A 50,841-nucleotide genomic window follows, 5' to 3' on the forward strand; every position below is an offset into this window, starting at 1 on the left:
AGGTCGCGGTTCGCTTCGATCTCGGCATGACGTTGCTTCAGCCGCTCGGTGACCGCGTCGAAGCCCCAGCGGCCCAGCACCAGATGGCGGGGCGGCTTTTCCTGCCGGGTGATCGCGATCATTGCCTCAGCCGCGCGAACCGGGTCGCCCGCTTGAGAGCCGCTGATGTCCCGCGTGCTCGCCAGCCTTTTACCCGCCGTCTCGGCATAGTCCGCGATCCGATTGGGCGTCTGTTGGAGCGAACGTCCCGCCCAGTCGGTCCGAAAGGGGCCGGGCTCGACACAGGTCACATGAATGCCCAGCGGCTGGACTTCGACCGTGAGCGCATCGGACCAGCCCTCCACCGCATGTTTCGACGCCGCGTAATAGCCTGAGCCCGGATAACCGATCAGCCCCGCCACCGACGTGATGTTGATGACATGCCCCCGGCGCGCAGCCCGCATGATGGGCAGGACGGCACGGGTCAGGGCGAACAGGCCGAAGACGTTGACATCGAACTGCCTGCGGATCGCGTCGTCATCGCCTTCCTCGATCGTGCTCTGATAGCCATAGCCCGCATTGTTCACCAGCACATCGATGCCGCCGAAGCGCTCCTGTGCCGCCTTCACCGCCGCCGTGATCTGTTCGTCGTTCGTCACATCGAGTTCCAGCGCCAGCGCCGTCTCCTCATACCCCTCCACGATGTCCGCCACGTCGCCGATCCGCCGCGCCGTGACGACCGCCCGCGCTCCCTGCGTCAGGACCAGCTTCGCCAGTTCGCGACCGAAGCCGGTCGAGCAGCCCGTGATGAACCAGATCGGTGTGGACGAGGACATGGATCAGCCTTTCGATGTTCGGACCGCCAAGCCATGCGCGGCGCTAATGTTCCGGCTCGCTTCGACTTTTCGCCATCAGCCACGCCGCCCTGCGACGAGCGGACCGACAGGAGCGTCGAACACAAAAGGGATCGGGTGTCGCTTTCCCGATGCGCCGCTACAAGACGCGGAAAAAGGGAAGTTGCGTTGGTTTTGAAATCGCTGTTCGGCGGCACCGCTCTGCTCGCCTGTGTGATCCTGTCGTCCGCATGCGTACCCACCGTCAGCCAACCCGTGCCACCCGCCGCCGTACCAATCACGGTCGAGACCACCGCCCCCGCCGCGCCGCGTCCCGAGCCGGTTCGCGCCCGTCCCGCCCGCGTCCAGCCCTCCGCCGACCTGCTCAATGCCGTTCAGGCGCTGGGCAGCAGCTTCAAGGGCGAGGTGGGCATCAGCGTCCGCGATATCGACGAAGGCTGGGTCGTGGCGTGGGAAGGCGACCGGCCCCGCCCACAACAAAGCGTAAGCAAGCTGTGGGTCGCGATCGCCGTCATGGAGGCGGTCGATCGCGGTCGCCTGTCGCTCTCCGACCCGATCACCGTCAATCGGTCGGACCTGACCGTCTTCCACCAGCCGATCCGCGCGCTGGTGGGCAAGACGGGTTATCGAACGACCATCGGCGAGTTGCTCCGAGGGGCGATGACGCGCAGCGACAATACGTGCAACGACGTGCTCCTGTGGCGGGTCGGCGGACCCGACGCGATCAATCGCATGCTGTCCCAAAAGGGCGTGACGGGCGTCAAGTTCGGCCCCGGCGAGCGGGAATTGCAAGCGCGGACCGCCGGCTTGCAATGGCGGCCCGAATGGGCCGGCGGCTGGGGTTTCCTTCAGGCCCGGGCCGCGATGAGCTACGAAGCACGGGAAAAGGCCCTGCGTCGCTATCTGGCCGCACCGATGGACGGCGCGTCGGCGAACGGCGTCACGCTCGGCCTTTCGCTCCTGGCACAGGGCAAGTTGCTAACCTCTCGATCGACGGCTTCGCTGCTCACGCTCATGCGATCGAGCAAGACCGGGCCGCTCCGCCTCAAGTCCGGGCTTCGTCCCGGCTGGACGCTCGCGCACAAGACGGGGACCGGCCAGGATTTGGGCAGCCTATCGACCGGATATAACGATGTCGGCCTGTTGGTCGCGCCCGATGGCCACCGCTACGCCGTCGCCGTCATGATCGCCAGCACGCAGCAACCCATCCCCGCTCGCATGCGCCTGATGGGAGATGTGACGCGCGCGGTCGTCGGCTCGGCGAGGTAGCACGCCACTTCAGCAATGTTTTGTCACTTTTGCGGCCGTGCGGCGTTATCGCTTCACCCATCGTCCGAGGCCCCATCGTAAATGCCCCTTCCCACCGAACGTCTCGCCATTCTCGAAGCCAAACGCACCCTCAAAATGGCCCGATCCGCCCATGCCTATGTTCGCGGCAATACGGCTAAATTCTATGAATGGCTGGCGGAATCGCCTTCGGTCCGACGGGTTCCTCGGGGACCGGACATCTGGATTTGCGGCGACTGCCATCTCGGAAATCTCGGGCCCGTCGCGAACGGCGAGGGCGCAGTGGAAATCCAGATCCGCGATCTGGACCAGGCCGTTATCGGCAATCCTGCGCATGACCTGATCCGGTTGGGCCTGTCGCTGGCGACGGCGGCGCGTGGCTCCGACCTTCCTGGCGTCGTCACCATGCGGATGATGGAGGAAATGGTCGACGGCTATGCCGCCGCGATGCGCGATCCAGGCAGCGACGATCCGGGCGCCAGGTCCGAGATCGTCCGCAGCGTCGAGCGTGAGGCGCTGGGGCGACGCTGGCGCCACCTTGCCAAGGAACGGCTGGACGCCGTCGAGCCGCGTATTCCGCTCGGCAAGAAATTCTGGGATCTGACGCCGGAGGAACGCGAGGCCCTGACCACGCTGTTCGCCGACGAAGACGTCGCCCGGATGGTCCTTTCGCTGAAGGGCAAGCCAGGCGGTCGTGAGGTTCGCCTGGTCGATGCGGCCTATTGGATGAAGGGTTGCAGTTCGCTGGGCCTGCTGCGCTATGCCGCGATCGTGGGGCTCAAGACGGGCAAGGGCAACTGGTCCTATGCCCTCATTGATCTGAAGGAAGCGACCACCCCCATCGCCCCCGCCGCGCCGGGTACTGATATGCCAAAGGACGATGCGGAGCGGGTCGTGACGGCGGCAAAGGCGATGTCCCCCTATCTGGGTGCGCGGATGATGCCGGTGCATATGCTGGGCCGTTCGCTCTTCATCCGCGAATTGACCCCGCATGACCTGAAGCTGGAGGTCGACCAGTTCAGTGAGGGCGAGGCGGTGAAGGCGGCGCGTCATCTCGCTTTCGTCGTGGGCAAGGCCCATGTGCGGCAGATGGACGACCGGACCCGTTGCGACTGGCTGGAGACGTTGGAGGCGGACCGGCGGGGCGCGCTCGATACCCCGTCATGGCTGTGGGAAAGCGTCGTGTCGCTCGCGGGCAGCCATGAGGCGGGCTATCTCGACCATTGCCGCCGCTACGCCCTCGCCGCCTGACCGCCGCAGGTCAGCGCGTGTGGTGGGACAAGAAGGCCCACATCGCCTCATTATCGACGGTGGACCAGCTATGCCCGCCGCCGCGCTTCACGCGCACCGCGACGGTCGCATCGCCCCGGCACCGCGTATAGCCCTGTTCATAGTCGCTCGCGTCGATGATCCTGGCATAGGGGCGCGAACAACCGTTAAGCGCGGCCCAGCGTGCGAGCGCCGTAGTCTGCGAATATCGCCAATAGGGCGCGCCACCGCCGCTGATGGGATTGGTCGTGTCGGCGTCGCCCGAAAAGGCGAGGACGGGCATCGGAACTCGGGGGCGGCAGGTCGAGGGATCGACGCGGTCGGGATCGCCTTTGAGCGGTCGGCCCGCCCGTAAGCCGACGACCGGCGCGATCGCGGCAAATCGGTGCGGCACGCGGCAACCCAGCAGCGAGGTCATCCGTCCGCCACCGGACAGGCCCGTCGCATAGACCCGCGCGCCATCGACGCAACCGGTCGCGATCATGCGATCGACCAGTCCGGTCAGATAGCCGATGTCGTCACGAGCCGTCTTCGGCGGCAATGCTCCCGTGACGGTCGGGACACCCGGAATGTTCCAGACGAAGCCACGGCCCGCCGGGATACCCCCGTTCGGCGCCACGACGATGAAGCCATGGCGGTCCGCGGTCTCGGCGAGCCTGCTGTCCCGAAGCATCTCCGCACCGTTGCTGGTGCTGCCGTGGAGAAGCACCACCAACGGCATCGCAGCGGCCGACGGCTTTGCAGGCAGATGGATGAGGGCGCGTTCGGGCAAGGCGTCCAGAGCACCTATGCGACATTCCGCCAGGGCGGCGGTGGAAAGAATACAGGCGATCAGTGCCATCAGCAGGCGCAGGAACTTCAGCATATCGTGGTTCTACAGTCCCTTCACCCGCTCGCCCAGTCACAACGCCGATCGTCCATGACGTCGGGACAGCCCATCACCGCCATGTCCTTACCCCCAGGACCGCCAGCCCGCCCGACAGGGTGATCAGGGCCAGCACCAGCAGGACGGTATCGAAATCCTGCGGCGTCGCGAACACCCAGGCCAGCATCGCTCCCAAAAGGCTCGGCAGGGTATTGGTCAGATTGAACAGCCCCAGATCCCGTCCGCGCCGACGCGGATCGGGCAGCAACTGAAAGCTGAGCCCCGAATGCAGCGCGACGAACACCGACGATCCGGCGGTGTAGAGGATGAAGGCGGCCGCCCCCGCCTCTCGGCTTTGCGCGGCGGTCATGGCGACCAACCCGACCGCCGCCACCAAAGCGGCCAGCAAGAGGACATATTTGCGCCGTTCGAGCCTGTCCGCCGCCCGACCGAACAGCAATGCGATCGGCAGCGGTATGATGAAGCCCAATGTGTAGACCTGCCCGATCCAGCGAGGCAGATCGGCGCGCCCGGCGGGCGGCACGATCGTCTGGAAATAATAGAGGAGATAGCCTTGGGGCACGACCCCCGCGATCTGGATCAGCAGCCGGGACAGGCCCGCGATCCACAAGTCCCGACGAGGGGGGCGTGATCGCGCCGCGTCGGGGACCATCGGTACGTTGAGCGTCCGCGCGCGGGCCAGGAGCAGCGGCAAGACGCAGACCGCGATCATTCCGCCGACGACGGCAAGTCGCCCCTCCTCTCCCAGCGTCGCTTCGCCGACCAACCAGGCGGACAGCGCCGCCGCCGCCGGGTTGCCCAGCGCGATCAACCCTCCGGCCATGCCCCGCTTCGCATCCGGGATTTCCTCGGCCATGATCGCCATCAACGGAGCAAGCACGGCGTTGACCGCGACCTGAAAGCACAGGATCGCCGCGACCACCGAGGCAGGGGTCGTCGCCAGACCGATCAAAGCATAGCTTCCCGCGATCCCGACCAGCCCGACCGCCATCCATGGCCGCCGACCCCGGCCTGCCTGCGCCGACCGATCGCTGAGCCAGCCGAACAGAATATTGGCGAGGCTCGCCACCACCGCGCCAGACACGGCGATCAGCGACAGAAGCGCGATCCGCCCGTCCGGACTGATCGCCTGCACCTTCAGGGGTACCAGCAAGGTCAGCAGCGGCAGATAGGCGATCACGCCCCCGACATTGGCAAGCCCGAAAAGCCATAAAGGAGGGGATGATCGCGGCGGGATCGGTTCGGGGCCGGATGGGGACATGCCCCTCCCTGCCCGTGATCGACCCTTCCGGCAACGATTTAGGGTTTTATCGTCCGCCCCTGGACCGTGCCGGTTGAAACCATCGTCGACAGTCCGACCTTCCGACGAGTTCGCTCAGGCCTGAGGCGGCACGACCGGCGTCGCGACCGGCTCGACCGTCAGGGGGCGGACCCAGAACAGCAAGACGCTGCCAATCAGTGCGAGCAGCCCCAGCATCAGGCAGAAGCCGACCACACCGGGCCAGCCCATGTGCGTCCAGGCGATCCCCCCAGCCGAGCCCAATATGCTCGACCCCATATAATAGAAGAACAGATACCAGGCCGCCGCCTGCCCCCGCATCGCGCCGCCGCGCCTGCCGACCCAGGCGCTGGCGATCGAATGCGCCCCGAAGAAGCCGATCGTCACCACCGCGATCCCCGCAATGACGAGCCAGAGGGGCGCGGCCAGGGTCAGCGCGACCCCGGCGATCAGCAGCGCGGTGGGAAGCCAGAATATCCTCCGTCGCCCGACCCGACCCGCCAGGCCACCGAACAGGCTCGAACTCACCGATCCCAGGACATAGAGGAGGAAGACCGCCCCCACCGTGGCCTGTCCCAGATGATAGGGCGGTCCGAGCAGATGGAATCCGGCATAGTTGTACACGGTCACGAACATGCCCATCAGCAGGAAGCTTTCCGCATAGAGCAAACGCAGCGCCGGATCGCGAAACAGGGTCGCCGCACCGCGCGGCAGCGAAAGCCAGTCGGCCTCGCCGGCAACGAACCGTCGGGATAGGGGGGCCAGACGGCGAAAGGCCTCCGCCATGGCCAGCCCCGCAAGGCCCACCGCCGCGATCGCCCAGCGCCAATCGGCCACCGCCGCGACGAGGCTGGCGACCAACCGGCCCCCCATTCCGCCCAGCGCGCTTCCCGCGATGTAAAGGCCCATGGCCGAGCCGATCGAACCGGCGTCCACCTCTTCGGCGACATAGGCCATGGCGACCGCCGGGACGCCCGCCAACGCCAGTCCGGCCAGCAGTCGCAGCGCGAGCAGCGCGTACCAACTCGGCGCGACCGCGCTGGCGAGGGTCAGGATCGCCGCCGCCATCATGGCGATCGTCATCAGCGAGCGGCGTCCCCATCGATCGGAAACCGCCCCCGCCACCAGAATGCCGATCGCGAGCGGCCCGGTCGCCATCGACACGGCGAGCGAGGCGGCCTCGGCGCTCAGGCGATAATGCCGGGCAAGTTCCGGCAATAAGGGCTGCACCGCGTAGAGGGTGGAAAAGGTCGCGAACCCGGCGAAAAGCATCGCCAGGGTCAAGCGTCGATATTCGGGAGAGCCCTTGCTGAGGGCGGCGGGAAACGATGCGTCGGTCATGATAGTGCCTTAACGCATTCCGCTCATGGAAGATGGCGGACACCCTGTTTTCTTCGGTCGCAGGGCCATGCGGGTGACGCGATACCAAGTGTCGGCCCGCGAATGACACCGAGCGGCATCCCCTGTCTTCATAGGCCATCATCGATCACGGTTGCATCGGCATCCCACACTCGTTAATGCGAGTCGATATCATTAAAGGGGGAATAGGTGAAATTTGCAACGATGGCGGCTGGATGGGTCGCGACGCTGGCGTGTGCGCCCGCCATGGCACAGCCACCCGTCTCCCCGTCCGACCGGATCGAAGAGGATGCTGGTCAAGACAGGGAAGTCGTCGTCACCGGGCGGGCGCAGCGTCTTTACCGGGTCGATACCACCACGGTCGGAAAGGCCGCCGAAGACCCGCTGAACATCCCGCAGGCGTTGCAGGTCATCAATTCCGACCTGTTCACGGATCAGGGCGCGCGGGATGCGACCGACATTTACCGCAATATCTCGGGCGTCAGCGCGTTCAGCTATGCCGGGATCACCTTTCGCGGCTTTCGGCAGGACCAGTCCTTCTACGACGGTCAGCGCGGCAATCCCTTTATCGGCTTCTCGGTCCCGCAACTGTTCAACATCAGCCGGGTCGAGGTGCTGAAAGGCCCGGCGGGTCTGTTCTTCGGCCCCGGCTCTCCCGGTGGCATCATCAACTATGTCTCCAAGACACCGAGCGAGGTGAGCACATTGCGCACGGTTGCGACGCTCGGCAGTTATGACCGGGCGGGCATTTCGTCGGAGGCGACGGGCAAGGTCGATGCGGATGGGATCGTCACCTATCGCATCGGGGGCTTCTATGAAGCGATGAAGCCCTTTCGCTACAATACGAAGAACAGCGCAATGATCGGCGATGGCGGCTTGTCGTTCCGGACCAATCAGGGCGGCAAGCTGACCGTCCAGGCGACCGTCTATGACAATTTCCTTCGGGCCAATCGCCTTCGCGGCGTGCCGGTCGACAATGACGGCAATTTTCTGGGCGACATCCGCTGGAACGCCAATGAGCCGACCGACTTCCTTCATCTGAAGTCGCAGGCCTTTCAGGCGCGCTACGCCACCACGATCGGCGATGCGGTGACGTTCGACGCGGGCGCCCGCTATTTCGACGCGACCGAGACGCAGCAATATCACGAGCCACGCGGCTTCGTGGCGGGGAGTACCGATCTGGTCGCGCGCGAGTTCCGCGACCAGATCCGCAGCGTCGACGGCCTGTCGTTCATGGCGAACGCCACCGCCAAAATTCAGATTGCGGGCATGGTCCACAAGTTCCAGGCCGGTGCCGACTGGTATGACGAGACCAGCATCCTCGACTCGCGGATCCTGCGGAACGGGGTCACGCCGCTGTCGCTGAGCAAGCCGGTCTACACCGTCACCGGGCGCGACGTTGCCCGCGTCGCCGCCCTGCCCTTCGCCGTCACCGATACGCGGACCAAGCGGCAGGGCGGCTATCTTCAGGATCAGATCAGCATCACCGACGCGCTGCTGATCGTCGGCGGCGTTCGCTATGACCGGTTCGACGATGCCGTGACGACGGCCAACGGCGGACGAACGACGGCAAGCTCGGCCTATCGCGATGGCCGCTTCACCTATCGCGGCGGGGCGATCTTCAAGCCGCAGGAGCGATTGTCGCTCTACGCAAGCTGGTCCGGCAGCTTCGAGCCGCAAAGCGCCGCCAGCCAGAATGTCGATGCGGGCGGGCCCTTCGCGCCGGTGACGGGCGGGCAGATCGAAGCGGGGGTCAAGTCGGTGCTGCTGGGCGGGCGGCTTCAGGCCAATGCCGCGATCTACCGGATCATCCGGCGCAACCTGCTCCAGGTCGATCCGTCCCAGCCGCCCGTCAACGGCGTGGATCAACTCCGTCCGATCGGCGAAGTGACGAGCAAGGGGTTCGAGTTCGACCTGTCGACCGACCTGACACCCAATTGGGTGCTGCTGGCCAACTATGCCTATAACGACACGAAGATCACCGGCACGGTGGCGGGACAATCGCTGACCAACGCGGTCGGCGATCGCTTCGCCAATGCCCCGCGCCATCAGCTCGGTTTCTGGACACGCTATCAGATCGCGCCGATCGGCACGGCGATCGGCTTCGGCGGCGAATATCTGTCCAGCCGGATCAGCCTGTCGGGCCAGACGGTGCAACCCTATACGATCTTCGATGCCTCGATCACCAAGAGCCTGGGCATCGCGGAATTGATGCTGCGCGTCGATAACCTGTTCGACAAGCGCTATACCGCCTCGGGCTTTTCCGCACAGACGGGCAGCTTTCCCGGCGAGCCGCGCACGCTGCTGGCGGAATTGCGCCTGCGGCTCTGATCGACTCGTCCTGCAACTTCCAACGCGCTCCGGCGCTTACACCGGCGATAAGGAGATCGGTGTTGGACGACGAATTCGCGGAGGCCATTGCGGGTAATCTGGCCGCCCATGGCTTCATCATGGAGAATCTGTACGCGCTGCTGCTCGTCGGCGACAAGGACCCGGTGGGCGCCTGTCGCGCGACGGCGCAGAGCATGTTGCGCGACTTCGGCCGATTGCAGGCGACCGGGGTTCAGGCGATGACCGACGACGAGGTCGGCCGCATCAGGCAACATGCGCTGGATCGCCTGAAGCGTTTCTGGGACGGCGTGGAATTCCGTCTGGAGAACGCCGAACAAGGCGGGGGATGACCGCGACCGGTCATCCCCCGTCATCGACGTTGGTTCAGCGCACGCCGCAACTCACCGGTCCCGGAGGCGCACTGGCGATCCGGATCGACGAGATATCGAGCGTCAGCTTGCCGGAGGTCGCGAGTACCCAGGGCCTGGTTACGGCGGCCATGTCCACCCCGCCATCGGCGAAACAGCGCAGCGGGACCGCCAACTGCCGCCATTCGCCGAGCGTTCCCTTGAGCGCACCGGTGATCGGCACCGACGCCGCCTTGCCGCCCTCCATGCCCAGACTGACCTCACCCGTGGGTGCCGCCGTCACGCGGTAATCGAGCAACAGGCTCAACTGCCCATTGGACTCGCGCGTCACGTCGATCGGCTTGGCCTCCTCGATCGCGGCGCGGGCGGGGCCGCTGCCCGCAAAGATGAAGCGCAGGCTGTCCTCCTGTGCGGCACGGTCGATACGGCTCTGCTGCACCGCGCCGCTCAGGTCCAGCCGCGCGCCCGCGACGACGCGGCCCCGCACGAACAGGGCATTCTGGTCCCCCGCCGCAACCGCCGGACGCGCCTCGCTCAGCATCGGCACCGTGCCGCCCTGCGCATAGGTCAGGCCATAGCCGATCGGGAACAGCGGATCGTAGCCGGGGTCACGCTTGTTCAGGACATATTGGTCGAGCCGCTTGGGCCAGGAGAAGCTGAGCTTGCCGTGGAAATCGTGGCGCGGCTTGCCGTCACGCCCGGCGATCAGGACATCGGCCACGCCGCCGCCCTCGGTTCCCGGCAGGAAGGCCGCGACGAAGGCGTCCGCCGCATTCAGCTCGGGGTTCACCCAGAGAGGGCGGCCCGACAGGAACACCGCGACGACCGGGATACCGGCGGCCTTGAGTTTCTTGAGCAGCGCGAGATCGCTCTTGTCTTCCGGGCTATATTCCAATGTCGGACGGTCGCCGGTGAATTCCGCATAGGGGGTTTCGCCGAACACCATGATGGCGACGTCGGGCTGGGTCGCATAGCGGCCATCGACCGCCAGCGTCGCCTTGCCGCCGCTCGCGCGCACCGCCTCGTCGATCCCCGACCAGATGGACTGGCCGTTGGGGAAATTGGCGTTGGTGACGCCCGTCCCCTGCCAGGTGATCGACCAGCCGCCCGCCTGCTGACCGATATTGTCCGCACCGCGCCCCGCCACCAAGATGTTCGCACCGGGTTTCAGCGGCAGGACGCCGCCATTGTTCTTGAGCAGAACCAGCGACTCCCGCACCGCCTGACGGGCGATGGCGCGATGCTCGGGTGCGCCGATCAGCTTGAACTGCCCGCTGACGGGCCGAGAGGACGGGCGGCCCGCCTCGAACGAACCGGCCAGCATCTTCACCCGCAGGATGCGGCGCACCGCATCGTCCAGACGCGCGGCGGGGATCGTCCCGTCCTTCGCCTCGCGCAGCGTGTTGTCATAGAGCTGCTTCCAGCCAGCACCGGAATACATGAACATGTCGAGCCCGGCATTGATCGCCGCCGGGCAATCCTCGTTGCTGCAACCCGGCACCTGCCCATGGGCGTTCCAGTCGCCGATGGTAAAGCCGTCAAAGCCCAGCCGGTCCTTCAGCACGCCGGTCAACAGGCTCTTGTTGCCCGTCATCTTGGTGCCGTTCCAACTAGAGAAGCTGGGCATCACGGTCAGCGCGCCCGCGACCAGGCCGCTGCGATAGCCGGCGGCATGTACGTCGCGCAGCACCTCCTCCGAGACACGTGTATCGCCCTGGTCCCGCCCGCCGGTTCCGCCATCGCCCAGGAAATGCTTGATCGACGAGATGACGTGGCCGGGCCTCATGAAGTCGCCGCCGACGCGGCCCTGAATGCCCTCGACCATCTGTCCGGCATAGGATTCGACGATCGCGGGATCCTCCGAATAGCTTTCATAGGTGCGGCCCCACCGGTCGTCCTGCACCACCGCGACGGTCGGCGCGAAGCTCCAGTCGATGCCGGTCGCCGCCGTCTCCGCCGCCGTCGCCGCGCCGATCTTACGGATCAGCTCAGGGTCGCGCGCCGCACCCAGCCCGATATTGTGCGGGAACAGCGTCGCGCCGACGATATTGTTCGCGCCGTGCACCGCGTCGGTACCCCAGATCAACGGCACCTGCGGGCGACCGTCGCTGCGCTTCATCGAGGCGTCCCAAAAGGCATCGAATAGCTTCAGCCATTCGGGCGCGGGCGCGAATTCATCGTTATTGGGCGCGGAATTGCCGCCGTTCAGGATCGAGCCGAGCTTATAGGTCTCCAGGTCCTTGGGCGTGATCGAGGCGATGTCGACCTGGATCAGCTGCCCCACCTTGTCCTCGACGCTCATCCGCGACAGGATTTGCTCGACCCGCGCTTCGACCTTGGCATCGCGCTGGCGCTTCAGGGGCAGCTTGGGCCAGAGATCGGGATGCGCCACCGCCGTGGCGTCGGGCGCGACGGGGGCCGCCTGCTGTCCGATCGCGCCACTGCTCAGGGCGGTCGCGGCCACGATCATGGCCAGGCTCCGGGGAAACGCCATCGTCAAATCTCTCCTATCGCTTTTCCCCGCCGTGCCGGTTTCATGACGAAACTGTCAACAAGGCAAATCCGGCAGAGGATTCTGATTGCACCGGATCGCGACGGAGTTAGCAATCCGGGTGGGACAAGACGAACAATGTCCCTTCAGGAGAGACGATGCGTCGTAGCCTAATCCCCGCCAGCCTGTTGCTGTTGACCGGCCTGCCTGCCGCTTCGCAGGTTCGAACCGATCCGCAGGGCGCGATCCGGCCCCTGGCGGCGGAAGCACCGGTGGGGCGTCCCCTGCCCCTCCATGTCGGCGGACGCGTGGTCGATGGCAAAAGCTATCGTCGGCAATGGCCCGGCACCTATTGGGAGGGAGCGTTCCGGGGCCCCGCCGTCGATCTGGGGATTGGGCCGGGTGCCGTCTCGCTTCGTATCGCGATCGACGGCGGTGCGCCTGCATCGCTCGTCCGTCCAGGGCCCGGCCTGTATCGTCTCACCGCCCAAGGTGCTGGCGAGCACCGCATCCGCGTCGAGGTGGTCAGCGAAAGTCAGGCGGGGCCGACCGAGTTTCGCGGCCTGTTCGCCCCCGGCGGCACGACGCCGCTCCCTGCCCCGCGTCCGCGTGTCCGACAGATCGAGTTCATCGGGGACTCCCATACGGTCGGCTATGGAAACACCTCGACCACCCGGCAATGCAGCCAGGACGCCATTTGGGAGACGACGAACACCTCGCTCGGCCCAGCGGGCGTGACGGCGGCGGGCTATGACGCGGACTATCAGATCAACGCCATTTCTGGCCGGGGGATCGTGCGCAACTATGGCGGCTTTGCCGCGCCAACGCTGCCGGAGGCCTATCCCTTCGCCCTGTTCAACTCCAAGATCGCGGCGAGTTCTCCGGGCTGGAACCCGCAGATCGTCGTCATCGCCCTGGGCACCAACGACTTCACCACGCCGTTGAAGGCCGGGGAACGCTGGCCCGATCGCGATGCGCTGCACCGCGATTTCGAGGACCGCTATGTCGCCTTCGTCCATGACCTGCGGCGCAAATACCCCAAGGCCTATTTCGTCCTCTGGGCAACCGACCTGGCCGATGGCGAGATCGCGGTCGAGGTCGGCAAGGTCACCGACCGGCTAAGGAACGAAGGCGAACGACGGATCAGCTTCGTGCCGGTGAAGGGCTTGTCCTTCCGGGGATGCGGCTCCCACCCCAACACCGGGGACGACCGCGCCATCGCGGCGGCGATCGCCCAGGCGGTGGATGCCGTACCCGGCGTCTGGGGGCGTTGAGAGGGTCAAAGATCGACGGCGTAGAGGGAATGGTGCGTCAGGACGAACAAACGTCCGGCACCGTCCTTGTCCATCACCAGTTGCAGGGGGCGCTCGGGCATGTCGATCCGCCGTAGCAATCGGCCGTCCGGCGCATAGACGAACACCTGTCCGTTCGCGACATAGAAATTGCCCGCCGCATCGCGCGCCACGCTCTCCCCGCCCCGTTCGGCCAGCACGCGGAAATCGGTGACCGTGCCGTTCGCCCCGACCCGTCCGGCATAGGTCCGGTTCTCGGACTCGTTGGTGACGACGACCTCGCCGCCGCTGGGCGCGGATGCGAAGCCATGGGCATCCAGCGTATCCGACCAGCGCCAGCCCCGGTGATCGTCCGGCCCCTGGTTCCATACGCGGAAGGCCGGAAGCACCAGCGAACCATCGGGCGAGACATATTCCTGCGCCTTGGCCTCGCCCATCTTGGCCATGAACAGGTCCGCCATGGTCGGATAGGCATAGCTTTTCGGGTCGATCCGGTCGGCGAACTCGCCATTGGCCCAGACATTGACCGGCAGCAGCGTCGTCGCCCCCTGATGCGGACGCGCCGGCGTCGGCGGAATGACCGTGACCGCCGCCGGGCGGGCGGGATCGATGCTGTACACCGTGCCGTCACGTCCCGCCGAGGACAGGACCAGCAATCGCCCGGATCGATCGACCGCCAGATTGACCGCGTCGAGCGGCGCATCGGCGACGACGTTCAGCCCCTCCTCCGTCGACCAGCCATAGATGCGCTGAAAGAAGCGATCGATGAAATAGAGCCTGCCCTTGGCATCCATCGCGCCTCCCGCGATCGAGTAGAAGCCGTCCGCCAGCTTGCGAACGCCGGGCGACACCGGCACGGCGGACTGGGTCGCCGCCGTTGGAGGCGCGGGCGGCACGTCCAGGCTGGCGAACTCGCGCTCGCGCACCCCGGTCTGGCGGGTCATGTCCTTGATCGCGTTCTCGAAGGGATATTTGCTGGCGCGGATGAAGGTCCCGCACCCCTTTTCGTCGCAACTGGCAAAGCCGCTCTCGGCATTCACATGGACGTTGCGGAAACGGATATCACCCGAGCCGTAGAGCCTGACCGCCGCATCCATCGGCTTGGCGGTGCGCGTCACGCGATAGCCATGGTAATTGGCGAACAGGATGTTGCGGCTGTGGCGGAATTCGGTCGAGACGGCATTGACCCCGTCGCGGACCTCCTGTTCGGTCTGGGGCGCCAGAAACTCCCAGTTCGCGACGTGATCCAGCACGATCTCGGCGCGGTAGTGATGCTCGGCCGAAAGCTGATAGACATGCCCCGGCGTCGTGGTGTTCGAGACATGAAAGCCCGCCGACGCCAGCGTATTGGGCGACCATAGCGCATTGAACGTACCCCCGCCCCCGTCCGTCACCCAGATGCTGGGATATTGTCCGTCGAACCGCGCGCGATCGCTGCCGAAGCCGATCGGGCTGCCGGGCGTCAGCACGGTGCCGCCACCACCCTGGATCTTCACATCATCCACCAGCGACGCCTCGCCCGCCTTCCACAGCAGCGCGGTCGCTCGCGGATTGACGCCGCCGGTCCACAGCCCGACGCCGGAGATCACCCCCGCCCCACCCTTCGCACTCTCGATCAGCGCGCGGGCGGAACCGACCCCGCGATAGGCGGGCGAGTCGTCGGCCAGATAGATATGCGTCAGGCTGGGGTGCAGCGCGATCAGAACGCTGTCGGGCCGCAGCTTCAGCGTATCGCTGACCCGATAGCGCCCCATCGGCAGGTAGAGCACCCGATGCATGTCGATCGCGCGTTGCAGCGCGGCGGTGTCGTCGGTCGTGTCGTCGCCCTTGACGCCTAGGTCACGGACATTGGCCCAGGCGTTCACGGCGGGCAGCGCGGGGATGGCGGGACGGGGCCGGGCGGGTGCCTTGGCCAGCGGCATCATCCGCACATCCGTCGCGAAGTCGCCCATCTGGCCCAGCGCCGGAACCTTCAGGCCGTAGGAGAAGTCCGCCACGCGGTAGCGCGCTCCCGCACCTTTCACCGTCCGGCCGCTGTCGCGGAACCGTGCGAAGACCGGCGTCGCGATCCCCACCGCATCGTCGAACCCGATCTGCGTGAACACGCTCTTTTCCGACGAGATCAGTACGCCCGCATCGCGGACATTCTCGAACCGCACCTGCTTGCCCCAGAGCGAATCCGAATAACCGCGATCGATCTCGATTCCGACCGGGGTGTCGCGGATCGCGACGTTGACCAGCGTCAGGTCGACCTCATGTTCCCGGATCGCCGCCTCGCGCTGCCCGATGAAATCGGAGTCGATCAACGTGAACTGCCATGCGGGCGAGGTCTTCTCGGTAACGATACCATATCGTCCCCCGAAAAAACGCAGGCCTTGGGCAGCGTTCCCCGCCTGATAGATACCGGCGAAGCCCGATCCCAGATGGAAGTCGACATGGCGCAGATAGCCATGCTGGGCGACGCGGAAGCGCACCGCCACCGCGCCGGCATTCCCCTCTCCGACACGAAAATCGATATTGGCCAGCGCGGAGTAGAAGGTGGTCGAGGTCGCGTCGAACAGGCTTTCGTCGAACGGCACCGTCGTCGGCACCGGCACCGGCGGCTTGCCCGCGCGATACTGGTCCTCGCCTGCGAAGGTCAGCATGGCGGCGATACCCGATCCGAAACCCGGCGTGGCATCCCCCAGCAGGATTTCGGGCCGGGTTGCGCCGACGCCGAATATCCGCACGCCCGAGCGCAGGATGATCGTGCGGCTGATCCGGTATCGACCGGACGGCAGGAAGACGATGCCGCCATGGCCGCTCTCCGCCGCCGCATCGATGCCCTGCTGGATCGCCGCGCTATCGTCGGCGCGGCCATCGCCCACGCCATGGATCGTCACCGCCTGCGGATCGGACGGGGCGGTTCTATAAACCGATTTCGAGGATTGTGCCGCGGCCGGTGTCGCCATCGACGGCGCGAACGCCATCACCACCGCCGCGCCGAGCAGCCAGTTCGCTTTCATGGTCCTCTCCCTGTTTCGGCCTCATCGTAACCGCCGGGCCGTCGACGTCGCCAAACTGGATCAAGCCCGATGTCAGGCGTGGAGGCTGAGCGTCTGTGCCGCGATCGCCACCTGGGTCCGGTTGCGCACGTTCAGCTTGCGCATCAGCGCGGTCATGTGCGCCTTCACCGTCGCCTCGGCGATGCCCAGGTCGAACGCGATCTGCTTGTTGAGCAGGCCCGAATGAACGCCGCGCAGGACCTTCATCTGGGTCGGAGTCAATTGTGCGAGTGCCGCCGCCATCGGTGCGGTAAGGCCCGGACTTGCGGGCTGACGGGCGATCGAGTGCATCCCTTCCATCGTCATCCTCCATGTGGCCCGTCGGGCCATCGGTTGCCGGTCATTCATGCCGACATGATCCGATCATCCCCGAACGCGCTCCATTTGGACGGATTCGGTTGGACAGGTTTTCACCATGCGCCCGGATGTTGCTTGTTATCAAGCCCTTTTCTATTGCCGGATCGCAAAAACCTGTCGTACAACTCCGCCAGAGCCATGGGCAGGTGAACGCACCGCCCCAATGCCGAAGGAGGGGTGTCGATGCGCGATCCGCGAAGCATGACCATCGTCTTGCGACGGGCGATGCGATGACGGGCGGTGACGTCAGGCTGATCGCCGCCGCGCTGGCGGGCATAATGCTGGCGGTCCTGATGATCGTTCGCGGACGGCTTCATCCCTTTATCGGATTGCTGTGCGGCGCGTTCGCGGTCGGGCTTCTCGCCGGATTGCCGCTGGCCGATATCGCCAAGGCGGTGCAAAAGGGCGTGGGCGATATCGTCGGGGGAACCGGCCTGGTCGTCGCACTCGGCCTGTCGCTGGGGGCGATGCTGCATTTGTCGGGCGCCGCCGCCGCACTGGCCCAAAGCGCCCTGCGATTGACCGGCGCGAGAGCCGCTCCCTGGGCGACCCTGGGCATCGCGATCCTGATCGGCCTGCCGCTGTTCTTCGAGACCGGTCTGGTCCTGTTGCTGCCGATCGTGGTCGCAGCTGCCGAGGCGATGGACGCACCCGATGGCCCGGCACGCGACGCGGCCAAGCTGCGCCTCATCATGCCTGCGCTCGCTGGGCTCGGCGTGGTCCATGCGCTGGTTCCCCCGCACCCCGGCCCATTGCTGGCGGTCGAGGCGCTGGGGGCCAATCTGGGCCGGACGATGCTGTACGGTATCCTGATCGCCATCCCGACCGCGATCATCGCGGGACCGGTGCTGGCGCGCATCGTGACGCCGGGCGTCCGACTGGCCCCGCCGGTGCTGGGCGATCACCGCCTGGACATCGCGACACCGGGGTTGGGGGCGGCACTGTTCATCGTCTTGCTCCCCGTACTGCTGATCGCGACCGGGGAGCTGGGTCAGCTATCCCCGGCATGGAAGGGCAGCGCTTGGCTGGTCGCCGCCAGCAATCCGGTGATCGCGTTGCTCGTCACAAACCTACTCGCGCTGCCGCTGTTGTTCGGACGACGGCTGCGCGAGGCGAAGATCCAGGATGCGGTCTGGCACGAAACCATGGGCGCAGCGGGCGCCATCCTGCTCGCGATCGGGGCGGGCGGCGCGCTGAAACAGGTGCTGGTCAGCGCGGGGCTGTCCGATCTGCTCGCGCGACTGGTGATCATGTACGCCATCTCGCCGCTGCTACTCGGCTGGCTGGTCGCGGTGGGGATCAGGCTGGCGGCGGGATCGGCGACGGTCGCGACCATCACCGCGGTCGGCATCATGCCCGGCGTGGTGGCGGGATCGGGTGTCGCGCCCGAACTGGTCGTGCTGGCGATCGGCGCGGGGTCGGTGTTCTTCAGCCATGTCAACGATCCCGGCTTCTGGCTGGTCAAAAGCTATGTCGGGACCAGCACCGCCGACACCTTCCGTACCTGGTCGATGCTGGAGACGGTGATCTCGGTCGTCGGCCTCGCGCTGGTGATGATCCTGAGCCATATCGTCTGAACGGGGGTGGGCATGAACGAGGGGCGGCTGGCGGACCGGGCCTATACGGCGATCGTCCGCATCATCAACGACGAGGGGCTGGGCATCGGCGACCGCCTGCCCTCCGAAGCGAGGCTGGCCGAGACGTTCGGCATGTCGCGCACCATCGTGCGCGAGGCGCTGGCCCGGCTCGCTTCGGACGGCATCACCGAGGCGCGGCGGGGCGCGGGCTCCTATGTCAAGCGTCGCCCGTCGGAGCGGCTGGGCACCCATATGCCGATGGACGAACTCGCCAAGACGCTGGGCACCTATGAGGTGCGCTTCGTGCTGGAGGCGGAGGCGGCGCGACTGGCCGCGATCCGGCGGTCGAGCGACCAGATGGACGAGATCGAGAAGGCGCTCGCCGCGCTCCGCGCCGCCCTGCTGTCCGACGCGCCCGCGCATGACGAGGACTGGTGGCTGCACCGCGCGATCGTCGAGGCGACCGGCAACTCGGCCTTCCTGCCGGTCTTCGATCATTTGCAGGACGAGGTGATGCACATCCTGCGCGCCGGAGTCGACATTTCGCGCTCGCGCCCGCCCGAGGTGATCGGCGCGATGATGGAGGAGCATGACGCCATCGTCGACGCGATCCGCGCGCGCGACGCCGACGGCGCAGCGCTCGCCATGCGGTGGCATTTGTCGCAGGGGCGCAAGCGGCTGATGCCGTGACGGCCTCAGGCGCGCCTTGCCCCGTCGATCCAGGCCAGCGCCTCCGCGACCAGCCGATCGGGGGAATGCCCGGCATCGAGCGTCAGCGCGCATTCGCCAGGCAGGGGTCGCTCCAGCGTCGCCAACTGGCTGTCGAGCAGGCTGGGCGGCATATAGTGGCCCGCACGGCCGCGCATCCGTCGCGCGATCTCATCGGTATCGGTATCCAGCAACACGAAGAACAGGGGCAATCCTGCGGCGCTCCGCAGCCGTTCGCGATAGCTCCGCTTGAGCGCGGAACAGGCGGCCACCGCCACGCCGCCGCGCTTCGCCTCCATCCCGATCGCCGCCCCCAGTCGGTCGAGCCAGGGCCAGCGATCCGCATCGGTCAGGGGATGGCCGCTGCGCATCTTCGCGACATTCGCCGCCGAGTGATAATCATCGCCCTCCAGCACCGGACAATGGAGTTCGGCCCCCAGCCGCTGCGACAGCGTAGACTTGCCGGTGCCGCTGACCCCCATGACCACGATGCCATAGGGGTCGGTCGCCGCTTCGATGCTGTTGCCCGCCGTCACCCGTCACCCTTGTCCTTTCATCCGGCCTTCCTGCCGGGCCTGTCCGATCACCGCTATCCGACGTGGTGGGCGGAAACGCCATTACGACCTTTGTCGCAATCGCGCCCGATCGCGTACTTGCCTATCGCAATTCCCCTGCCCCCGATCCGTTCCAGTCCAAGAGGATGACCGCCATGCCGCGCCGCCTTCGCCTTGCCGTCTCGCTGTTGTTGGTCGGGAGCGTCGCATACCCCGCGCTGGCAGCGGACCGTACCTCCGTCTTCACCCGCTCGCCGGACGATCCCCGTACGGTGACCGTCCAGGCGAAGGGCGATGGGCGAAGCGACGATGGCGCGGCGATTCAGCAGGCGATCGACCGTGTCGCGGGTCAGGGCGGCGGCGGCATCGTCTTCCTGCCGTCCGGTCGCTATCGCCTGAGCCGCACCCTCTATATGCGACCCGGCGTCCGGCTGTTCGGCGTGGGCAGGACGCGCCCCGTTTTCGTGCTGGCTCCGCGAACGCCGGGTTTCCAGCAGGGCGTCGGGAGCATGATCTTCTTCACCGGCACCCTGCCACCGCAAGCGGGCAAGGACGCCCCCCGCGTCCCCGTGCCGCCGCCGACCAGCGTGCCCTTCGACCCGGCCATTGCCGACGCCAATTCGGGCACCTTCTATTCCGCCATGGCCAATGTCGATTTCGAGATCGGCGCGGGCAATCCGGCGGCCACCGCCGTCCGTTTCCATACCGCGCAGCATAGCTATCTGGCGCATATCGACTTTCGGCTGGGCGATGCGCTGGCGGGCATCTATCAGGTCGGCAATCTGGGGCAGGACCTGCATTTCCATGGCGGACGATACGGTATCCTCACCGAGAAGCCCTCGCCCGCCTGGTCCTATACGCTGCTCGATTCCAGCTTCGACGGACAGCGCGATGCCGCCATCCGCGAGCATGAGGCGGGGCTGACGCTGGTCAATACGGTCATCCGCGACACGCCCGTCGGGATCGAGATCGACCGGGGCTATGGCGATTGGCTGTGGGGCAAGGATGTCCGGTTCGAGCGGGTCCGCCGTGCGGGCGTCATCATCAGCAACGAGGACAATGCCTATACCCAGATCGGGTTCGAGGGGGCGAGCGCGATCGACACGCCCGTCTTCGCCCGTTTCCGCGAGAGCGGTCGCGACGTCGCAGGTCCGTCGCGCCGCTATCGGGTAAGCCGCTTCACCCACGGCATGGCGGTGCCTTCGCCAGGACAGACCGGGCGGTACGAGACGAAGGTCGATGCGACACCATTGTCGTCCACGCCCAGGCTCACCGCGCGCGCCATACGGTCGCTGCCGCCGGTCGGGGACTGGACCAATGTCCGCGCTCTTGGAGTGAAGGGCGATGACGCGACCGACGATACCGCCGCGCTGCAACGCGCGATCGACAGCCATTCTGTCCTCTACTTCCCCGCCGGTTTCTACCGCGTCAGCGACACGCTGCGCCTGCGCCCCGATAGCGTGTTGATCGGCCTGCACCCCAGCCTGACCCAGATCGTCCTGACCGACGACAGCCCCGCCTTTCGCGGTGTCGGCAGCGCCAGGGGACTCATCGAGAGCGCCCGTGGCGGCGATGCCATCGTCTCCGGCCTGGGGCTGGCGGCGGGCGGGCGCAATCCCCGTGCGACGGCGTTGCTTTGGCGCGCGGGCGAACGCTCGCTGGTCGATGACGTGAAGTTCCAGGGCGGCCACGGCACCTTCCGGGCCGATGGCAGCCGCTTCGATCCGTATAACGCCGATCACAGCGGCGATCCCGATCCGATGCAGCGCTGGGACGGTCATTATCCCAGCCTGTGGGTGACCGATGGCGGCGGCGGTACGTTCAACGGGCTGTGGACGCCCGACACCTATGCCTCGGCGGGAATGAAGGTGTCGAACACCGAAACGCCGGGCCATGTCTATCAACTCTCCGCCGAGCATCACCGCCGTGCCGAGATCGTGCTGGACCGCGTCGCGCATTGGGAGTTCCTGGCGCCCCAGACCGAGGAGGAGGGGGGCGAAAGCCGCGATGCTGTCGCCTTCGAGGTACGCAATTCGCGCGATGTTCTGTTCGCCAATCTCCACGCCTATCGCGTCACCCGCTCGCTCCAGCCCGCGCGGGCGGCGGTCGCCCTTTACGGCGAGAACGACATCCGTTTCCGCAACGTCCATGTGAATGCCGAGAGCGGCTTCGCGACCTGCCAGGCGGATGGCTGCGGCACCTATCTACGCGCCAGCAAATACCCCTATGAGAATGCGATCCGCGACATGACGCGGGGGGCCGAGGTCCGCGAGCGCGAATTCGCGACGCTGGACGTTACCCCCGCGCCCCTGCCCGCCCCCTCGCCGGCGTTGACGACGGTCCGCCGTCTGGCCGAGGGCTTCTACTCGCTGGGCGGCGGTGCGACGGATGCGAGCGGCAAGCTCTATTTCGTCGACCGTCATTTCCAGCGCATCCATGGCTGGAGCGAGGCGGAAGGGCTTTCGATCGTGTCGGAGGCTCCGCTCGATCCGGTCAACCTGGCGGTCGATGGCTCGGGCAAGCTGATGGTGCTATCCTCGGCGGGTCCGACAGCGACGGTCTACAGCATCGATCCGAAGGCGCCCGCCGCCATCGCCCCGCTGTCGCCGACCACAGCGCCGCCGCCCGGAGCCCGGATCGCCATGCCCGGCAGCCTGTGGAACAATGGCGAGTTCCGGGATCAATATGACCCCGCCACTGACCGCTTCACGACGCTGGCGGAGATGTTCGCGCGCGACATCGCCGTCGCCAAACCCACATCCTATGTCGCCCCCGATGGCAGCATCGCCCTGCCCGCGTTCCGGGTGTGGCAGCAGGGGCCGGCGGACCATCGCGGCTGGCGCTTTTCCGATACGCTCGACACCTATGGCTTCGTCGTCGGAAAGCCCGGCGGCCGCATCGCGATCGCCAACGGATCGGAGGATCGGACCTATACCGGTCTGCTGGGCGTCGGCGGCACCGTCACCGACCTCAAACCCTTCGCCGATCGTGGCGGCGAAAGCGTTGCGACGGGGCCGGACGGCCGCGTCTATGTCGCGAACGGGCAGATCTTCGTCTATGGCGCGGACGGTCGCCAGCAGGGGCGGATCGACGTGCCCGACCGCCCCCTGCAACTGCTGTTCGGCGGCGCGGACGGGCGGACCTTGTTCATCCTGACCCATCACGCGCTTTACGCCGCGCATCCCTGAGCGATCACCATATCGACCATGGTCGTATATGCTCCGCCCCGGCTCCCGCGATAAGATGGGGGATAAGAAAGGACCGCTCCCTCGAACAGGGGCGGTCCGATCGCGATGAGGGGATGGATCGATGAAAATGGGCAAGCGGCGCCTTGGCGTCACGACGAAATCCGGTAACGCTACCAGCCTCGCAGTGCTGGCGCTGGTCGCGACGCCCGCCTGGGCCGCACCCATGCAACAGGCACCCGCTACCACCCCCGAGCCGCAGGAAGATACGACCAGCGCCAAGGACATCATCGTCACCGGCACGCGCATCATCGCGAACGGCTATAATGCCCCCACCCCGACCACGGTGATCGGCGAGGAGCAGATCCAACAGAACGCCCAACCCAATATCTTCAACACCGTCGCGCAACTGCCCTCGCTCCAGGGATCGACCGGCGCGACCACCGGCACGTTCAGCACGTCGAGCGGCCAGCAGGGCCTCAGTTCCTTCTCGCTGCGCGGTCTCGGCACGATCCGTACGCTGACATTGCTCGACGGGCAGCGGGTGGTCGGCGCGAACGTCACGGGCGTTCCCGACATCAGCCAGTTTCCGCAACTGCTGATCAAGCGGGTCGATGTCGTCACCGGCGGCGCATCGGCCTCCTGGGGATCGGACGCGGTGGGCGGCGTCATCAACTTCATCACCGATACGCGCTTCACCGGGTTCAAGGGCAATCTGCAATCCGGCGTCACCACCTATGGCGACGATGGTCAGGTGCTGGCCCAGGCGGCGTTCGGCAAGTCGCTGGCCGGGGACAGGCTGCACCTGATCCTCAGCGGCGAATATGCCAAGGATCAGGGGGTCGGGCCCGGCAATTTCGGCGAGGATCTGGCCGGAAGCCGCGACTGGTATCGCGCCACGACCCTGGTCGACACCGGCATCCGCAACGGCAGCACGCCGCAATTCCTCTACCGCGACCATGGCCAGGCCTATCAATACACCAAATACGGCCTGATCAGTTCCGGACCGCTTCAGGGCACCGCGTTCGATGCCAATGGCAACCCCTTCCCCTTCCAATATGGCTCGAACGGCGTGCCCGCAAAGAACGCGGCGGGCAATGTCATCGGATGCTATGTCGGCTTCTGCGTCGGCGGCGACCAGTCGGGGCATGTCGGATCGGGTACCTCGCTGCAATCCGCGCTGGAGCGGATCAACGGCTATACCCGGATCGGCTATGACATCGCGCCCGATGCCGAACTCTACGTTACCGCCAACATCGCGCAGGTGAAGACCAGCAACCAACCCAATCCCGGTGCGGCCAAGACCGGGCTGACGATCCAGTGCGCCAATCCCTATCTGCCCGCGTCCATCCAGCAACAATGTGCGGCGAACGGTATCACCCAGTTCGGCTATGGCCTCAGCAATGCGATCCTGCCCAACATCAAGGTCAATACCGACCGGCGCCAGTACCGCTTCGTCGGCGGGCTGAAGGGCAAAGCCGAGGTGTTCGGCGGCAGCTGGAACTACGATGTCTATTATGAGCACGGGATCAACATCACCGACATCGACGTTGACAATATCAGCCTGACCGGCCGCTATAATCAGGCGATCAACGCCACCACGATCAACGGCCAGATCGTCTGCGCCGACGCCGCCGCGCGGGCCAGCGGATGCCAGCCGATCAACATCTTCGGCGGCGCGGTGCCCTCCGCCGCGGCACTCGCCTATATCGTCCCCGCCAACGGGCCGTTCCAGCATACCCGCCAGACCCAGGACGTCGCGGCGGGCACCATCTCGGGCAATCTGATCGACCTGTGGGCCGGGCCGCTGTCGATCGCGACCGGCATCGAGTATCGGCGCGAGGCGTACCGCGTGAACGCCGACCCTTATGGCGCGGGCGTTTCCGATATCAGCCCCAACTCGGCCCTCTATCCCGCCGACCCGTCGCTCAATTCGGCGGTGGGCAGCAACTGGTATGCGGGCAATTACAAGAACGGCTCGGGCAAATATGATGTGTATGAAAGCTTCCTCGAGCTAAACCTGCCGATCGTGAATTCGGAGGCGCTGGGCCGCGCCAATCTGAACGCGGCGGGGCGTGCGACGCATTATTCGACCTCGGGCGCGGTCTATGCCTGGAAACTCGGCGGCACCTGGGACACGCCGCTCGACGGATTCCGCCTTCGCGCCGTCACCTCGCGCGACGTTCGCGCACCCAACCTGTCCGAACTGTTCGCCGCGCCGACCACGACGACGGTCCCCAACTTCACCGATCCGTTCCGCAATACCCAGGTGCTGATCATCCAGAACACGCTGGGCAATCCCAATCTCCGCCCCGAAATCGCGCGCAGCACCGAGGCGGGCGTGGTCCTGTCCCGGCCCAGCTGGCTGCCGGGGCTCAGCCTGTCGTTCGACTATTACACGATCAAGGTGAACGACGTCGTGTCCAGCCTGTCCGCGGCGCAGATCGTCAACCTGTGCTTCCAGGGCAATACCGAGACCTGCGGCGCCTTCAATCTCCAGAACACGGCAGGGCCCAACTTCGTCAACGTCCAGGCGTTCAACCTCGCCTCGATCAAGACCAGCGGCTTCGATATCGAGGGCAGCTATCAGTGGCGCAACCCGCTGGGGCTGAACGGCAACCTGACGCTGCGCGCGCTCGCCACCCATGTCATCAAGTTCGTGACCGACCCCGGCCTGCCCGGCACGATCCCTGTCGACAGCGCGGGCGCGAATTCGGGCGCGACGCCCGACTGGAAGTGGCTGGCGATCCAGAGCTACGACACCGAGAAATTCAGCCTGCTGATCCAGGAGCGCTGGTTCAGCGACGGCGTGATCGGCAACCAATATGTCGTCTGCTCGACCAACTGCCCGGTCTCGACGGGGAACAACCCGACCATCGACCGCAACTTCATGAAGGGGGCCTTCTACCTCGATATCGGCGGGTCGCTGAACGTCACGCCTGCGGTCAGCATGTTCTTCAAGGTCGACAATCTGCTCGACCACGACCCCGAACCCTCGCCCCAGACCAATACCGGGCTGGACGTCAATCCGGCGCTCTACGACACGCTGGGGCGCTTCTACCGGATCGGCGTGCGCGCCAAGTTCTGACAGCGGCGGGCATAGGGCTCCGCAGCGAGGGTGCTTGCCGTCCGACGCTCGGTCGTGGCAAGGGCCTGACGTGCAGAACCGCCCCCATATCCTGGTCGACGCCGACGCCTGCCCGGTGAAGGAGGAAATCTATCGCGTCGCTTATCGGCTGTCGGTGCCGGTCACGGTGGTCAGCAACGCGCATCTGCGCATTCCGCAGCACCCGCTGATCAGCCGCATCGTGGTCGGCGACGGTTTCGACGCCGCCGATGACTGGATCGCCGAACGGGCGGACGGGGCGGCGGTGGTCGTCACGGCGGACATCCTGCTGGCGGATCGCTGCCTGAAGGCGGGCGCGGCGGTGATCGCGCCGAACGGCAGGCCCTTCACCACCAGTTCGATCGGCAATGCGGTCGCCGTCCGCGCGATCATGAGCGACCTGCGCGCCGGGGGCGACCGCATCGGCGGACCGCCGCCCTTCGGCAAGGAAGACCGCTCCCGCTTCCTGTCGGCGCTCGACGCCGCCTTGATGCAACTCATTCGTAAGGCGGCGCGATAGGGCCGAAGGGCGGCGCCCCTTGATCTGCTGCCGCAAGGCCGATTACGGCGGCGGGCATGACGCTTTCATCGCGGGCCCTGGGCCATCTCCTCGCCACCCTGTCCTTCCCCTTGCTGGCGGCGGCACCCCTCCCCGCGGCGGCGCAGACGAACAAGGCGGCCCCCGCCGCCCCGAGCCAGTCGGCGGCGGCGAATGGCGGCGTCATTCCGCTGCCCCTCAACCCCGTCATCCCGGCGGGGCAGCGGCAATGCGCCGCGCGCACGCCGTCGGGCCTGGGCTATACGGAGCTGCGTGCCGCCGAGGGGCCGAAGCCGTCCGCCGATGCAACGGTACTGGTCAACTATATCGGCTATCTGGCCGCGACGGGGGCGGTCTTCGACCAGTCCATGCAATCGCCCATGCCGGTCGGCGAGGTCATTCCAGGCTTTTCGCAGGGGCTCCAGATGATCGGGCGTGGTGGCATCCTGCGCATCTGCATCCCGGCAGCGCTGGGCTATGGCGCGCAAGCCTCCGGCCCGATCCCGGCCAATTCCGACCTCGTGTTCCAGGTCGAACTGCTCGACTTCAAGACCGCCGCCGAGATCGACGAGATGCGCCGGGCACAGATGAGCGCACCCGCCCAACCCGCTCCGTCACAACCCTGAGGGCGCAAATCAGGGGTTTGCGGGCAGCTTCATACCGAGCAGCACCAAACGGTCGCCCGTGATCCCGAACCAGTGCGGCACGCCCGCCGGGACGAGCAGCACGTCGCCCGGTCCCAATGTCCGCGTCGCGCCGCCCTTGATCTCGGTCCCCTCGACCAGTCCCTTCTGACGCGTTTCCGGTGCGACCAGCGTGCCACCGGAAACCAGCGTCCCCGCGCCCTCCAGCACTATCGCATATTCCGCCTCGGCCGGATGAACGGCGGGACGGCCCGGCTTCTTCCAGATCTCGATCGCCGCGACGCGCGGTCCGTCCCCGACCAGAGGACGCCACATGAAACCTTGATCGGGCTTCATCTCGGCGCGCATCGCCGCGACCTGTGCGCGTATCTCCTGCCCGCTCGCGAAGGCGGTAGGATCGGCGGCGTTCGGCGCGGTCTGCGCCAGCACGGGCGTCAGTGGGACAGCCGTCGCCAGCAACAGCGACGCCGCAACCATGGCGGTTCGATCGACGATCTTTCGCATTGCGGCTTCCTCCCCTGATGATCCACGCCCGGTCTTGCTTTGCCGGTTTCGTCAATATCCCCGGAAAGCCGTGACAAATCCATTCCTTTCATGAGGTTGGATGCTTCCCTTCACAGGGATGGAGATGTCGGACAGCGCATCGATGGTCACCAGATGAGGATCCATCGGCTCACCATCGGCACGGGTGACATCCGGGTCATAAATTGTTGTGGAAATGTCACGGCTTACGGCCATTTTTCGATTTCGGTTAATGACGCTGTTGTCACCGCGGCTCCATGGGCGTTTTGGTCAAAAGACAAACCAAAGGTTACAGGGAGTTAAATCATGCGGATCGCATTCGCCCACGGGGTGGCCGCGATGGCCGTCGCGGTCGCCAGCCTTTCCAGCGCCGCCCAGGCACAGGAAGCGGCACCCGCCACGTCGCAGACCGACGCCAATCTGCCGGGCCAGAACCCCAATCCCGGCACGGTCGAGGACAGCAGCAATGCGGGCCAGACGGGCGACGTAGTTGTTACCGGCTCGCGCATTCGCCGCCAGGATTTCTCCACCCCCAGCCCCATCGTCACGCTCGACGCCAAGACGTTCGAGGCGCAGGGTACGACGAACGTCACCGACTTCCTGCGCGCCTATCCCGCGCTGGTCGGCTCGGGCGGCTCGGCCAACAATTCGGGTGATCGTGCGGGCATCGGCGAGACCGGCCTGAACACGCTCGACCTGCGCAATCTCGGCCGCCAGCGGACGCTGACCCTGGTCGATGGACGGCGGCACGTGTCCGGCATTCCGGGCGAGCAGTCGGTCGACATCAACACCATCCCGACCGACCTGATCGAAGGCGTCGACATCCTGACCGGCGGTGCCTCGGCCATTTACGGTGCGGACGGCGTGTCGGGCGTGGTCAATTTCCGCCTGAAGCAGAATTTCGAAGGACTGACCGTTCGCGGACAGGCCGGCATCTCGGATCGGGGCGACGCGGGCCAGCGCCTGATCGCGGTGACCGGCGGTCGCAACTTCTCCGACGGGCGCGGCAATGTCGCGCTCGCCTATCAATATTCGATCGACGATCGGTTGCAGGCCAAGCAGCGTCCGCAATTCGGTCAGTCGGTCTATCCGGTGTTCACGCGCAACCCCAACGGCACCGTGCCCGCGCGCATTCCGATCACCGACGCTCGCTATTATGGCAGCTCGCCCGATGGCGCGGTGGATGTCGATGGCGACGGCGTGCCCGATTTCACCGGCACCGGCGCAGTCTATGACAACGGCACCGCCTATCCCGGCGGCTATGCGGTGGGCGGCTCCAGCACGCCCGTCTCGCGCTATCTGAACGATCTACAGCCCCGGATCGAGCGGCATATCGCCAACTTCCTGGGTCATTATGATATCAGCGATACCGTCACGCTGTTCGGCGAAGCCAAATATGCGACGACCAAGTCCTATTCGCTGGCCCAGCCGACCTTCGACTATAATATCCTGGTCGAAGCCGATAATCCCTATCTGCCCGCCAACATCCGCGCGGCGATCGATCCGCAGCTCGGCGGCGCGCTGGTCAGCCGCGACAATTTCGATCTCGGCGTGAACGGCAACGGCCAGCGCGGCGAGAGCATCAAGCGGGACACCTATCGCACCGTCATCGGCCTGCGCGGCGATCTGGAAGACAAGACGCATTACGAACTGTCCTATGTCTTCGGGCGCACCGACGTGCGCAGCCAGTACACCAACGACATCTATTCGGACCGCTTCTTCGCCGCGATCGACGCGGTGCGCGATCCGACCACGGGGCAGATCACCTGCCGCGCCAACCTCGATCCCAACTGGGCCCCGAACCAGCCCTATTCGAGCGGGCGGACCGTCCTACCGCGCACGACGTTCCAGCCGGGCCAGTGCCGCCCGATCAACATCCTGGGCGAAGGGCTGTCCGATCCCTCGGGCATCGCCTTCATCCTGGCGCCGACCACCGACCGCTCCCGCGTCGAGCAGCATGTCGTGTCCGGCTCGGTCAGCGGCGACTTCTCGCGCTTCTTCGAACTGCCCGGCGGTCCGCTCGCCTATGCATTCGGTGCCGAGTATCGCAAGGAGATCAGCAGCTTCACCCCCGATCCCATCGAGCAGCAGGGCCTGACCTTCACCAACGCGCTCAGCCCGACGCGCGGTTCGTTCGACGTGAAGGAGGTGTTCGCCGAATTGAACGCCCCGATCGCCAAGAACATGCGTTTCGCGCATGATCTGGAACTGGGCGCGGCGATCCGCCTGTCGGATTACTCGACGATCGGCCGCACCACGACGTGGAAGGTCGACGGCATGTATGCGCCGATCCGCGACATCACCTTCCGCGGGACCTATTCGGTCGCGATCCGCGCGCCCAATATCAGCGAGCTGTTCGGTGGCCGGTCGCAGACCTTCGCCTTCTTCAACGAAGACCCCTGCATCCCGGCGAACACCGGCAACGGCACCCAGTATCGCGCTGCCAACTGCCGCACGCTGTTGCAGGGCCTGGGTGCGGACCCGGCGACCTATAACGACAACCGCTCGATCAACGTGTCGGGAACCGCGGGCGGCAATCCGCTGCTGCGTCAGGAGGAGGCCAATACCTGGACCGCCGGCGTCGTCCTGTCGCCGCGTTTCATCCCGGGCCTGACCCTGTCGGCCGACTGGTATGACATCCGCCTGAAGAACGCGATCAACACCGTCTCGCCGATCCAGCTCGCGCAGCTGTGCGTCGACTCCCCGACGCTCAACAACCAGTTCTGCGGGGCCATCACCCGTCAGAACGGGCCCGGCAGCGGTGTCGTGCAGGCGGGCAACGTCATCGGTTTCAGCGTGGGGCCGCAGAACGTCGCGTCGTTCCAGACCGCCGGTCTCGACTTCAACCTGAACTGGCGCCTGCCGACCGCCAATCTGGGCCTGTTCAACCTGCAGGTGAACGGCAACTATCTCGACAAGCTGCTGTTCACCGGCGTGCCGGGGGCGCCCGCGACCAATTATCGCGGGACGATCTTCTCAGTCGCGCCGAAATATCAGGTGACGTCGAACCTGTCCTGGACCAAGGGGCTGCTGACCCTGAACTATGGTCTGCAATGGTTCGACAAGACGCTGCGCTACACCCGCGAAACCTCGGGCAGCAACCCGGACTTCGTGGCGGCGGACTATTACTACATCAAGCCGCGCTGGCAACATAATATCTATGTCAGCGTCGATGCGACCGACCACTTCCAATTCTATGGCGGTGTCAGCAATCTGTTCGATCAGCTGCCCGACTATGCTCAGATCATCCAACCGACGACGGCCGTTGGCCGCTTCATGTTCGTCGGTGCGCGGGTGAAGATGTAAGACGGCCTGTCGCTCGGGCTCCGTCATAGGCGACGGGGCCCGGGCGATGCTTTTGAGTGAACACTCTGCATCAGGCGCTTGACGCGACGTGCCGCTGTCCGATTTCGGACAGATTGTTCCACCCGGCCCTGCCCATCCTCGGCAGCGAGCACAAAACCCCTTTCGTCATGGCGGGTTAGGCTTTTCGGCCCTGGACAGCGACGATCGTGGCGATGACACGACAATCCCTCCATGCGGGCACACGCCCTCTCGCCAAAGCTGGCGCCTTCGTCCCATGCGTGGTTTCAGGAGCAGGACGATGAACCGCTTCGCCTTCACCTCGCTCTATCGCTCGCTGACGCGCCACAAGCTTTACGCGGCGCTCAACATCGGCGGCCTCGCCGTCGGGATCGCGGTGTTCTTCGTCCTCGCCCTCTATGTCCGGTTCGAAACGAGCTTCGAGACATGGCTGCCGCATCATGACGAAATCTATCTGGTCCAGACCGACTGGAAGCGCGCCGACGGCCCCTTCGCGGGCCGCTATCCCAGCACGATGGGCGGGCTTCTGGACGAACTGCGGCAGGACCTGCCCGGTCTGGTCGGCACCCGCTTCATGGGTGGCACCAATATGGACGGCAAGGACGGGGGCAGCGTGGTCCGGGGCGGGATCGCCACCTTCGACGATATCGGCCAGGTCGACGCCAGCTTCCTCCAGGTGTTCGACCTGCCATGGGTGGCGGGCGACAAGGCCACCGCGCTCGCCGATCCCGCGAGCGTGATCCTCAGCCGCTCCGCCGCCAAGAAATATTTCGGCGAGGCCGATCCGATCGGCCAGACCCTGACGCTCGCGCTCGACAAGACCGCGCCGCACCGGGTGACCGGCGTCTTCGAGGATCTGCCCAAGACGACCGATTTCAAATTCTCGATCCTCGCCAGATTGCCGACCAGCGACCTGGGCGAGTGGTGGAACCATTGGGGCAGCACCTCGCTCAAAACCTATCTCCGCTTCCCCAATGCCGCGGCCGCCAAGGCGTTTGAGGAGAAAATGCCCGGCTTCGTCACCCGGCATGGGCGTCGCGACCTGGGCGACGACGCGGCGACGCGGATCGGCCTGCCGTTGCTGCCCCTGACCGAGGCGCATCTCCAGCCATCCGGCCAGGAGAGCGCCAGCCGCAAGCTGACCATCGTGACGCTGGGTCTGGTCGGCGTGCTGACGCTGCTGATCGCGATCGTCAATTACGTCAATCTGGCGAGTGCCCGTGCCGGACTGCGGGCGCGCGAGGTCGCGATGCGCAAGGTCCTGGGTGCCGACCGGGTCATGCTGGTCCGCCAGTTTCTGGGCGAGGCGATCCTGGCCGCCGGGGTGGCGGGCATGCTGGGGCTGATGCTGGCCGAGCTTGGCCTGCCGCTGGTCAATGCGGCGGGCGGGCTGTCGCTGAGCATGCCCTATGCGCAGGTCGTACCGGTGCTCGTGCTGCTGGCCATCGGCGTCGGCATTCCGGCGGGCTTCTACCCGGCGCTGCTCCTGTCGCGATTTCCGGCGGCGGCGGTCCTTGCCTCGGCACGCTCGCCGGGCGGCGGGCGCGCGGGGACGCGGGTGCGGGAGCTGCTCGTCATGGGGCAGTTCGCCCTGGTGATCGCCTTCCTGATCGGCGCGGGGGTGCTTGTCGCGCAGACCCGGCATGTCCGCGCCGCCGATCTGGGCTTCCAGCGCGAAGGCCTGCTCGTCGCCCCGTGGCTGGGCTATGTCGATCCGGCTAAGCACCCCGCCCTGATCGCCGCCTTCCGCCGCGTGCCCGGCGTGTCGATGGTGACGACCTCCGATACCGGGCTGGGCGATGTCGGAAACAACAATGCCGACAATCTGCTTCTGGCGGGGCGGCCCGGGCCGGGGCCCGCCGTCCGGCATATCCATGTCGGATCGGACTTTTTCCGCCTGTTCGGCACGAAGCCCGTGGCGGGCCGATTGCTGGATGACGCGCACCGGATGGACGACACGACGAACGGGCAAAAGGGCGAAGCAGGCAACATCGTCATTTCCCGCAAGACCGTCACCGCGCTCGGCTTCGCTTCGCCACAGGATGCGATCGGCAAGACGGCGGTGTGGCCCCGCGCGATGACCATCGTCGGTGTGGTCGATGACCTGCGCTTCTTCTCGCCCCGCCTGCCCACCACGCCGGTCTATTACACCTATACCCACGGCATCGTGCCCTATCCCGTTGCGACGATGCGCTTTACGGGCGATCCGCGCACGGTGCGCGACGCCGTCCGTGCCGCCTGGGTCCGGGTGGCACCGGAAGCCCCGTTCCGGGCGGATACCGGCGACCAGCTGCTCCAGACCTTCTATGATGAGGATGATCGCGCCACGCGGCTGTTCGGCATCGGGGCGAGCCTGGCCGTGCTGATCGGCTGCGTGGGTCTATGGGGGCTGGCGTCCTTCAACACGCAGCGGCGGGTGAAGGAGATCGGCATCCGCAAGACGCTGGGGGCGTCCTCGGCCGATATCGTCAGGCTGCTGGTCGGCCAGTTCCTGCGCCCCGTGCTGCTGGCGAACCTGATTGCCTGGCCGCTGGCATTCGTCGCGATGCGGACATGGCTGGCCGGGTTCGACGACCGTATCGCACTGTCGCCGGTCTTCTTCGTCGGCGCGTCCGTCCTCGCGCTCGTCATCGCGGTGCTCACCGTGCTCGGCCAAGCCCTGCGCGCGAGCCGTGCGGCCCCGGCCTGGGCCCTGCGTCACGACTAGAGCACCCAGAACGACCATCCGCCGACCTCCATCCACGACCGATCGAAAGCGAAGCCGATGCGCACATCCCTGCTGGGCGCCGCCCTCTGCCTGACCGCCGCCCTGTCGCCCGCATCGGGGCAGGAGTATCGCCCGTCCTTTCATCCGGACATGCTGAAAGGGCCGATTGCGGGCCGCCCGAACGAGGTGCTGGTTCTCGGCACGCCGCATCTGTCCCAACTGCCCGGCAATATCGGCCCCGAGATGGTCGAGCCGCTGCTCACCCGCCTCACCCGCTGGAAACCGACGGCGATCGCCAATGAGAATATGTCGGGCCTGCTGTGCTTCAGCTTGCGCGCTCAAGGCGCGCGTCAGGCATCGTCCGTCGAGAGCTATTGCTACGACCCCACGGCCGCCGGAACCGCCGCCGGGCTGAGCGTGCCCGCCGCCAATGGGGAGATCGAGCGGCGGCTGGCGAACTGGCCCGCCTCGCCCTCCCCCGCCGAGCGTCGCCGCCTCGCGCTGCTCTTTCTGGCTGCCGGAGAACCGACATCGGCGCTGGTCCAATGGCTCCGCCTGCCCGCAACGGAACGCCGCGCCGCCGATGGTCTCACCGCCGACCTCGCCGCCTATCTGGACAAGAGGGTGGCCAGGAAGAGCGAGGACAGCCTGATCGTCGCGGCACTCGCCGCGCGACTGGGGCTGGAGCGGGTTTGGGGCGTCGACGACCAGTCCTCCTCGGGCGCTCCGGTGGACGACAAGGCCTATGGCGCGGCTCTGACGGCCGCCTGGGACAACCCCGCGACCAAGGCCCGGATCGCGCAGGGAAATGCGTTGAGTGCGGGCCTCGGTCGTCCCGATGGGCTGCTCGACCTGTACCGCGCGTACAACGCGCCCGCCTATGGCGCGGAAGCCTATCGGTCCGACTGGGGCGCGGCGCTGAACGAACCCTCGCCTCAGGCCTATGGGCGGCAATATGTCGCCTATTGGGAAACCCGTAACCTGCGCATGGTCGCCAACATCCGCGCCGTGCTCGGCTGGAAGCCCGGCACCCGGCTGCTTGCGGTCGTCGGCGCGTCTCACAAGGCCTATTACGAAGCCTATCTGAACCAGATGCACGACGCGAAGCTCGTCGATGCCGCGCTCGTGCTCAAATAGCGAAGGGGTATCCTGTGCCTATCCCGGTACGGGGACAGCATCGTCAGGGGCGGCCCAGCCGAAGGCCCGCCGCAACCGCGCCGCGCCGTCGCTGTCGAACGGGGTGCCATGGGCGAAGATCACCCGCTCTGGCGCGGTCGCGACCATGCGGCGGATTGCCGCTCGCGTCGCTTCCCCGCCCAGGGTCAGCGCGGCGCGGACATGAACGCCCGTGGTCGCGCGGGTCGCCAGCGTCGCGCGCATCACCGCGGCGGTGACGGGCGGCAATTTGGCGGGTTCCAGATTCTCGATCAGATCGGCGAGTATCAGGGTGCGGCTGTCCCGGTGGAGGAACCAGGCTTCCTCGAAGCCCGCTCCGCCCCGGACCATCCCCTGCTCGATGGTGTCGGCCCATTCCGCCGGCGCCGTATCCACCAAATCGCGGTCGATCCGCACCCCCGATCGCCGGACCGCGCCGCGATCGCGAAGCGCCGGTACCGCCCAACTGGTCGCGTCGGGACAGGCCCGTTGCCACGCCTCCAGGAACGTCCAATGGGCGACGGTCGGCGCGACCAGATGCCGCACCGGTCCCAGGTCCGCCAGCGCCCGTTCCAGCGCGGGCGTGTGGCGGGTCGGCGAGTGAAGCCACAACCCGCCGTCCTTCAGCCGGACGACCGTCATCCGCACCGGCAGCGTCAGGCCCATCGCGCTGATCGGACCGCTGTCGACGATCCAGATATCGGGCGCGACGGGCTTCAGCATGTCCACCGGGGCATAGGCGACCTCCCCCTTCCCCCGCGCCGATCCGCGCGTCAGCCACAGCGCGCCCGTCACCACGCCCGCCGCCGCCGCGCCGATCAGCCACGCCTTGCGCAGCGAGGCCGGATGCTTGGCCTCGACCGTCGGATCGGGCAACCGCGAAGGGTCGCCGGGCTTGGTATCGCGAATGGCTGTGCTCATGGCTTTTCTCCCGTCTTGGGTACAGCAGCGAAAGCGCGGAACGGAAGTTCCCGTAACTCTTTGTAAGAAGCGTGTAATTGGTCGATGGAGGGACCCCGATGACAAGGTTCCATCCATTCGCGGTCACGACCGTCGCGCTGTCGGTGGTGTTCCTCCTGCTGGGGCTGTTCTTCCTGACTATGCCGCAGATGGGCGCGAGCTTCTACGGCGTGCCGACCCGAGACGTCGCCGCGACGACCTTCGTCCGGGCCATCGGACTGCGGGATGTGGCGCTGGCACTGTATCTGCTCGGCTTGACCTTGTCGGCGCGGTGGCGAGCGCTGACCATCGTACTGACGGCAACGCTCGTCATCCCGGTGGGGGATATCGCGCTGTTGATGATGTCCGGCACCGCGCGCCCGGTCCATTATCTTCTGCATGGCGCAAGCCTGCTGTGCTTCGCGCTGCTCGCGATAGGAAGTCGTCGTCAGCCCTGACCGAGCATGACGGGCGACGACATCGTGTTGAAATCCCTTCACCTCCCCTCGACAAGGAGGAAGAATGCATAAGCGGTCGCGAACATTTGACGCGAGCGGGACGGCTGGTCATCACTATCGCATGACCCACCTTTTCTCGCGCCGCGACACCCTGACCGGCGCCACCGCCCTGACCGCCACGACCGCCCTGCATGGCGCGGTACCGCCCACGAACCCGGCCGCGCTGCTCGACCGGATCGCGCAGGGCCTGCTGCCGCTGATCCCGGAGCGGGCGACGTCACTCGGCGTGGACGAGGGCGCGCAAGCCGATCTCCGGCGGCGATTGGAAGATCGCTCGCCCGCCGGGGTGGCCGCACGCCAGAGTTTCCTGACCCAAAGCCTGAAGCAACTGGCGCGGTTGCCCCGCACCGGGCTGGATCCCTCGACCGCGACCAGCATCGCCGTGGTCGAAACCGCCTTCCGTACCGCGCTCGACGGCATGGCCCTGCCTTATGGCGTCGCAACCATCGGCGACTGGCGCAACACGCCCTATGGCGTCATCCAGAATGTCGGCGCGTGGCTCGACGTGCCGCAGATGCTGGACGGTGACCAACCGGTCCGCAACGCTACCGATGCCGAGGCCTATCTCGCCCGCCTAGCCGCCATGGCCGCGCAGTTGGACGGCGAGACGGTGCGTATCCGCCAGGCGCGCGAACAGGGGCTGGTTCCGCCCGCCTTCCTGCTCGACAAGACCATCACCGGCATGACCCGCACCATCGCCGAAGCGGCGAACGCCGACGGCCCGCTGGTGGGACCTCTGGCGCGCAAGACCCAGGCGATCCCGGGCGACTGGACAGTGCGCGCGACGCGGATCGTGCGCTCGGGCATTCTGCCCGCGCTGGAGCGACAGCTGGCCGAGTTGCACGCCCAGCGCGCGGTCGCGACCGATGCGGCGGGAATGGGCAGCCGCCCCCATGGTCCCGAATGGTATGCCTGGGGCTTGCGCGCCAGTACGACCACTCGCCGCAGCCCTACCGAGCTTCACCAGATGGGTCGCGCGCGCCTGGCCGATCTTCAGGCGCAAATGGACGCGATCCTGCGCAAGGAAGGCCTGACCCAGGGCAGCGTTGCCGAGCGCGCCATCGCCTATCAGCGTCGCCCGGGCATCGGCTTTCCCGACAATGACGAGGGGCGGAAGCAGATCGTCGCTTATATGCAGGCGCGGATCGACGCGATCCGGCCCCGCCTTCCCGATGCATTCCGCCGCCTGGCGCGCGGCCATCTGGAGATCCGACGCATGCCGCTCGCCCAGGAAGCGGGGGCTCCGGCGGCCTATGGCGGACCCGGCACCATCGACGGGCGAGAGCCGGGCAAGGTCTGGGTCAATCTGGGCGACCCGACCATCCACAACCGGGTGACCATCCCCGATCTCGTCTATCACGAAGGTATTCCGGGCCATGTCTGGCAGGGCGAATACGCGCAGGCCCTGCCGCTGATCCGCTCGATCCTGGCGTTCAACGCCTATTCGGAGGGCTGGGCGCTCTATGCCGAGCAACTCGCGGACGAACTGGGCATGTATGCCGACGATCCGGCCGGGCGGCTGGGGTATCTGATGGGACTGGCGTGGCGCGCGGTGCGGCTGATCGTCGATACCGGCATCCACGCCATCGGCTGGTCGCGCAACCAGGCGCTGACCGAGTTCATCGCCGCCACCGGCCTGCCCCGCAGCAACGCGGTGAGCGAGGTGGACCGCTATTGCGCGTGGCCGGGTCAGGCTTGCGGCTATGAGGTCGGCCGCGCCGAGATCGTCGCCCAGCGCGACCGCGCCAAGGCGGCGCTCGGCCCCCGCTACGACCTGCGCGATTTCGATCAGGCGGTGGTGGACGGCGGCAATGTGCCGTTGAACGTCCTGGCCGACAATGTCTCGCGCTATATCGCGGGAACGCGGGGGTAGGACCTATCCCGGTCGAACGAGAAAGATGGCGATTCGGCCGAATGGTCACCGCCGCGCGAAGAGATCCATGTTCGCGTCGCCCCAATCCTTCAGCGCCGCGATGATCGGCGACAGGGATCGGCCGCGATCGGACAGGCTGTATTCGACGCGCGGCGGCACCTGGGCGAAGACCTCGCGCTCCATCAGGCCATCGGCCTCCAGCTCCCGCAACTGATTGATCAGCATGCGCGGCGTCACGTCACCAGCGCGGCGGCGCAATTCGTTGAAGCGCGTGGTTCCGTCCTGGAGATGATAGAGGATCACCGCCTTCCACTTGCCGTCGATCAGGCTCACGGCCGCCTCGACGGCGCAGCCCGGGGTACAATCGAGGCGGGAGTGACGGGCTTTCGCCATCGGGCGGTATCCTTTTCGACACTATGAGCGTTTTTTGTGCCTACGACATAAGCTGACACCGTCCCTATCTCGCGTGCGTCAGCAGAAGGAGCAAGACCCATGCGCGCCATAGCCTATCGCCAGCCCGGCCCGATTAACCGGGCCGATGCCCTGATCGACGTCGAACTGCCACGGCCCATTCCGACCGGGCGTGATATCCTGGTCGCGGTCCGAGCCATCTCGGTGAACCCGGTCGACGCGAAGATTCGCACCAGCGCCGCGCCGTTCGACGGGCGCGACGAACGCGTCCTTGGCTGGGATGCGGCGGGCGTGGTCGAGGCGGTCGGCCCGGAGGCCACCCGCTTCAAAGTGGGTGACGAGGTCTTCTATGCGGGAAACCTGATCCGCGACGGCAGTAATGCCGAATATCAGCTGGTCGACGAGCGGATCGTCGGCCATCGCCCCCGCAGCATCGGCTTCGCAGAGGCGGCGGCGCTGCCGCTGACGGCCATCACGGCCTGGGAAACCCTGTTCGACCGGTTGAAGGTCGACGACCAGCCGGCCGGCGGTGCCCGCGCCATCCTGATCATCGGCGGCGCGGGTGGTGTCGGTTCCGCGGCGATCCAGATCGCGCGGGCCCGCACCGACCTGACCGTGATCGCCACCGCCTCCCGCGCCGAGACGCAAGACTGGGTGCGCGAACTCGGCGCGCATCATGTCATCGATCATTCCCAGCCCATGGCACCGCAGATCGCTGCGCTGGAGATGGGCGCACCCGCCTTCGTCTTCTCGACCACCCATACCGATCGCCATCTGGCCGACATCGCCGAGATGGTCGCGCCGCAGGGGCGCTTCGCGCTGATCGATGATCCCGCCAGCCTCGACATCGTCGCCTTCAAGCGCAAGGCGGTGTCGGTCCATTGGGAATTCATGTTCACCCGGTCGCTCTTCGACACACCGGACGTCGGCGAGCAGGGTCGCCTGCTGGATGCGATCGCCGGGCTTGTGGACGAGGGGCGCATCCGCACCACGGCCACCGACACGCTCTCGCCGATCAACGCCGCCAACCTGATCGAGGCGCACCGCCGCATCGAGAGTGCCACGACGCGGGGCAAGATCGTCCTGGAGGGCTGGGACGGTCCGCAGGCGTGACACTCGAGGATTGAGTGCGCGGGCGGGTCAGGCGAACGCCAACTCGCCCGTGACGACCGTCATGGCATGGTCGACGAAGCGCGCCTTCTCGCCGACCGGCGCGACATAGTGGAGCGCCGCGCGCGCCAGTTCGGGGGCGCCTCCCCGCGCGATCATCCACGCGGCCAGATAGGGCGCAGCAAGACAGCCACCTGCCGTCGCGACATTGCCATGAGCGGCGAACGGTGCGTCGATGACGGTGACACCGGCTTCCACCACCCACGGCTTGGTGGTGAGGTCGGTGCAGGCTGGCAGATCGCCGATCAGGCCCAGCTTGGCCAACAACAAGGTCCCCGAACACTGCGCCGCGATCAACTGCTGCGTTGGGTCGAGGCGAAGCCGGGCCAACATTGCTCCATCGGCGGCAATCTCACGTGTGCGAGCGCCGCTGCCGATCAGCACCGCATCCGCCTCTTCGAGGAATTCCAATGGCCGCTGGCGGTGGATCGTGACGCCGTTCAACGACGTCACCGTCTCGGTCGGTGCGGTGATGTGCGCAGCCCAGCCATGCGGGCGCAGCCGGTTGATGATCGCAGCGGCCACGAACGAATCCAGTTCGTTGAAGCCATCGAAGGTCAGGACCGCGACCTGCATCACCCTTGCGTCCGCCCGGAGAACAGTGTCCGAGTTGCACCGGCGACCCAGACCTGCCCGGTCTCGTCCTGCGAGACATGGATGCGTCCGCTCCGTCCAAGGCGTGTGCCCTGCGCGGCGACATAACTGCCGCTGGCCCGACCACTGGCGAACAGCCACTGGCCGACCGAGGCGTTGAGGCTGCCGGTCACCGGATCCTCGATCAGCCCGCCATGTGCGTCGGTGAAGAGTGCGCGCAGTTCGAACGCCACCTCGCTGCCGGGTGCATGCGGTCCGACGATTCCGATGTCGATATGCTCGGGATGATGCCGCGCCGGTTCAACCGCCAGCACGGCCTCCGCCGACTCCAGCATGACCGCGATCCAGCCCGGTCCATTGTCAGCCCAGGCGGCGTCGATGATCGCCGCGCGGTCGATCCGGAGCAATTCCGCAACCTGTGCGATCTCCGCCTCGGTCGGGACGCCACCGCGCAATAGCGGAGGGGCGGCAAAGGCAACCTGGTCGCCATCGCGCCGGATCGTCACCAGCCCGACGCCGCATTCCTGCACGATCACGCCGTCCCGCTTCGGCTGTCCGCCCGATTCCGCCCATGCATGCGCACTGCCCAAGGTCGGGTGCCCGGCGAAGGGCAGTTCGTGCGCCATGGTAAAGATGCGGACGCGATAGTCGGCGGACGGATCGGTCGGCGGCAGCAGGAAGGTCGTCTCCGAGAAGTTCAACCAGCTTGCGATCGCCTGCATCTCGTCCGTCGTCAGGCCATCGGCATCGGCGATGACGGCCAGCGGATTGCCGGTCAGCGGATCGGTGCCGAATACGTCGACGAGGCGGAAGGGGCGGGTCACGGGCATCTCCTGTTGATGATGGCCCGTCGTATCGCGTGACAACTGGCGCTGAAAGATACACATCGGTACGATCATGCCGAACTGTAATGGTAAGAACGGCAGTACGATGGTGAGCGCCCCCGACGAAACCCGCACCGGCATGGTGGTCCGCGCGATCCGCGACCGGATCGACGCCCGCACGCTGACGCCCGGCGCACGGCTGCCATCCATCCGCGCCATGGCCGAGACGAGCGGCGTCGCCCGCTCGACGGTGGTCGAGGCCTATGACCGGCTCGCAGCGGAAGGTGTGATCCGCTCGCGACCGGGGTCGGGCTTTTATGTTGCCGCACCCTTGGCCCCGCTGGCGCTGGATCGGCTCGCTACCATGCGAGAACGCGAGGTCGATCCGCTCTGGATGCTGCGCCAGTCGCTGGGCGAGCGCCGCCACGAACTGATGCCGGGATGCGGCTGGTTGCCCGATGACTGGCTGGCGGGCGACGCGCTTCGCAAGGCGATGCGCGGGGTGGCGCGATCGGACGATGAGGGCACGCTGGCGGGCTACGCGTCACCCCTGGGCTCGCCGCCGCTCCGGGCGTTGCTCGCACGGCGAATGGCGGATCAGGGGATCGAGGCCGGACCCGACCAGATCCTGCTGACCGACAGCGGCACCCATGCGCTCGATCTGGTGTGCCGTTTCCTGCTCCAACCCGGCGATACGGTGCTGGTCGACGATCCCTGCTACTTCAACTTCCTGGCGCTCCTCCGGGCACACCGGGCAATGGTGGTGGGTGTGCCGATGACGCCGACCGGTCCGGACGTTGCCGCCTTCGCCGAGGCTGCGGCGACGCATCGCCCGCGCTTCTACCTGACGAACTCGGCCGTCCATAACCCGACCGGCGCGTCGCTCGCCGCCGCCACCGCGCACCGGCTGCTCAAGATCGCGGAGGCGCATGACATGGTCGTCATCGAGGACGATATCTTCGCCGACTTCGAACACACGCCTTCGCCCCGTCTGGCGGCGTTCGACGGGCTCGACCGGACGATCCGGATCGGCAGCTTCTCCAAGTCGCTATCGGCGGCGGTCCGCTGCGGCCATATTGCGGCGCGGCCCGACTGGATCGAAGGGCTGGCCGACCTCCGGATCGCGACGTCGATGGCGGGTAGCCCGCTCGCCGCCAATCTGCTCCATGCGGTGCTGACTGATGGCAGCTATCGGCGTCACGTGGACGGCGTTCGTACCCGGCTGGCCCGAGCCACAGCCAAAGTCGCCAAACGACTGCGCGCGCTCGGTATCGAGCCGTGGATAGAGCCTGCATCCGGCCTGTTCCTATGGGCGCGATTGCCGGATGGCGTCGACGCCGTCGACCTTGCCCGCCGCGCCCTCGTTGAGGGCATCGTGCTGGCACCGGGGCCGGTGTTCAGCACCAGCGGGGGCTGGCGCGATCACCTGCGCTTCAATGTCGCGATGAGCGACGATAATCGGCTCTTCGCCTTCTTGCGGTCGGCGGTATCGCACCCGTCACCCGACTGGGCTGCCTAGCCGCTCGACCAGGAAGTCGACGAACACCCGTACGCGTGCCGGGGTGGTGGAGCCACCGACGAAGACGGCGTGGATCAGTTCGACGTCGCCGGGATTATAGTCCTCCAGGAGCGGGACGAGCCGTCCGTCGGCAATCTCGGCCGCGACGCTGAAGCGGCCGACGCGGGTGATGCCGACACCGGCCGCCGCGAGATGGCCCAACGTTTCGCCATTGTTGGCGACGATACCACCCTCGACCGACAGTGTGAAATCCTTCCCGTCACGACGGAACGGCCAGATCGGCTCGGCGCGACGGAAGCTGAAGTTAAGGCAGTTGTGGGCGTGCAGGTCCTCCGGCACCTGTGGCGTACCGGCCCGCGTCAGATAGTCGGGCGATGCCACGATCACCCGCCGGGACTCGCCCAGCTTACGCGCCGTCAGCCCGCTATCGGCAAGCGGCCCGAAGCGGATGGCGACATCGGCCTGCCCCGCTGCGACATCGACCAGCGTGTCGGTGAGCGCGATATCGATCAGGATATGCGGATAGGCGCGCGCGAAGTCGCCGAGCAACGGCACCACGCACAACCGGCCATGTGCCAGCGCCGCGCTGATCCGCAGTCGTCCACGCGGCGCGCCTTGGTCGGCAATCTGCTGCTCCGCATCGTCGAGATCGGCGAGGATGCGGCGTGCGGCGAGCAGATAGGCCTGCCCCTCGGCGGTCAGCGTCAGCGCTCGGGTCGAGCGCAGCAGCAGTCGTACGCCCAGCCGCGCCTCGATCCGGTCGACCGCGCGCGCGACCGCCGAGGGCGTCAGCCCGAGCGCGCGGCCCGCAGCGGAGAAACTGCCCGCCTCCACCACGCTCGCGAACAGGGCGAGCGACCGGGCGCGGTCGTCATTGCCGGTCATCTTTGCGTCCAAGGCATAGATCCTTTGCACCCGCAGGCGGTTCCGCAGCGCGGCTTCACCGGCCATCTATGCGCCTGACAATGACATTCGCAAAGGAGGTGTCATGGAATATCGGCAATTGGGATCGTCCGGCCTGCGCGTTCCGGCCCTGTCGTTCGGCGCGGGGACCTTCGGTGGCAAGGGACCGCTGTTCAGCGCCTGGGGCACAAGCGACGCCACTGAGGCTCGGCGGCTGGTCGACATCTGCCTCGACGCCGGGATCACACTGTTCGATACCGCCGACGTCTATTCGGACGGCGCGTCGGAACAGGTGTTGGGCGAGGCGATCAAGGGGCGGCGCGACGCCGTGCTCATCTCGACCAAGACCGGCCTGCCCATGGGGGACGGCCCGCAGGACTGGGGCGCGTCGCGGGCACGGCTGATCGGCGCGGTCGAGGCGGCGCTGCGGCGGCTCGGCACCGACCGGATCGACCTGCTCCAGCTTCACGCCTTCGACGCCTCCACCCCGACAGAGGAGGTGATGGGCACGCTCGACCGGCTGATCGCCGACGGCAAGGTCCGCTATGCGGGCGTCTCCAACTATCCCGGCTGGCAGATCATGAAGGCGCAAAGCCTGGCCGATCGCCATGGCTGGCCGCGCCTCGTCGCGCATCAGGTCTATTACTCGCTGATCGGCCGTGCGTACGAATGGGATTTGATGCCGCTGGCGGCGGATCAGGGCGTCGGCGCGCTGGTCTGGAGCCCGCTCGGCTGGGGGCGGTTGACCGGCAAGATCGGGCGTGGGCGGCCGATCCCGGCGGGCAGTCGCCTCCACGAGACGGCCCAGTTCGCGCCGCCGGTCGAGGACGAGCATCTCTACCGCGTCGTCGATGCACTGGAGGCGGTGGCGGCCGAGACCGGTAAGACCGTTCCGCAGGTCGCGATCAACTGGTTGCTGCGGCGACCGACCGTGTCGTCGGTGATCATTGGCGCGCGCGACGAGGCGCAATTGCGCGACAATCTGGGCGCGGTCGGCTGGACGCTGACGCCCGAACATGTGGCCGCGCTCGACGCGGCGAGCGACGTGCTGCCGCCCTATCCGCACACCCCCTATCGGCAGCAGGAGGGTTTCGCCCGCCTCGCGCCACCGATGGTTTGAGGAGCCAGGATCATGAAGTTCAACCTCGGACTGATCGCGCTGGCGGTCGGCGCCTTCGGCATCGGCGTGACCGAGTTCGCGCCGATGGGTATGTTGCCGGTGATCGCGGGCGACCTGCATGTATCGATCCCCGCCGCCGGGCTGCTGGTCAGCGCCTATGCGATGGGCGTGCTGATCGGCGCGCCGCTGATGACGCTCACCACAGGGCGGATCGACCGGCGGACGCTGCTGATCGCGTTGATGGGCATCTTCACGCTAGGCAATGCGCTGTCGGCGATGGCGGACGGATACTGGATGCTGATGGCCGCGCGGGTCGTGACCTCGTTCAACCATGGCGCCTTTTTCGGCGTCGGGTCGGTGGTGGCCGCCAGCCTCGTGCCGCCGGACAAGCGCGCGGGCGCGGTGGCCGCGATGTTTACCGGTCTGACCGTCGCGACCATCGGCGGCGTGCCGGCGGCGGCCTGGGTCAGCGAGGCGATCGGATGGCGCACCGCCTTTGCCGGGATCGCGGGCGTGGGCGCGGTCGCCATGCTGTCGCTCCGCCTTGCCCTGCCGCCGCTCCCGACTGCCGAGGGCGGAGACATTCGCGCGGAATTGCGCGTGTTGCGGCGCGGTCCGGTGCTGGCGGCGCTGGCGCTGACCGTGGTCGGGGCGAGCGCGATGTTCACCGTCTTCACCTATATCGTCCCGATCCTGCGCGAGGAAACCCACGCATCGAGCGGCTTCGTGACCGCGATGCTGGTGCTGTACGGCATCGGGCTGACGATCGGGAACACCTTGGGCGGGCGACTGGCCGATCGGTCGATCGAGCGGACGCTGATCGGCAGCTTCGCCGTCCTCGCCACGGTGCTGGTCGCGTTCGCGGCGGTAATGCAATGGCCATGGCCCGCCGCCGTCGCCATCCTGATCTGGGGGATCGCCAGCTTCGCGATCGTGCCGCCCCTGCAGATGCGCGTGATGGTCGCGGCGTCGGACGCGCCGAACCTTGCCTCGGCGATGAACGTCGGGGCGTTCAACCTCGGCAATGCCTTTGGCGCGGCGCTGGGCGGCGGCGTGATCGGCGCCGGACTGGGATTGCCGGTGGTGTCGCTGGCCGGGGCAGCGATGGCGGCGGCGGCGCTGGTGATGCTGATGGCAATCCGGCGTCAGCCGCGTGCAGCGGTCTGTCCGGTCTGAAGAGCGGTTACGACGCGGATGAGCTTGTCCGGGTTGCGGACGATATAGATCGCCGCGATCCGGCCTCCGCGGATGTCGAGCGCGGTGGTCTGGAGTACGCCGCCTCCTGCACGGCTGACATAACCGGGCAGACCGTCGATCGTAGCGAAGCGGATCAGCTCGGCAGGCTCGTCGGGATATTTCCGCCGCAACCCGGCGAACAGGCGTTGTGCTTTCGCCAGCCCGCGAATGACGTTGTGGAACGCCGGGACACGTCCGCCGCCATCCGAATGGATCGCCACATCTTCCGCGAGCAGGTCCGACAGCGCGCGTGGATCGCCGTCCCGCGACGCCGCGAAGAAGGCGCTGGTGATCCGCGCCGCCTCCTGCGCGTCGACCGGGTAGCGTGGCCGCGCCTCGGCGACATGCCGCCGGGCGCGTGAGGCGAGTTGCCGCACGGTCGCGGGCGCCCGGTCGAGCGTCTTCGCGACCTCGGGCAAGTCGACGTCGAATATGTCGTGGAGCAGGAACGCCGCCCGCTCGAGGGGCGATAGGCGCTCCATCGCCAGCATCAGCGTGACGGTCAGGTCATCGGCCACTTCGTTCGGATCGGTCGTACCGAGCAGCGGCTCGGGCAGCCACGTGCCGACATAGGTCTCGCGCCGCATCCGCGCCGACTTCAGGTGATCGAGGCACAGCCGCGTGACCACCTGCGTCAGCCAAGCGGCGGGCGCGTCGACGCCCTCCGCCCGCGACCAGCGCAGCCACGCATCCTGCACCAGATCCTCCGCCTCGGCGAGCGAGCCGGTCATGCGATAGGCAAGCCGGACGAGCCTCGGCCGCTCGGCCTCGAACAGCGCGGTGTCAGGCATCGTCGACCGGATGCGCGACGCGAAAAGCCACCTGCAGGCGGTTCCAGGTGTTGATCGCGCCGATCGCCATGGTCAGCCACACCTGCTCCGCATCCGAAAACACTGCCTTGAGCGCATCATAGTCCGCATCGGGTGCACCCGTCTCCGGCAGCCGCGTCAACGCCTCCGCCCATCCGAGCGCCGCCCGCTCGCGATCCGAATAGAGCGTCGATTCCCGCCATGCGCTCAGCATGTACAGCCGCATCTCGCTTTCGCCATGACGGCGCAGATCGGTCGAGTGCATATGCAGGCAGAAGGTGCAGCCGTTGATCTGCGATACGCGGTACTTCACCAGTTTGAGTAGATTGTGGTCGAGCCCGCTCTTCGCAAAGCTCTGCTCCAGCGCCATCATGGCCTTGATCGCTTCCGGGGCCAGAGCGTGCGGGTTGGCGATACGGGGTGTCATGGTCGATCTCCTTGGGTTCCGACACCATGACGAGGCAGCGATGGCCGGTGTGACATGCCCATCCGGAATCTTCGCCGCTGGCCCGCTATGCCATATCACGCAGCCGCTTCCGCATCCGGGTCAACGGCACGACGACGCCCTCCACCTCCGTATCGGCGCGTTCGATCGGTTCATAGCCGCAGGCCGCATAAAGCGGTACTCCGCCAGCCGTACCCATCAGTTCGACGGCGGTGAAACCTTCGCCCCGCGCCGCCTTTTCGCAAGCGTCGAGGATGATCCGCCCGATCCCGCGCCGGACGTGATCCGGGTGCGTGTACATGGCCCGGATGCGGGCGGCGTCCTTCGCCGGATCGAGCAGCGCCGGATCGCGCAAGTCGGTGCTATGATCGCCGCCATAGAGCGTCGCCCGCCGACTCCACCCGCCACAACCGACCGGCACGCCATGGTCCTCGACCACGAAATAGGTGCGGTCGCGCACCAGTTGCGTGTCGAGCCCCATCACCGCCCGGCTGGCCACGATCTGCTCGGGGGTGAGCACCGCTGATTGCCCATGGTCGATCGACAGCGTCATCAATTCGCGGAGCGCCCCCAGATCGGCTTCGGTCGCAAGGCGGATGGTCAGGTCACCGCTCATGCCGCCAGCTCCAGCCGCCACGTTTCCCCCTGAAGCGGAGCGCCGAACCGCTCGTGCATCGCCGTCTCGACACACACGAAGCCGTGCGCGGCATAGATGCGACGGGCCGACTCCAGCACCGTGTGCGTCCACAGCACCAGCGCGCGATAGCCGGTTTCCCGCGCGAAGCTGACGCACGCGCCGACCAGCGCATCGCCGATACCCCGGCGGCGGGCAAAGGGTTCGACATGGAGCAGGCGCAGCCGTGCGATCCCCTCCCCTTCGTCGGTGACGAACACCGCGCCCGCCATCACCCCGTCGATCTCGGCGATCCAGCATTGCTCGCGTGCCGGATCGAAATCGCGGAGAAAGGCCGCCGTCACCTCGCTTTCGATCACCTCCAGTTCGCGACCCCAGCCATGGCTCTCGGCATAGAGGACGGACTGGCGCGCGGCGACCAGTGCGGGTTCGCCGGTGCGGAAAGACCGGATGACGAACGGTCCGCCTGATGCTGGGTCGAGCAACAGCCGCGCCCGCGTCAACGCCTCGATCAGATCGCGCCGCCCCTGCCCTTCCACGGTGCCGAGCAGGTCGCCGACCGCGCTGCTTTGCCGCTGGTCGACGACCGCGAAGGCCGCCCGCCCCGCTTCGGTCAGCCGCAGGTCACGGGCGCGGGCGTCGTCCTCGCGCCGCTCGCGCACGATCCAGCCGCGCTTCTCGAACCGCTTGACCAAGCGGCTGAGATAGCCCGCATCCATGCCGAGCGCGTCCTGCAACATGGTTGCGGTCACCGGTTCGCGCGTGGCGATCTCGAACAGCAGGCGCGCTTCGGGCAAGCTCGCCTCCGTGCCCAGGAAATGCGCGTCAAGCGCGCCGATCGTCTGGGTGTAGAAGCGGTTGAAGCGGCGGATGGCGGTGATGTCTGCATCTTCCATGATCGCCATGCTGGACCATATTTGTTGACCGAGTCAAGTATCAGGGCAAAGTCGGCTCCGGCACCAATTGCGCGCGAAGAGCCGCCGCATCGCGGCCGGGCGGTGCGCCGAACAAGCGGCGATAGTCACGGCTGAACTGCGACAGGCTTTCATAGCCGATCGCGAAGCCGACCCGCGCGACTTCTTCGGCGGAGATCAGGCGGCGACGCGCCTCCTGCAACCGCACCTGCTTCTGGAACTGCACCGGCGTCATTGTCGTCACCACCTTGAAATGCCGATGGAAGCCGGGGACGCTCATACCTGCAAGTGCAGCAAGGTCCGCCACCCGCAACGTCTCGGCATAATGGTTGCGGATATGGGCCGCAGCCCGACCGATCCGTGCGGCATGCGTGTCGACAAGCCCCATCTGACGCAGCGCCGGTCCCAGCGTACCACCGAGCAACCGCCAGACGATCTCGCGCCGGATGAGCGGGGCGAGCACTGCGCGGTCGGCCGGATGGTCGAGCAGTTCGAGCAGCCGCCTGAGAGGATCGCGCAACGCCGGGTCATGGTCACTGGTCGACAGCGCGTTGAAGGCAGCGGCCGGACCTTGCACACCGGGGTGCTCCGCCACCAGTTCGGCCACGGTCACGGGCTCGATCGCCAGCGACAACGCCAGATAGGGCTTCTCCACGCTCGCCCGCACGATGCGCGATGTGACCGGCAGATCGACCGACGCGAGCAGACACTGGCCCTCGGCATAATGATAGGGCGTGGGTCCGAGCATTGACATCTTGGCACCCTGCACGACCAGGCAGAAGGAGGGCCGATAGACCGACCGGATGATACCGGTCGGTTCCTCCGCACGGGTGATGAGCAGACCCGGGATCGGGGTTTCGCGGCCATGGACGAACCAGTGGCGCTCTATCAGTTCGGCGAGGTCGGACAGCGTCGTCATGGAACGCACTTTAGCTTCGTCGTGCTCCAGATACACCGGCCTGCGCCTCACTTTGATAGGATCGGGCAGGACATTGATCGGATCGGCGTCGCCGGTCGGACGTTCGCGGCGTATCTCGGGTTCATCCATCCCATCAGGAGAACCATTCCCATGCGTATGCGCCAGCTCGGCCATAGCGGCCTGTTCGTATCCGAACTCTGCCTCGGCACCATGACCTTCGGCGGCAGCGAGGGCATATGGGGTCAGATCGGCCAACTTAGTCAGGACGAGGCCGACACGCTGGTCCGGACCGCGCTCGACGCCGGCATCAATTTCATCGATACCGCCAATGTCTATGCCGGGGGCGAAAGCGAGCGCATCCTCGGCCAGTCGCTCAAGAACCTCGGCGTCGCGCGCGACGATGTCGTGATCGCGACCAAGGTGCTGGGCCCGATGGGCGATGGTCCCAACGCACGCGGCGCCTCACGCGGCCATATCCTCAGCCAGTGCAAGCAGAGCCTCCAGCGGCTCGGCCTTAACCATATCGACCTCTACCAGATCCACGGCTTCGACCCCGCCACGCCGATCGAAGAGACGCTGGAGGCGCTCGACACGCTCGTGCGTCATGGTCACGTCCGCTATCTCGGCCTGTCCAACTGGGCGGCGTGGCAGGTGGTGAAGGCGGTCGGCATAACCGAGGCACGGCGGCTCGCGCCGATCCTGTCGCTCCAGGCCTATTACACGCTGGTCGGCCGCGACCTGGAGCGCGAGATCGTGCCGATGCTCCGGTCCGAGAAGATCGGGCTGATGGTGTGGAGCCCGCTGGCCGGCGGCTATCTGTCAGGCAAGTACGATGGAGAGGGTCAGGCGGCGGACGGACGGCGCGCCAGCTTCGACTTCCCGCCGGTCGATCGGACGCGCGGCTCGGTGGTGATCCCCGAGATGCGCCGCATCGCCGAGGCCAAGGGCTGCACCGTCGCACAGGTCGCGCTCGCCTGGCTGCTTCATCAGCCGGTGGTGACGAGCGTGATCGTCGGCGCCAAGCGCGTCGACCAGCTCGCCGACAATATCGCCGCGACCCAGGTGTCGCTCGACGCGGACGACCTCGCCGCGCTCGATGCGGTGACGAAGCTGCCGGCGGAATATCCCGGTTGGATGCTGGAGCGCCAGCGCGGCTATCGCGCCTGACCGTCGCAGGTTCGGCGGGACGGTTTCTCG

41 protein-coding genes (1 of these 41 running past the window's edge) are annotated in these 50,841 nt (G+C 66.8%); 21 read left to right on the top strand and 20 right to left on the bottom strand.

The features are described from left to right. A protein-coding gene (locus OXQ33_RS04190; RefSeq protein ID WP_267433423.1) for an oxidoreductase crosses the window boundary here: on the bottom strand, positions 1–815 show its 5' portion. The gene continues 31 nt to the left of window position 1, outside the view; the window shows 815 of its 846 coding nt (coding positions 1–815); the start codon lies at positions 813–815; the stop codon falls past the left edge of the window. 186 nt (positions 816–1,001) lie between these two features. On the opposite strand from OXQ33_RS04190, the gene OXQ33_RS04195 reads away from it, so the two are divergent. Together OXQ33_RS04195 and OXQ33_RS04200 are read left to right on the top strand one after the other, a co-directional pair. Continuing rightward, complete coding sequence (locus OXQ33_RS04195; protein ID WP_346015337.1) at positions 1,002–2,102, top strand: serine hydrolase; 1,101 nt, start codon at positions 1,002–1,004, stop codon at positions 2,100–2,102. Between the two features lie 81 nt (positions 2,103–2,183). Then, positions 2,184–3,371, top strand: a complete 1,188-nt coding sequence (locus tag OXQ33_RS04200; protein WP_267433424.1) for a DUF2252 family protein — start codon at positions 2,184–2,186, stop codon at positions 3,369–3,371. 10 nt (positions 3,372–3,381) lie between these two features. On the opposite strand, the gene OXQ33_RS04205 is transcribed toward OXQ33_RS04200, so the two are convergent. The 3 genes from OXQ33_RS04205 to OXQ33_RS04215 all read right to left on the bottom strand — a co-directional run bounded on the left by OXQ33_RS04205 (position 3,382) and on the right by OXQ33_RS04215 (position 6,895). After that, positions 3,382–4,254, bottom strand: coding sequence for a PHB depolymerase family esterase (locus tag OXQ33_RS04205; protein ID WP_267433425.1), 873 nt, complete (start codon positions 4,252–4,254; stop codon positions 3,382–3,384). Positions 4,255–4,327: 73 nt separating this feature from the next. After that, positions 4,328–5,455 carry an MFS transporter gene (locus OXQ33_RS04210; RefSeq protein ID WP_267433426.1) on the bottom strand — a complete coding sequence of 376 codons (1,128 nt, stop codon included), beginning with the start codon at positions 5,453–5,455 and terminating at the stop codon, positions 4,328–4,330. 195 nt (positions 5,456–5,650) lie between these two features. Next, positions 5,651–6,895, bottom strand: coding sequence for an MFS transporter (locus tag OXQ33_RS04215; RefSeq protein WP_267433427.1), 1,245 nt, complete (start codon positions 6,893–6,895; stop codon positions 5,651–5,653). Between the two features lie 207 nt (positions 6,896–7,102). On the opposite strand from OXQ33_RS04215, the gene OXQ33_RS04220 reads away from it, so the two are divergent. Both OXQ33_RS04220 and OXQ33_RS04225 read left to right on the top strand, forming a co-directional pair. Further along, positions 7,103–9,244, top strand: coding sequence for a TonB-dependent receptor (locus tag OXQ33_RS04220; RefSeq protein ID WP_267433428.1), 2,142 nt, complete (start codon positions 7,103–7,105; stop codon positions 9,242–9,244). Between the two features lie 62 nt (positions 9,245–9,306). Then, complete coding sequence (locus tag OXQ33_RS04225; protein WP_267433429.1) at positions 9,307–9,594, top strand: hypothetical protein; 288 nt, start codon at positions 9,307–9,309, stop codon at positions 9,592–9,594. A 34-nt stretch (positions 9,595–9,628) separates the two neighbouring features. On the opposite strand, the gene OXQ33_RS04230 is transcribed toward OXQ33_RS04225, so the two are convergent. After that, positions 9,629–12,106: an exo 1,3/1,4-beta-D-glucan glucohydrolase gene (locus OXQ33_RS04230; protein WP_276039754.1), complete on the bottom strand. Its 2,478-nt coding sequence runs from the start codon at positions 12,104–12,106 to the stop codon at positions 9,629–9,631. Between the two features lie 155 nt (positions 12,107–12,261). Here OXQ33_RS04230 and OXQ33_RS04235 point away from each other — a divergent pair, with 155 nt between their 5' ends. Beyond that, positions 12,262–13,377 (top strand): SGNH/GDSL hydrolase family protein, encoded by a 1,116-nt coding sequence (locus OXQ33_RS04235; RefSeq protein ID WP_267433431.1) that lies wholly within the window; start codon positions 12,262–12,264, stop codon positions 13,375–13,377. A 5-nt stretch (positions 13,378–13,382) separates the two neighbouring features. Here OXQ33_RS04235 and OXQ33_RS04240 read toward each other — a convergent pair whose 3' ends face one another. Both OXQ33_RS04240 and OXQ33_RS04245 read right to left on the bottom strand, forming a co-directional pair. After that, positions 13,383–16,400 (bottom strand): glycosyl hydrolase family 28-related protein, encoded by a 3,018-nt coding sequence (locus OXQ33_RS04240; RefSeq protein ID WP_267433432.1) that lies wholly within the window; start codon positions 16,398–16,400, stop codon positions 13,383–13,385. A gap of 72 nt (positions 16,401–16,472) precedes the next feature. Then, complete coding sequence (locus OXQ33_RS04245; RefSeq protein ID WP_267433473.1) at positions 16,473–16,682, bottom strand: LuxR C-terminal-related transcriptional regulator; 210 nt, start codon at positions 16,680–16,682, stop codon at positions 16,473–16,475. Between the two features lie 344 nt (positions 16,683–17,026). Between OXQ33_RS04245 and OXQ33_RS04250 the strand changes: the two genes are divergently transcribed. Together OXQ33_RS04250 and OXQ33_RS04255 are read left to right on the top strand one after the other, a co-directional pair. Beyond that, on the top strand, positions 17,027–18,373 hold the full coding sequence (locus OXQ33_RS04250) for a gluconate:H+ symporter (protein ID WP_267433433.1): 1,347 nt from the start codon (positions 17,027–17,029) through the stop codon (positions 18,371–18,373). A 12-nt stretch (positions 18,374–18,385) separates the two neighbouring features. Next, a complete protein-coding gene (locus tag OXQ33_RS04255; RefSeq protein WP_267433434.1) occupies positions 18,386–19,063 on the top strand; it encodes an FCD domain-containing protein in 678 nt (225 codons plus the stop codon). Positions 19,064–19,068: 5 nt separating this feature from the next. Here OXQ33_RS04255 and OXQ33_RS04260 read toward each other — a convergent pair whose 3' ends face one another. Beyond that, the gene (locus OXQ33_RS04260) at positions 19,069–19,563 is read right to left on the bottom strand and encodes a gluconokinase (RefSeq protein WP_267433474.1); all 495 of its coding nucleotides are present in this window, start codon (positions 19,561–19,563) and stop codon (positions 19,069–19,071) included. 218 nt (positions 19,564–19,781) lie between these two features. Here OXQ33_RS04260 and OXQ33_RS04265 point away from each other — a divergent pair, with 218 nt between their 5' ends. From OXQ33_RS04265 to OXQ33_RS04280, 4 genes are all read left to right on the top strand, one after another. Continuing rightward, entirely contained in the window at positions 19,782–22,823 is a 3,042-nt protein-coding gene (locus OXQ33_RS04265) for a glycosyl hydrolase family 28-related protein (RefSeq protein WP_267433435.1), read from the top strand. Positions 22,824–23,046: 223 nt separating this feature from the next. Continuing rightward, positions 23,047–25,908, top strand: a complete 2,862-nt coding sequence (locus OXQ33_RS04270) for a TonB-dependent receptor (protein ID WP_267433475.1) — start codon at positions 23,047–23,049, stop codon at positions 25,906–25,908. Between the two features lie 70 nt (positions 25,909–25,978). Beyond that, positions 25,979–26,446 (top strand): YaiI/YqxD family protein, encoded by a 468-nt coding sequence (locus OXQ33_RS04275; protein ID WP_267433436.1) that lies wholly within the window; start codon positions 25,979–25,981, stop codon positions 26,444–26,446. 56 nt (positions 26,447–26,502) lie between these two features. Further along, positions 26,503–27,090 (top strand): FKBP-type peptidyl-prolyl cis-trans isomerase, encoded by a 588-nt coding sequence (locus OXQ33_RS04280; protein WP_267433437.1) that lies wholly within the window; start codon positions 26,503–26,505, stop codon positions 27,088–27,090. Positions 27,091–27,099: 9 nt separating this feature from the next. Here the strand turns inward: OXQ33_RS04280 and OXQ33_RS04285 are convergent, their stop codons facing one another. Then, entirely contained in the window at positions 27,100–27,612 is a 513-nt protein-coding gene (locus tag OXQ33_RS04285; protein WP_267433438.1) for a cupin domain-containing protein, read from the bottom strand. 51 nt (positions 27,613–27,663) lie between these two features. Then, positions 27,664–27,846, bottom strand: a complete 183-nt coding sequence (locus OXQ33_RS04290; protein ID WP_267433439.1) for a hypothetical protein — start codon at positions 27,844–27,846, stop codon at positions 27,664–27,666. Between the two features lie 90 nt (positions 27,847–27,936). Here OXQ33_RS04290 and OXQ33_RS04295 point away from each other — a divergent pair, with 90 nt between their 5' ends. From OXQ33_RS04295 to OXQ33_RS04305, 3 genes are all read left to right on the top strand, one after another. Then, on the top strand, positions 27,937–30,936 hold the full coding sequence (locus OXQ33_RS04295; protein ID WP_267433440.1) for a TonB-dependent receptor: 3,000 nt from the start codon (positions 27,937–27,939) through the stop codon (positions 30,934–30,936). A gap of 298 nt (positions 30,937–31,234) precedes the next feature. After that, a complete protein-coding gene (locus OXQ33_RS04300; RefSeq protein WP_267433441.1) occupies positions 31,235–33,661 on the top strand; it encodes an ABC transporter permease in 2,427 nt (808 codons plus the stop codon). Positions 33,662–33,718: 57 nt separating this feature from the next. Further along, complete coding sequence (locus OXQ33_RS04305; protein ID WP_267433442.1) at positions 33,719–34,798, top strand: DUF5694 domain-containing protein; 1,080 nt, start codon at positions 33,719–33,721, stop codon at positions 34,796–34,798. An 18-nt stretch (positions 34,799–34,816) separates the two neighbouring features. On the opposite strand, the gene OXQ33_RS04310 is transcribed toward OXQ33_RS04305, so the two are convergent. Next, a complete protein-coding gene (locus OXQ33_RS04310) occupies positions 34,817–35,737 on the bottom strand; it encodes a DUF4336 domain-containing protein (protein WP_267433443.1) in 921 nt (306 codons plus the stop codon). A 98-nt stretch (positions 35,738–35,835) separates the two neighbouring features. Between OXQ33_RS04310 and OXQ33_RS04315 the strand changes: the two genes are divergently transcribed. Together OXQ33_RS04315 and OXQ33_RS04320 are read left to right on the top strand one after the other, a co-directional pair. Further along, a complete protein-coding gene (locus OXQ33_RS04315) occupies positions 35,836–36,213 on the top strand; it encodes a DUF4267 domain-containing protein (protein ID WP_267433444.1) in 378 nt (125 codons plus the stop codon). A gap of 121 nt (positions 36,214–36,334) precedes the next feature. Beyond that, the gene (locus tag OXQ33_RS04320; protein ID WP_267433445.1) at positions 36,335–38,146 is read left to right on the top strand and encodes a DUF885 domain-containing protein; all 1,812 of its coding nucleotides are present in this window, start codon (positions 36,335–36,337) and stop codon (positions 38,144–38,146) included. Between the two features lie 45 nt (positions 38,147–38,191). Here OXQ33_RS04320 and OXQ33_RS04325 read toward each other — a convergent pair whose 3' ends face one another. Next, a complete protein-coding gene (locus OXQ33_RS04325; protein WP_267433446.1) occupies positions 38,192–38,539 on the bottom strand; it encodes a winged helix-turn-helix transcriptional regulator in 348 nt (115 codons plus the stop codon). Between the two features lie 99 nt (positions 38,540–38,638). Between OXQ33_RS04325 and OXQ33_RS04330 the strand changes: the two genes are divergently transcribed. Then, positions 38,639–39,670 (top strand): zinc-binding alcohol dehydrogenase family protein, encoded by a 1,032-nt coding sequence (locus tag OXQ33_RS04330; RefSeq protein WP_267433447.1) that lies wholly within the window; start codon positions 38,639–38,641, stop codon positions 39,668–39,670. A 27-nt stretch (positions 39,671–39,697) separates the two neighbouring features. Here OXQ33_RS04330 and OXQ33_RS04335 read toward each other — a convergent pair whose 3' ends face one another. Beyond that, complete coding sequence (locus OXQ33_RS04335) at positions 39,698–40,303, bottom strand: DJ-1/PfpI family protein (protein WP_267433476.1); 606 nt, start codon at positions 40,301–40,303, stop codon at positions 39,698–39,700. Continuing rightward, positions 40,303–41,145 (bottom strand): PhzF family phenazine biosynthesis protein, encoded by an 843-nt coding sequence (locus tag OXQ33_RS04340; protein ID WP_267433477.1) that lies wholly within the window; start codon positions 41,143–41,145, stop codon positions 40,303–40,305. The genes OXQ33_RS04335 and OXQ33_RS04340 overlap by 1 nt, the downstream gene beginning before the upstream one ends. 106 nt (positions 41,146–41,251) lie before the next feature. On the opposite strand from OXQ33_RS04340, the gene OXQ33_RS04345 reads away from it, so the two are divergent. After that, positions 41,252–42,664, top strand: a complete 1,413-nt coding sequence (locus OXQ33_RS04345; RefSeq protein ID WP_267433448.1) for a PLP-dependent aminotransferase family protein — start codon at positions 41,252–41,254, stop codon at positions 42,662–42,664. On the opposite strand, the gene OXQ33_RS04350 is transcribed toward OXQ33_RS04345, so the two are convergent. Further along, positions 42,644–43,561, bottom strand: coding sequence for a LysR family transcriptional regulator (locus OXQ33_RS04350; RefSeq protein ID WP_267433449.1), 918 nt, complete (start codon positions 43,559–43,561; stop codon positions 42,644–42,646). The genes OXQ33_RS04345 and OXQ33_RS04350 overlap by 21 nt on opposite strands. Before the next feature lie 91 nt (positions 43,562–43,652). Between OXQ33_RS04350 and OXQ33_RS04355 the strand changes: the two genes are divergently transcribed. Both OXQ33_RS04355 and OXQ33_RS04360 read left to right on the top strand, forming a co-directional pair. Continuing rightward, positions 43,653–44,687 (top strand): aldo/keto reductase, encoded by a 1,035-nt coding sequence (locus OXQ33_RS04355; RefSeq protein WP_267433450.1) that lies wholly within the window; start codon positions 43,653–43,655, stop codon positions 44,685–44,687. Positions 44,688–44,699: 12 nt separating this feature from the next. Next, a complete protein-coding gene (locus tag OXQ33_RS04360; RefSeq protein WP_267433451.1) occupies positions 44,700–45,863 on the top strand; it encodes an MFS transporter in 1,164 nt (387 codons plus the stop codon). Here the strand turns inward: OXQ33_RS04360 and OXQ33_RS04365 are convergent. The 5 genes from OXQ33_RS04365 to OXQ33_RS04385 all read right to left on the bottom strand — a co-directional run bounded on the left by OXQ33_RS04365 (position 45,833) and on the right by OXQ33_RS04385 (position 49,644). Beyond that, positions 45,833–46,714 (bottom strand): sigma-70 family RNA polymerase sigma factor, encoded by an 882-nt coding sequence (locus tag OXQ33_RS04365; RefSeq protein ID WP_267433452.1) that lies wholly within the window; start codon positions 46,712–46,714, stop codon positions 45,833–45,835. The two genes, OXQ33_RS04360 and OXQ33_RS04365, sit on opposite strands and share 31 nt — an antisense overlap. Then, complete coding sequence (locus tag OXQ33_RS04370; protein WP_267433453.1) at positions 46,707–47,159, bottom strand: carboxymuconolactone decarboxylase family protein; 453 nt, start codon at positions 47,157–47,159, stop codon at positions 46,707–46,709. The genes OXQ33_RS04365 and OXQ33_RS04370 overlap by 8 nt, the downstream gene beginning before the upstream one ends. An 85-nt stretch (positions 47,160–47,244) precedes the next feature. Then, positions 47,245–47,793, bottom strand: a complete 549-nt coding sequence (locus tag OXQ33_RS04375; RefSeq protein ID WP_267433454.1) for a GNAT family N-acetyltransferase — start codon at positions 47,791–47,793, stop codon at positions 47,245–47,247. Continuing rightward, positions 47,790–48,707: a helix-turn-helix domain-containing GNAT family N-acetyltransferase gene (locus tag OXQ33_RS04380; protein ID WP_267433455.1), complete on the bottom strand. Its 918-nt coding sequence runs from the start codon at positions 48,705–48,707 to the stop codon at positions 47,790–47,792. The genes OXQ33_RS04375 and OXQ33_RS04380 overlap by 4 nt, the downstream gene beginning before the upstream one ends. 40 nt (positions 48,708–48,747) lie before the next feature. Continuing rightward, positions 48,748–49,644 (bottom strand): AraC family transcriptional regulator, encoded by an 897-nt coding sequence (locus OXQ33_RS04385; RefSeq protein WP_267433456.1) that lies wholly within the window; start codon positions 49,642–49,644, stop codon positions 48,748–48,750. A 150-nt stretch (positions 49,645–49,794) separates the two neighbouring features. Between OXQ33_RS04385 and OXQ33_RS04390 the strand changes: the two genes are divergently transcribed. Continuing rightward, a complete protein-coding gene (locus OXQ33_RS04390; protein ID WP_267433457.1) occupies positions 49,795–50,811 on the top strand; it encodes an aldo/keto reductase in 1,017 nt (338 codons plus the stop codon). Positions 50,812–50,841: the final 30 nt, after the last annotated feature.

This window comes from Sphingomonas sp. GM_Shp_1 (assembly GCF_026540895.1).
In the GTDB taxonomy this organism is placed as follows: Bacteria; Pseudomonadota; Alphaproteobacteria; order Sphingomonadales; family Sphingomonadaceae; genus Sphingomonas.

Bases quoted from the DNA above. Each gene is read 5' to 3' on its own strand.
- OXQ33_RS04200 (WP_267433424.1), top strand. From the start codon at position 2,184: ATGCCCCTTCCCACCGAACGTCTCGCCATTCTCGAAGCCAAACGCACC.
- OXQ33_RS04205 (WP_267433425.1), bottom strand. From the start codon at position 4,254: ATGCTGAAGTTCCTGCGCCTGCTGATGGCACTGATCGCCTGTATTCTT.
- OXQ33_RS04215 (WP_267433427.1), bottom strand. From the start codon at position 6,895: ATGACCGACGCATCGTTTCCCGCCGCCCTCAGCAAGGGCTCTCCCGAA.
- OXQ33_RS04230 (WP_276039754.1), bottom strand. From the start codon at position 12,106: ATGGCGTTTCCCCGGAGCCTGGCCATGATCGTGGCCGCGACCGCCCTG.
- OXQ33_RS04235 (WP_267433431.1), top strand. From the start codon at position 12,262: ATGCGTCGTAGCCTAATCCCCGCCAGCCTGTTGCTGTTGACCGGCCTG.
- OXQ33_RS04240 (WP_267433432.1), bottom strand. From the start codon at position 16,400: ATGAAAGCGAACTGGCTGCTCGGCGCGGCGGTGGTGATGGCGTTCGCG.
- OXQ33_RS04245 (WP_267433473.1), bottom strand. From the start codon at position 16,682: ATGGCGGCGGCACTCGCACAATTGACTCCGACCCAGATGAAGGTCCTG.
- OXQ33_RS04250 (WP_267433433.1), top strand. From the start codon at position 17,027: ATGACGGGCGGTGACGTCAGGCTGATCGCCGCCGCGCTGGCGGGCATA.
- OXQ33_RS04255 (WP_267433434.1), top strand. From the start codon at position 18,386: ATGAACGAGGGGCGGCTGGCGGACCGGGCCTATACGGCGATCGTCCGC.
- OXQ33_RS04260 (WP_267433474.1), bottom strand. From the start codon at position 19,563: ATGGGGGTCAGCGGCACCGGCAAGTCTACGCTGTCGCAGCGGCTGGGG.
- OXQ33_RS04265 (WP_267433435.1), top strand. From the start codon at position 19,782: ATGACCGCCATGCCGCGCCGCCTTCGCCTTGCCGTCTCGCTGTTGTTG.
- OXQ33_RS04270 (WP_267433475.1), top strand. From the start codon at position 23,047: ATGCAACAGGCACCCGCTACCACCCCCGAGCCGCAGGAAGATACGACC.
- OXQ33_RS04280 (WP_267433437.1), top strand. From the start codon at position 26,503: ATGACGCTTTCATCGCGGGCCCTGGGCCATCTCCTCGCCACCCTGTCC.
- OXQ33_RS04285 (WP_267433438.1), bottom strand. From the start codon at position 27,612: ATGCGAAAGATCGTCGATCGAACCGCCATGGTTGCGGCGTCGCTGTTG.
- OXQ33_RS04290 (WP_267433439.1), bottom strand. From the start codon at position 27,846: ATGGCCGTAAGCCGTGACATTTCCACAACAATTTATGACCCGGATGTC.
- OXQ33_RS04295 (WP_267433440.1), top strand. From the start codon at position 27,937: ATGCGGATCGCATTCGCCCACGGGGTGGCCGCGATGGCCGTCGCGGTC.
- OXQ33_RS04300 (WP_267433441.1), top strand. From the start codon at position 31,235: ATGAACCGCTTCGCCTTCACCTCGCTCTATCGCTCGCTGACGCGCCAC.
- OXQ33_RS04305 (WP_267433442.1), top strand. From the start codon at position 33,719: ATGCGCACATCCCTGCTGGGCGCCGCCCTCTGCCTGACCGCCGCCCTG.
- OXQ33_RS04310 (WP_267433443.1), bottom strand. From the start codon at position 35,737: ATGAGCACAGCCATTCGCGATACCAAGCCCGGCGACCCTTCGCGGTTG.
- OXQ33_RS04315 (WP_267433444.1), top strand. From the start codon at position 35,836: ATGACAAGGTTCCATCCATTCGCGGTCACGACCGTCGCGCTGTCGGTG.
- OXQ33_RS04320 (WP_267433445.1), top strand. From the start codon at position 36,335: ATGACCCACCTTTTCTCGCGCCGCGACACCCTGACCGGCGCCACCGCC.
- OXQ33_RS04325 (WP_267433446.1), bottom strand. From the start codon at position 38,539: ATGGCGAAAGCCCGTCACTCCCGCCTCGATTGTACCCCGGGCTGCGCC.
- OXQ33_RS04330 (WP_267433447.1), top strand. From the start codon at position 38,639: ATGCGCGCCATAGCCTATCGCCAGCCCGGCCCGATTAACCGGGCCGAT.
- OXQ33_RS04335 (WP_267433476.1), bottom strand. From the start codon at position 40,303: ATGCAGGTCGCGGTCCTGACCTTCGATGGCTTCAACGAACTGGATTCG.
- OXQ33_RS04345 (WP_267433448.1), top strand. From the start codon at position 41,252: ATGGTGAGCGCCCCCGACGAAACCCGCACCGGCATGGTGGTCCGCGCG.
- OXQ33_RS04355 (WP_267433450.1), top strand. From the start codon at position 43,653: ATGGAATATCGGCAATTGGGATCGTCCGGCCTGCGCGTTCCGGCCCTG.
- OXQ33_RS04360 (WP_267433451.1), top strand. From the start codon at position 44,700: ATGAAGTTCAACCTCGGACTGATCGCGCTGGCGGTCGGCGCCTTCGGC.
- OXQ33_RS04365 (WP_267433452.1), bottom strand. From the start codon at position 46,714: ATGCCTGACACCGCGCTGTTCGAGGCCGAGCGGCCGAGGCTCGTCCGG.
- OXQ33_RS04370 (WP_267433453.1), bottom strand. From the start codon at position 47,159: ATGACACCCCGTATCGCCAACCCGCACGCTCTGGCCCCGGAAGCGATC.
- OXQ33_RS04375 (WP_267433454.1), bottom strand. From the start codon at position 47,793: ATGAGCGGTGACCTGACCATCCGCCTTGCGACCGAAGCCGATCTGGGG.
- OXQ33_RS04380 (WP_267433455.1), bottom strand. From the start codon at position 48,707: ATGGAAGATGCAGACATCACCGCCATCCGCCGCTTCAACCGCTTCTAC.
- OXQ33_RS04385 (WP_267433456.1), bottom strand. From the start codon at position 49,644: ATGACGACGCTGTCCGACCTCGCCGAACTGATAGAGCGCCACTGGTTC.
- OXQ33_RS04390 (WP_267433457.1), top strand. From the start codon at position 49,795: ATGCGTATGCGCCAGCTCGGCCATAGCGGCCTGTTCGTATCCGAACTC.